This is a genomic window from Streptomyces hyaluromycini (genome assembly GCF_002217755.1).
GTDB classification, from domain to species: domain Bacteria; phylum Actinomycetota; class Actinomycetes; order Streptomycetales; family Streptomycetaceae; genus Streptomyces; species Streptomyces hyaluromycini.
Genome location: NZ_BCFL01000046.1, coordinates 1 through 40,997, shown reverse-complemented (window position 1 = coordinate 40,997; position 40,997 = coordinate 1). Strand labels below are relative to the sequence as shown.

The 40,997-nt window shown below is 71.1% G+C and carries 39 protein-coding genes and 2 pseudogenes; 19 read left to right on the top strand and 22 right to left on the bottom strand.

Annotated features, from left to right (window positions below):
* Positions 1-389 precede the first annotated feature (389 nt).
* On the bottom strand, positions 390-1,040 hold the full coding sequence (locus tag SSP29_RS50905; RefSeq protein WP_089107849.1) for a DNA-3-methyladenine glycosylase: 651 nt from the start codon (positions 1,038-1,040) through the stop codon (positions 390-392).
* A gap of 139 nt (positions 1,041-1,179) precedes the next feature.
* Between SSP29_RS50905 and SSP29_RS50900 the strand changes: the two genes are divergently transcribed.
* From SSP29_RS50900 to SSP29_RS50890, 3 genes are all read left to right on the top strand, one after another.
* On the top strand, positions 1,180-1,962 hold the full coding sequence (locus SSP29_RS50900) for a sporulation protein (RefSeq protein WP_089107848.1): 783 nt from the start codon (positions 1,180-1,182) through the stop codon (positions 1,960-1,962).
* A gap of 65 nt (positions 1,963-2,027) precedes the next feature.
* Complete coding sequence (locus SSP29_RS50895) at positions 2,028-2,567, top strand: YbhB/YbcL family Raf kinase inhibitor-like protein (RefSeq protein ID WP_089107847.1); 540 nt, start codon at positions 2,028-2,030, stop codon at positions 2,565-2,567.
* Between the two features lie 167 nt (positions 2,568-2,734).
* Positions 2,735-3,244 (top strand): HNH endonuclease, encoded by a 510-nt coding sequence (locus SSP29_RS50890; RefSeq protein ID WP_089107846.1) that lies wholly within the window; start codon positions 2,735-2,737, stop codon positions 3,242-3,244.
* Between the two features lie 116 nt (positions 3,245-3,360).
* Here the strand turns inward: SSP29_RS50890 and SSP29_RS50885 are convergent, their stop codons facing one another.
* The 3 genes and pseudogenes from SSP29_RS50885 to SSP29_RS50875 all read right to left on the bottom strand — a co-directional run.
* A complete protein-coding gene (locus SSP29_RS50885; protein ID WP_089107845.1) occupies positions 3,361-4,305 on the bottom strand; it encodes an SPFH domain-containing protein in 945 nt (314 codons plus the stop codon).
* Positions 4,306-4,435: 130 nt separating this feature from the next.
* Entirely contained in the window at positions 4,436-4,867 is a 432-nt protein-coding gene (locus SSP29_RS50880) for an NfeD family protein (RefSeq protein ID WP_089107844.1), read from the bottom strand.
* A 338-nt stretch (positions 4,868-5,205) separates the two neighbouring features.
* Positions 5,206-5,730: pseudogene (locus tag SSP29_RS50875) on the bottom strand (ABC transporter ATP-binding protein); the annotation flags it as partial.
* A 150-nt stretch (positions 5,731-5,880) separates the two neighbouring features.
* Between SSP29_RS50875 and SSP29_RS50870 the strand changes: the two are divergent.
* Positions 5,881-6,666 (top strand): Rv1486c family protein, encoded by a 786-nt coding sequence (locus SSP29_RS50870; protein ID WP_089107842.1) that lies wholly within the window; start codon positions 5,881-5,883, stop codon positions 6,664-6,666.
* A gap of 229 nt (positions 6,667-6,895) precedes the next feature.
* On the opposite strand, the gene SSP29_RS50865 is transcribed toward SSP29_RS50870, so the two are convergent.
* The 3 genes from SSP29_RS50865 to SSP29_RS50855 all read right to left on the bottom strand — a co-directional run bounded on the left by SSP29_RS50865 (position 6,896) and on the right by SSP29_RS50855 (position 9,095).
* Complete coding sequence (locus SSP29_RS50865) at positions 6,896-7,144, bottom strand: chaplin (protein WP_089107841.1); 249 nt, start codon at positions 7,142-7,144, stop codon at positions 6,896-6,898.
* A 171-nt stretch (positions 7,145-7,315) separates the two neighbouring features.
* Positions 7,316-7,957, bottom strand: coding sequence for a response regulator (locus tag SSP29_RS50860; RefSeq protein ID WP_089107840.1), 642 nt, complete (start codon positions 7,955-7,957; stop codon positions 7,316-7,318).
* Positions 7,950-9,095: a GAF domain-containing sensor histidine kinase gene (locus SSP29_RS50855; RefSeq protein WP_089107839.1), complete on the bottom strand. Its 1,146-nt coding sequence runs from the start codon at positions 9,093-9,095 to the stop codon at positions 7,950-7,952. Before SSP29_RS50855 ends, SSP29_RS50860 begins: the two co-directional genes overlap by 8 nt.
* A 225-nt stretch (positions 9,096-9,320) precedes the next feature.
* On the opposite strand from SSP29_RS50855, the gene SSP29_RS50850 reads away from it, so the two are divergent.
* The 3 genes from SSP29_RS50850 to SSP29_RS50840 all read left to right on the top strand — a co-directional run bounded on the left by SSP29_RS50850 (position 9,321) and on the right by SSP29_RS50840 (position 12,154).
* Positions 9,321-10,016, top strand: coding sequence for an SDR family NAD(P)-dependent oxidoreductase (locus SSP29_RS50850; RefSeq protein ID WP_089107838.1), 696 nt, complete (start codon positions 9,321-9,323; stop codon positions 10,014-10,016).
* Complete coding sequence (locus SSP29_RS50845) at positions 10,013-11,095, top strand: S-adenosylmethionine:tRNA ribosyltransferase-isomerase (protein ID WP_089107837.1); 1,083 nt, start codon at positions 10,013-10,015, stop codon at positions 11,093-11,095. Before SSP29_RS50850 ends, SSP29_RS50845 begins: the two co-directional genes overlap by 4 nt.
* Positions 11,096-11,389: 294 nt before the next feature.
* The gene (locus SSP29_RS50840; protein ID WP_089107836.1) at positions 11,390-12,154 is read left to right on the top strand and encodes a transglycosylase SLT domain-containing protein; all 765 of its coding nucleotides are present in this window, start codon (positions 11,390-11,392) and stop codon (positions 12,152-12,154) included.
* 85 nt (positions 12,155-12,239) lie between these two features.
* On the opposite strand, the gene SSP29_RS50835 is transcribed toward SSP29_RS50840, so the two are convergent.
* Positions 12,240-14,774: an ABC transporter ATP-binding protein/permease gene (locus SSP29_RS50835; RefSeq protein ID WP_089107835.1), complete on the bottom strand. Its 2,535-nt coding sequence runs from the start codon at positions 14,772-14,774 to the stop codon at positions 12,240-12,242.
* A 244-nt stretch (positions 14,775-15,018) separates the two neighbouring features.
* Here SSP29_RS50835 and SSP29_RS50830 point away from each other — a divergent pair, with 244 nt between their 5' ends.
* Together SSP29_RS50830 and serB are read left to right on the top strand one after the other, a co-directional pair.
* Positions 15,019-17,013, top strand: a complete 1,995-nt coding sequence (locus tag SSP29_RS50830) for a streptophobe family protein (RefSeq protein WP_089107834.1) — start codon at positions 15,019-15,021, stop codon at positions 17,011-17,013.
* Between the two features lie 206 nt (positions 17,014-17,219).
* Complete coding sequence (gene serB / locus SSP29_RS50825; protein WP_089107833.1) at positions 17,220-18,428, top strand: phosphoserine phosphatase SerB; 1,209 nt, start codon at positions 17,220-17,222, stop codon at positions 18,426-18,428.
* A 132-nt stretch (positions 18,429-18,560) separates the two neighbouring features.
* Here the strand turns inward: serB and SSP29_RS50820 are convergent, their stop codons facing one another.
* The 4 genes from SSP29_RS50820 to SSP29_RS50805 all read right to left on the bottom strand — a co-directional run bounded on the left by SSP29_RS50820 (position 18,561) and on the right by SSP29_RS50805 (position 21,168).
* Complete coding sequence (locus SSP29_RS50820; RefSeq protein ID WP_089107832.1) at positions 18,561-19,079, bottom strand: SixA phosphatase family protein; 519 nt, start codon at positions 19,077-19,079, stop codon at positions 18,561-18,563.
* A gap of 91 nt (positions 19,080-19,170) precedes the next feature.
* Positions 19,171-19,377 (bottom strand): hypothetical protein, encoded by a 207-nt coding sequence (locus SSP29_RS50815; protein ID WP_089107831.1) that lies wholly within the window; start codon positions 19,375-19,377, stop codon positions 19,171-19,173.
* A gap of 175 nt (positions 19,378-19,552) precedes the next feature.
* Positions 19,553-19,669 (bottom strand): SGM_5486 family transporter-associated protein, encoded by a 117-nt coding sequence (locus SSP29_RS61115; protein ID WP_089107830.1) that lies wholly within the window; start codon positions 19,667-19,669, stop codon positions 19,553-19,555.
* Between the two features lie 185 nt (positions 19,670-19,854).
* Positions 19,855-21,168 (bottom strand): CynX/NimT family MFS transporter, encoded by a 1,314-nt coding sequence (locus tag SSP29_RS50805; protein WP_089107829.1) that lies wholly within the window; start codon positions 21,166-21,168, stop codon positions 19,855-19,857.
* 78 nt (positions 21,169-21,246) lie between these two features.
* Between SSP29_RS50805 and SSP29_RS50800 the strand changes: the two genes are divergently transcribed.
* Positions 21,247-21,939, top strand: coding sequence for a FadR/GntR family transcriptional regulator (locus SSP29_RS50800; RefSeq protein WP_089107828.1), 693 nt, complete (start codon positions 21,247-21,249; stop codon positions 21,937-21,939).
* On the opposite strand, the gene SSP29_RS50795 is transcribed toward SSP29_RS50800, so the two are convergent.
* The 3 genes from SSP29_RS50795 to fabG all read right to left on the bottom strand — a co-directional run bounded on the left by SSP29_RS50795 (position 21,917) and on the right by fabG (position 23,922).
* Complete coding sequence (locus SSP29_RS50795) at positions 21,917-22,267, bottom strand: hypothetical protein (protein WP_089107827.1); 351 nt, start codon at positions 22,265-22,267, stop codon at positions 21,917-21,919. The two genes, SSP29_RS50800 and SSP29_RS50795, sit on opposite strands and share 23 nt — an antisense overlap.
* Positions 22,268-22,429: 162 nt before the next feature.
* Positions 22,430-23,197, bottom strand: coding sequence for an enoyl-ACP reductase FabI (fabI, locus tag SSP29_RS50790; RefSeq protein ID WP_089107826.1), 768 nt, complete (start codon positions 23,195-23,197; stop codon positions 22,430-22,432).
* A gap of 5 nt (positions 23,198-23,202) precedes the next feature.
* Complete coding sequence (fabG, locus tag SSP29_RS50785) at positions 23,203-23,922, bottom strand: 3-oxoacyl-[acyl-carrier-protein] reductase (RefSeq protein ID WP_089107825.1); 720 nt, start codon at positions 23,920-23,922, stop codon at positions 23,203-23,205.
* 236 nt (positions 23,923-24,158) lie between these two features.
* Here fabG and SSP29_RS50780 point away from each other — a divergent pair, with 236 nt between their 5' ends.
* The 3 genes from SSP29_RS50780 to tyrS all read left to right on the top strand — a co-directional run bounded on the left by SSP29_RS50780 (position 24,159) and on the right by tyrS (position 28,593).
* Positions 24,159-25,682, top strand: coding sequence for a TldD/PmbA family protein (locus SSP29_RS50780; protein ID WP_089107824.1), 1,524 nt, complete (start codon positions 24,159-24,161; stop codon positions 25,680-25,682).
* A gap of 168 nt (positions 25,683-25,850) precedes the next feature.
* Complete coding sequence (locus SSP29_RS50775) at positions 25,851-27,245, top strand: metallopeptidase TldD-related protein (RefSeq protein ID WP_089107823.1); 1,395 nt, start codon at positions 25,851-25,853, stop codon at positions 27,243-27,245.
* A gap of 79 nt (positions 27,246-27,324) precedes the next feature.
* Positions 27,325-28,593 (top strand): tyrosine--tRNA ligase, encoded by a 1,269-nt coding sequence (gene tyrS, locus SSP29_RS50770; RefSeq protein ID WP_089107822.1) that lies wholly within the window; start codon positions 27,325-27,327, stop codon positions 28,591-28,593.
* A 99-nt stretch (positions 28,594-28,692) separates the two neighbouring features.
* On the opposite strand, the gene SSP29_RS50765 is transcribed toward tyrS, so the two are convergent.
* Complete coding sequence (locus tag SSP29_RS50765; RefSeq protein WP_089107821.1) at positions 28,693-28,971, bottom strand: GlsB/YeaQ/YmgE family stress response membrane protein; 279 nt, start codon at positions 28,969-28,971, stop codon at positions 28,693-28,695.
* Between the two features lie 245 nt (positions 28,972-29,216).
* Between SSP29_RS50765 and SSP29_RS60835 the strand changes: the two genes are divergently transcribed.
* Together SSP29_RS60835 and SSP29_RS50755 are read left to right on the top strand one after the other, a co-directional pair.
* A complete protein-coding gene (locus SSP29_RS60835) occupies positions 29,217-29,648 on the top strand; it encodes a DUF3099 domain-containing protein (RefSeq protein WP_089107820.1) in 432 nt (143 codons plus the stop codon).
* Positions 29,649-29,872: 224 nt separating this feature from the next.
* The gene (locus tag SSP29_RS50755; RefSeq protein ID WP_150136552.1) at positions 29,873-30,094 is read left to right on the top strand and encodes a hypothetical protein; all 222 of its coding nucleotides are present in this window, start codon (positions 29,873-29,875) and stop codon (positions 30,092-30,094) included.
* A gap of 6 nt (positions 30,095-30,100) precedes the next feature.
* On the opposite strand, the gene moaA is transcribed toward SSP29_RS50755, so the two are convergent.
* The 3 genes from moaA to SSP29_RS50740 all read right to left on the bottom strand — a co-directional run bounded on the left by moaA (position 30,101) and on the right by SSP29_RS50740 (position 33,216).
* Entirely contained in the window at positions 30,101-31,090 is a 990-nt protein-coding gene (gene moaA, locus SSP29_RS50750; RefSeq protein ID WP_218036985.1) for a GTP 3',8-cyclase MoaA, read from the bottom strand.
* A gap of 153 nt (positions 31,091-31,243) precedes the next feature.
* The gene (locus SSP29_RS50745) at positions 31,244-32,863 is read right to left on the bottom strand and encodes a monocarboxylic acid transporter (protein WP_089107819.1); all 1,620 of its coding nucleotides are present in this window, start codon (positions 32,861-32,863) and stop codon (positions 31,244-31,246) included.
* Positions 32,860-33,216 carry a DUF485 domain-containing protein gene (locus tag SSP29_RS50740; protein WP_089107818.1) on the bottom strand — a complete coding sequence of 119 codons (357 nt, stop codon included), beginning with the start codon at positions 33,214-33,216 and terminating at the stop codon, positions 32,860-32,862. The genes SSP29_RS50745 and SSP29_RS50740 overlap by 4 nt, the downstream gene beginning before the upstream one ends.
* A gap of 581 nt (positions 33,217-33,797) precedes the next feature.
* Here SSP29_RS50740 and SSP29_RS61670 point away from each other — a divergent pair.
* The 4 genes and pseudogenes from SSP29_RS61670 to SSP29_RS50720 form a co-directional block, all read left to right on the top strand.
* Positions 33,798-34,097 (top strand): annotated as a pseudogene (locus tag SSP29_RS61670) (hypothetical protein); the annotation flags it as partial.
* 62 nt (positions 34,098-34,159) lie between these two features.
* Positions 34,160-35,719, top strand: a complete 1,560-nt coding sequence (locus SSP29_RS58205; RefSeq protein WP_089107816.1) for a S8 family peptidase — start codon at positions 34,160-34,162, stop codon at positions 35,717-35,719.
* Between the two features lie 39 nt (positions 35,720-35,758).
* Positions 35,759-37,135, top strand: a complete 1,377-nt coding sequence (locus tag SSP29_RS50725) for a CoA transferase (protein ID WP_089107815.1) — start codon at positions 35,759-35,761, stop codon at positions 37,133-37,135.
* Between the two features lie 110 nt (positions 37,136-37,245).
* Entirely contained in the window at positions 37,246-38,247 is a 1,002-nt protein-coding gene (locus SSP29_RS50720) for a CopD family protein (protein WP_245883606.1), read from the top strand.
* A gap of 6 nt (positions 38,248-38,253) precedes the next feature.
* On the opposite strand, the gene SSP29_RS50715 is transcribed toward SSP29_RS50720, so the two are convergent.
* The 3 genes from SSP29_RS50715 to SSP29_RS50705 are packed head-to-tail and all read right to left on the bottom strand — an operon-like array spanning position 38,254 to position 40,865.
* Positions 38,254-39,300: a zinc-dependent alcohol dehydrogenase family protein gene (locus tag SSP29_RS50715; RefSeq protein ID WP_089107814.1), complete on the bottom strand. Its 1,047-nt coding sequence runs from the start codon at positions 39,298-39,300 to the stop codon at positions 38,254-38,256.
* Between the two features lie 36 nt (positions 39,301-39,336).
* Positions 39,337-40,002, bottom strand: a complete 666-nt coding sequence (locus SSP29_RS50710) for a lysoplasmalogenase (protein WP_089107813.1) — start codon at positions 40,000-40,002, stop codon at positions 39,337-39,339.
* Positions 39,999-40,865, bottom strand: a complete 867-nt coding sequence (locus tag SSP29_RS50705) for a sterol desaturase family protein (RefSeq protein WP_089107851.1) — start codon at positions 40,863-40,865, stop codon at positions 39,999-40,001. The genes SSP29_RS50710 and SSP29_RS50705 overlap by 4 nt, the downstream gene beginning before the upstream one ends.
* Positions 40,866-40,997 lie beyond the last annotated feature (132 nt).

Sequence of the window (40,997 nt, the reverse complement as noted above, 5' to 3'; positions counted from 1 at the left end):
CATCAACATATCTGGCGTTGACTTTTGGCACGCTGTTGAGTTCTCAAGGAACGGTCGCTTCCTTTGTACTCACCCTCTCGGGCTTTCCTCCGGGCTTCCCTTCGGTGTTTCCGACTCTATCAGATCCTTTCGGCGTCCGATTCCCGGTCGGCGGGATTGTCTTGGGCTTTCCGGCTTTCGCCCGTCGGCCTTTCGACATTCACTACGTTAGCCGATTCCCGTCGGGACTCATAATCGAGTCCCGCGAGTTCGAATTCGGGCATGCGGGCATGCCGAAATCGACCCCGTCAGGGGAAGTCGTAGGTAGTGGGTGGCCGCTTCCGGCTGCTGGCGATTGCCGTACCCGGTTCAAGCGGCTCGGGCCACATTACGCACCTTCCAGGGACGCGTCAACTTGAGCGGCGCCTGGGTACATGGGCCCGATAGGGGCTCACCGTGGGGTCGTTGGCGACCCAGTAGCGCCAGGGATGGGCGTCGCCGTTGCCGCCCTCGCCGGCGACTCCGGTGCGCGGACCGCTGCGTACCTGGTCGGAGGGTACGGGCGTGCCGGTCACTATCCGCAGGGGTGTCTCGCCGGCGGCACACGCGTCCGTGCCGTCCAGGGCCCGGTCGACGCCCAGGGCGGTGGCCAGGCGGGCCGGTCCTTTGGCCAGTTCTCTGTCGTATCGGGCCGAAAGTCGACGTTTACGTGCGAGCTCGGCGCCCTCGACGATCTCGCCGGCGCGGAGCAGGACCGCGCTCGGGGTGCCCTCGGGACCGCAGACGAGGTTCATGCAGAACCACATGCCGTAGGTGAAGTAGACGTACACATGTCCGGGCGGACCGAACATCACGTCGTTGCGGGGGGTGTGGCCGCGATAGGCGTGCGAGCCGGGGTCGTTCGGGCCGTCGTACGCCTCCACCTCTGTGAGGCGCACCGCGATCGGACCGTCCGGGGTGGTGCGGACCAGGACGCGGCCCAGGAGGTCGGGGGCGACCTCCAGTACAGGGCGGTCGAAGAAGGTTCTGGGGAGTGGCGTACGGTCCGGGGGCGCGATCATGGCGACCGAGGGTAGTCCAGTCCGGGTACGCCAAGGGCTGGTCAAGGATTCGTCTGCTTGCCAGGGTGTGGGCCGGAACCGGTCGCGACCGGATCGCGTTTGTAGGGATCAAGGGTCCGTACGTAATAGAGGGAGAGTCATGGGGTTCAAGAAGCTGCTCGCGAGCCTGGGGGCCGGCGGGGCGTCCGTCGAGACGGTGCTCACCGAGGTGAACGTCGTACCGGGCGGTGTGGTCCAGGGCGAGGTGCGGATCCAGGGCGGCTCGGTGAACCAGGAGATCCAGGGACTGTCCGTGGGTCTCCAGGCGCGGGTCGAGGTGGAGAGCGGCGACGAGGAGTACAAGCAGAACATCGGCTTCGGCAAGGTGCGGCTCGGCGGTGCCTTCGAGCTTCAGGCCGGGGCCGTGCACGCGGTGCCGTTCGGGCTGGAGATTCCGTGGGAGACGCCCGTCACGATGATCGACGGGCAGGCGCTGCGCGGGATGAACATCGGGGTGACCACCGAGCTGGACATCGCGCGTGCCGTCGACTCCGGGGATCTGGACCCGATCAACGTGCATCCGCTGCCGGCGCAGAAGGCGATCCTGGACGCCTTCATCCAGCTGGGCTTCCGTTTCAAGACCGCGGACCTGGAGAAGGGGCACATCCGGGGGACGCGGCAGACGCTGCCGTTCTACCAGGAGGTCGAGTTCCACCCGCCGTCCCAGTACCGGGGGCTGAACCAGGTCGAGCTGAGCTTCGTGGCGGACGCGCACGCCATGGACGTCATCCTCGAAATGGACAAGAAGCCGGGGCTGTTCAGCGAGGGCAGCGACACGTTCCGCTCGTTCCAGGTGGGTCTGCACGACTTCCACGGGACCGACTGGGCGGGTTATCTCAACCAGTGGCTGTCCGAGGTCGGCAGCAAGCGCAACTGGTTCTAGGCTCGGGAACTGCGGATTCCGTGACGGGTTCCGTAATCGATCAGTACCGATCAGGAGGTACCGAGGTGACCGAGCTCAAGCGGCGGCCTCTCCCCCATGACTTCCATCCGCCCGTCCCGTCGTTCACGGTGACGAGCGAGGACATCGTGGAAGGGGCGACGCTCAAGGACGCTCAGGTCTACGCCAAGGGCAACACCTCGCCGCAGCTGCGGTGGGAGGGCTTCCCGGCCGAGACCAAGAGCTTCGCCGTGACCTGTTACGACCCCGACGCCCCGACGGGCAGCGGGTTCTGGCACTGGACCGTGTTCGACATCCCGGCCTCGGTGACCGAGCTGCCGGCCGGCGCGGGCAGCGGCAAGTTCGAGGGGCTGCCCGAGGGCGCGGTGCAGGTGCGCAACGACTACGGGTCGAAGGACTTCGGCGGTGCCGCGCCGCCGCCCGGGGACGGGCCGCACCGGTACGTCTTCACGGTGTACGCGGTGGACCAGGAGAAGCTCGGTCCGGACGCCGATGTGTCGCCTGCCGTCGTCGGGTTCAACCTGCGGTTCCACGCGATCGCGCGTGCCCAGCTCATCGGGGAGTACGAGAACCCCGAGCAGGGCTGACGCGGCGCGCGAAATCAGCTGAGCGTTCATTGAACGTTTGCCCGCCTCTGGTCATGGAAGTGATCAGGGGCGGGCAGTTTTTATTGCGTTGTCCATCTCGGCGCGCCCGTCCAGAGTTGATCCAAGCCCGCCGGGGGTGGGCACGGTGCACATGGGAGGTGGGCTGGATGCGTGACACGCTGGTGCTGAACGCGAGCTTCGAGCCGCTGTCTACGGTGACGTTGAACCGCGCCGTTGTTCTGGTGCTCCAGGACAAGGCCGTCGTCGAGCAGGCCCACCCCGAACTGCGCATGCGCGGTGCGGATGTGGACATACCCGCGCCCCGGGTGATCAGGCTGTGCCGTTATGTACGGGTGCCGTTCCGGAGACAGGCGCCCTGGTCGAGGCGGGGGGTGCTGGTCAGGGACCGGCACCGGTGCGCGTACTGCGGGCGGCGGGCGACGACCGTCGACCATGTGGTGCCTCGGGCCCAGGGCGGTCAGGACTCTTGGCTGAACACGGTGGCCTCGTGCGCGGAGGACAATCACCGGAAGGCGGACCGGACGCCGGAGCAGGCGGGGATGCCGTTGCTTCGGAGGCCGTTCGAGCCTTCGCCGCAGGATGCGATGCTGTTGGCTATGGGGGCCGAGGATTTGGCGGCGTTGCCTGAGTGGCTGGCAGGGGATGTAGCCGCCTAAGAGAGTGCCGGTTCCGGTCGTTCGGCGGCTGCGGCTGCGTTGTGGCTGATCGCGCAGTTCCCCGCTCCCCCAAGAACAAGACGGTGGGTGCGGGGAACCTTTGTTTTCCGGAACGGTCAGTCGATGTTGGGCTTTTCCCTGCGCTCCTGTGCCGGGACGTTGCCGCCGCCGTTTGAACCGCCGCCCAGGTTGCCGAAGTTGCCCATCGCGCCTGAGAGGCCCTTGAGGGCGTCGCCGATTTCGCTGGGGACGATCCAGAGCTTGTTGGCGTCGCCCTCGGCGATCTTCGGGAGCATCTGGAGGTACTGGTAGGAGAGGAGCTTCTGGTCCGGGTCGCCGGCGTGGATCGCCTCGAAGACCGTGCGGACCGCCTGGGCCTCGCCCTCCGCGCGGAGCGCCGCCGCCTTGGCCTCGCCCTCGGCGCGCAGGATCTGGGACTGCTTCTCGCCCTCGGCAGTGAGGATCGCGGCCTGGCGCGTGCCTTCGGCGGTGAGGATCGCGGCGCGCTTGTCACGGTCGGCGCGCATCTGCTTCTCCATCGAGTCCTGGATGGAGGTGGGCGGTTCGATCGCCTTGAGCTCGACGCGGTTGACGCGGATGCCCCACTTGCCGGTGGCCTCGTCGAGGACGCCGCGCAGGGCCGCGTTGATCTCCTCGCGGGAGGTCAGGGTGCGCTCCAGGTCCATGCCGCCGATGATGTTGCGGAGCGTGGTGACCGTCAGCTGCTCGATGGCCTGGATGTAGCTGGCGACCTCGTACGTGGCCGCGCGGGCGTCCGTCACCTGGTAGTAGATGACGGTGTCGATGTTCACCACCAGGTTGTCCTGGGTGATCACCGGCTGCGGCGGGAACGGTACGACCTGTTCACGCAGGTCGATGCGGTTGCGGATGGTGTCGATGAACGGGACCACGATGTTGAGGCCCGCGTTCAGTGTCCGCGTGTAGCGGCCGAAGCGCTCGACGATGGCGGCGCTCGCCTGCGGGATGACTTGGATCGTCTTGATCAGGGCGATGAAGACCAACACCACCAGAATGATCAGGACGATGATGACCGGTTCCATCGTCGCTCCCCGTACCCTTCTCCGCCTCGGCGCTTCGGAAGATCTTATGGTTGTTGAAGATCTTGCTGGATGAGTCTGACAGACGCACGCGCAACTCGGGGACTCTTCTGTTCAGTTGAGTCTTACGAGGTCAGATGACAATCGCCGTGGCCCCCTCGATCTCCACGACGTCCACCTCCTGGCCCACTTCGTAGGCGCGGTCCGGGTGGAGGGAGCGCGCCGACCAGATCTCGCCCGCGAGCTTGATCCGTCCGTCCGCGCCGTCGACGCGTTCGAGTACGACGGCTTGTCTGCCCTTCAAGGCGTCGACTCCGGTGGCGAGTTGGGGCCGCTGGGCGGCGTGCCGGTTGGCGATGGGCCGTACGACGGCGATCAGCGCGACCGAGACGACGACGAAGACGAGTACCTGGAGCACGACGCCCGCGCCGAGTCCGGCGGTGGCGGCGGCGGCCACGGCACCGACCGCGAACATGCCGAACTCCGGCATTGCGGTCACCACGAGCGGAATTCCGAGCGCCGCCGCGACGACGAGCCACCACACCCATGCGTCGATGCTGTTCACACAGTCATGGTACGGCCGGGGGTGCCGCCCCCGACAGAGCGCTTTGCCGGGTCAGGGCGCGTCAGAACCCGTCAGGACAGGGGCAGTCCGTGGGCGGTCCAGCGGTCGCCGAGCTGCTCGACGACGAGCGGGAGGCCGAAGCAGAGGGAGAGGTTGCGGGAGGTGAGTTCGAGCTCCAGCGGGCCGGCGGCGAGGATCTTGCCCTGACGGATCATCAGGACGTGGGTGAAGCCGGGGGCGATCTCCTCGACATGGTGGGTCACCATGATCATGGAGGGGGCGATCGGGTCCCGGGCGAGCCGGCCGAGGCGGCGGACCAGGTCCTCGCGGCCGCCGAGGTCGAGCCCTGCGGCGGGTTCGTCGAGGAGGAGCAGCTCGGGGTCGGTCATCAGGGCGCGGGCGATCAGGGTGCGCTTGCGCTCGCCCTCGGAGAGGGTGCCGAACTTCCGGTCCACGTACTCGGTCATGCCGAGGCGGTCCAGGAAGGCGCGGGCGCGCTGCTCGTCGACCTCGTCGTACTCCTCCTGCCAGTGGGCGGTCATGCCGTAGGCGGCGGTGAGCACGGTCTCCAGGACGGTCTGGCGCTTGGGGAGCTTCTCGGCCATGGCGACGCCGGCCATGCCGATGCGCGGGCGGAGGTCGAAGACGTCGACCTTGCCGAGGGTGTCGCCGAGGATGGTGGCGGTGCCCTTGCTGGGGAAGAGGTAGCTGGACGCGACGTTGAGGAGGGTGGTCTTGCCGGCGCCGTTGGGGCCGAGGATGACCCAGCGCTCGCCCTCCTTCACCGACCAGGAGACCTGGTCCACCAGAGCCCGGCCCTCCCGGACCACGGATACGTCCTGAAGCTCCAGAACATCGCTCATGAGCGCGTTGTCTCCCCTTGCAGTGTCGCCGTTCTCGGCTGTCGCGTACGCCTGTGGCTCGGGCGGCGGCGCCGGTGGGCGCAGCCCCTACGAAATCTACGCCACGAGTGCGGCGCTCCATTCCATCGGTCCTGTCCTTAGGGTGGAGGCATGCTCTCGGAACCGCGTTCAGGACGCCTTGCCGCTTGGGGAAATGCCCTTTTGGCCGGACTTGCCTCTCCGGATGACGCCGTCCTCGCCATCGTCGGCGAGGACGCGGTGCATCGGGTCGAGGGGCTGCCGGGTGAGTCCGCTCCGGTCGGGCTCACGCTCGCGCTGGGGCGGCTGCGGACGGTGGGGACGACCGGGCTGCGGGTCGCGCTGCCGGCGCCGGGGCATCCGCTGGGGCTGAGCGGGCCGCCGGAGTTCAATGCGCGGGCGCTGGAGGCCGAGGAGGCCGTGATCTGTCACGGTGCCGCGCTCGGGCTGGTGCCGGAGGTGTACGAGGCCGGGCCCGCCGGTGATGTGCATGTCGAGGTGGTCTGGCACGTGCTGCCGGTGCGGGAGGCGCCGCCGGCCGACGTGCCGTCGCTCGGTGAGGCGGAGCGGGAGCTGGCGGAGGCGCTGCGGGACGCCACCGAGATGTTGTCGAAGCTGGACGTCGCGGGGTCGGGGCGGGTGGCGGAGGCGGCGATCGACGCGTACCGGGCGCGGGCCGAGCGGGGGCGGGAGGTACTGGCGCCGGGGTATCCGCCGCGGGCGGTGCGGGTGCTGGAGCTGGCACAGCGGGTGGGACTGCTGATCTCGCTGGCCTATGAGAACGGGCACGGCGGGGCGGTGAGCGCGTCGGAGATGGCGGGGCGGTCGCTGGCGCTGCGGCCGGTGGAGCGGACGGCCCGGCGGGCGCAGGTCGCGGCGTACAACTCGATGGTGGAGGAGCGCGAGCGGGGGCGTTAGCCGAGGTGAGGGCCACACCGCCGACGCAGCCCTCGACGGTCGCGCCGGTCCTGCTTGTTGACCGCGGTGTTGGTCATGGCGACGGCGGCCTTCTTGGCGATGTGCGGGAGGCCGGGCCGTGACTGCCCGTTCGGATCACTGGGACGAAGGGTCGCTGGGCGCAAAAGCCGACCGGCCTTCCGGGGGGCGCCCGGAAGGCCGGAGGTCGATGCCGCCGTGCGGCGCGGTCTCAGTGGTTGAGGCCGAGGTTTCCGAAGGCGGGGTTCAGCACGCCGACGACGTTGATGCTGTTGCCGACGACGTTGACCGGAACGTCCACCGGGGCCTGGATGACGTTGCCCGAGACGACGCCCGGAGAACCGTGGGCCGCGCCGGCCGCACCGGCGCCGCCGGTGTGGGCGGAGGCCATTCCCGCACCGGCGGCCACGATCCCGCCGGCCACCATCGTCACGGCCGCTGCCTTCTTCAGGTTCTTCACTTCTTGAGCCCCTCCTTGGCGATCGCCACGGCGGTCGCCGCAGCACGCCCTGAAGAACGGCGGCGGCCGGGAGAGGATGCGCCGTCCGGGTGACATTCCCACGACGGTATGAATCTCAGCCCGGAAGGCGACCCTCCGGGTTGCCGTCGGTGAAGCGTTGCGGAGGGCGTTTCAGCCGGCCACGCCATGGCGAACGGCCCACAGGGCGGCCTGGGTGCGGTCGGCGAGGTCGAGTTTCATCAGGATGTTCGAGACGTGCGTCTTGACGGTCTTCTCGGACAGCACCAGGGCGCGCGCTATCTCGCGGTTGGAACGGCCGTCGGCGATCAGCACGAGCACCTCGCGCTCCCGCTCGGTGAGCGAACCGCCCCTGCCCTGGCCGGAGTTGGCCTCCTCCTGGGAGAGCAGGGCACCGGCCACCTCGGGCTGGAGCAGGACGTGCCCGGCGTACACCGAGCGGATGGCGGTGGCGAGCGCGTCGGGATCGACGTCCTTGTAGACGTATCCGGCGGCGCCCGCGCGCAGGGCCGGGACCACCGTGCGCTGTTCGGTGAAGCTGGTGACGATCAGCACGCGCGCGGGGTTGTCGAGTTCGCGAAGCTTGCGCAGCGCCTCCACGCCGTCCAGGCCGGGCATCTTGACGTCCATGAGGACGACGTCGGGGCTCAGCTCCTGGGCGCGCTCGACCCCCTCGGCGCCGTCGGCGGCCTCGCCGACGACCTCGATGTCGTCCTGGACCTCCAGAAAGGTGCGCAGGCCACGGCGGACGACCTGGTGGTCGTCGACCAGCAGCACCCGGATCGCGTCAGCCACCGGGGACCTCCATCTCGATCGTGGTGCCCTTGCCGGGCGCCGATTCCACGGTCAGTGTGCCGCCGACGCCGCTCGCCCGGTCCCGCATGGAGACCAGGCCGAGGTGGCGTCCGGCGCTCCGGGTGAGGTGCGGGTCGAAGCCGCCGCCGTCGTCGGTGACCCGCAGGACGGCGCCGCCGCCGCGCCGGTTCACGGTCACGTCGACGTGCTCGGCCCCGGAGTGCCGCAGGGCGTTGTGCAGGGCTTCCTGGGCGACCCGGAGCAGGGCCTCCTCCTGGGCGGCGGGCAGGGCCCGGAAGCCGCTGGCGGCGAAGGTCACGCGCGCGGTGTGAGCGCGGTCGAGGACCTGGATCTGGGTGCGCAGGGTGGCGACGAGGCCGTCCTCGTCCAGGGCGGCGGGGCGCAACTCCACGACTGCCGCGCGCAGTTCTTCGGTGGCTTCGGCGGCGAGCACGGCCACCTGCTGCAACTCGCCCTTGGCGCGGGAGGGATCGCGGTCGACCAGGGCGGCGGCGGCCTGGGCGGTCAGCCGCAGGGAGAACAGCTTCTGGCTGACCGCGTCGTGCAACTCGTGGGCGAGCCGGGAGCGTTCCTCGGCGATGGTCAGCTCGCGGCTGCGCTCGTAGAGGCGGGCGTTGGTGAGGGCGATGGCCGCGTGCTGGGCGAGGATGGAGAGGAGTTCCTCGTCCTCGGCGGTGAAGCCGCAACCGCCTTCCGGTTTGGGGCAGTTCTTGTTCGCCAGGAACAGCGCGCCGATGACCTCGTCGCCGTCGCGGACCGGCAGGCCCAGGAAGTCCGACATCTCGGGGTGGGCCGAGGGCCAGCCCTCGAAGCGGGGGTCCGTGCGGACGTCGGCCAGTCGCTCGACCTTGGCCTCGCGCAGCATCGCGGCGAGGATGCCGTGCTGGCGCGGGAGCGGGCCGATGGCCTTCCACTGGGCGTCGGTGACGCCGTCGACGACGAACTGGGCGAAGCCGCCGTGGTCGTCGGGGACCCCGAGCGCGGCGTACTGCGCGTCGAGCAGCTCGCGGGCGGAGGCGACGATCGTCTTGAGAACGTCGCGCACCTCCAGATGCCTGCTCATGGCCAGCAGCGCGGAGCTCACCGCCGCGAGGCCGGACCGGGGACCTTGACTCATGCCCTCACGGTACCGGCGGGGTCCGACACCACGGATCGGGCCGACGGCGCAGGGCCCGGACCGGAGGCCGTAGGCCAGGAGACCTAGGGCGCGGGGCCCGGACCGGCGGCGTAGTCCGAAGGGCCCCTGCGGGTTGCGGCCCGCGTCCGAGGCGGCCGGGGCGGTCCCCTTCCTACGTTGGGGGCACCGCCGGGGCAGGCGGGCGGAGCCGAGGGGACGGTTGTCATGCCGGTAGCGATCATCACGGGGGCCTCGAAGGGGCTGGGGCGGGCGCTGGCCGACGCGCTGGCCGCGCGCGGCTGGGATCTGGTGCTGGACGCCAGGGGCGCAGAGGTCCTCAAGGAGACGGCGGAGGCCGTGGCGGGGCACGGGACACGGGTGACGGCGCTGCCCGGCGATGTGACGGACGGCAGGCACCGGGCCGGCCTGGTGGCCGCGGCGTGGGACCTGGGCGGGGTGGACCTGCTGGTGAGCAACGCCAGCGCGCTGGGCGCCGAGCCACTGGTGCGCCTGGGCGAGCTGCCTCTGGAGGGGCTGCGCCGGGCGCTGGAGGTGAACGTGGTGGCCGCGCTGGGCCTGGTCCAGGAGGCGCTGCCGCTGCTGCGGGAGTCGGCGGCGGGAGCGGTGGTCGCGATCAGCTCGGACGCGGGCGCCGAGGCGTACGAGACCTGGGGCGGCTACGGCGCCTCGAAGGCGGCCCTGGACCAGCTGGCGGCCGTGCTCGGCGTGGAGGAGCCGGGGCTGCGGGTGTGGGCGGTGGATCCCGGGGACATGGCGACCGACCTGTACACGGCCGCCGTACCGGACGACGACGATCCGCGGCCGGCGCCGGAGTCCGTGGTCCCGGCGTTCCTGCGGCTTCTGGACGAGCGGCCGGCCAGTGGGCGGTACGGCGCTCCTGCCCTGGCGGAGGGGCGATGACGACCGTTGTGAGGGTGCCGGAGGAGCTGTCCGCGCGGGTGCCGGCCGAGCAGCGCGGGCCGGGTCTTGAGCGGGACGCCGTACGGCTGCTGGTGTCGCGCGGGACGGCGGTGTCGCATCACGCCTTCGCCGAGCTGCCGTGCCTGCTGCGAGCCGGGGACCTGCTGGTGGTGAACACCTCTCCCACCCTGGCGGCCGCCGTGGACGGGCGGGTCGGGCACGCGCGCGTGGTGGTGCACTTCTCCACGCGCGGGGACGACGGACGGTGGGCGGTCGAGCTGCGGGAACCGAACGGAAACGGCACCACACGCGCGCGTGCGGGCACACCTGCGGGGAGTGAGGTGCGGCTGCCCGGGGGCGTACGGCTGGTCCTGGAGGAGCCGCTGAGCGCGCGGGGCGAGCGGCTGCGGTGGGCGCGGGCCTCGGCGGACGTGGGGGGACTGCTGCGGGAGCACGGGCGGCCCATTCGTTACTCCTATACGGAGCGGGACCAGCCGTTGTCCGTGTACCAGACGGTGTTCGCGCTGCCGCCGGCGGACGGGGCGGGGAGTGCGGAGATGCCGAGTGCGGCACGGCCCTTCACCGCGCGGCTGGTGGCGGAGCTGGTGAGCCGGGGGGTGCAGTTCGCGCCGGTCACCCTGCATACCGGGGTGTCGTCGGCGGAGGCGCACGAGCCGCCGTACGCGGAACGTTTCGCCGTGCCGGAGGCGTCGGCGCGGCTGATCAACAACGCGAAGGCCGGAGACCGGCGGGTGATCGCCGTCGGGACGACCGCCGTGCGGGCCGTGGAGTCGGCCGCCGGGGACGACGGGGTGGTGCGGGCGGCCGAGGGGTGGACGGAGCTCGTCGTGACGCCCGAGCGCGGGGTGCGGGTGGTGGACGGGCTGGTGACCGGGCTGCACGAGCCGGAGGCCTCGCATCTGCTGATGCTGGAGGCGGTCGCGGGGCGGGCCGCGGTCGACCGCAGCTACGAGGAGGCGCTGCGCGGGCTCTACCTGTGGCACGAGTTCGGGGATGTGCACCTCGTCCTTCCGGAGGAGAGCCCTCACGCAGAGCATTGCGAGAGCAACTCCCGGTGAGATTCATGTGCGGCCGATGTGAGGCGGCACATAGGGCGCACATCACGTACGAACGGACATAGGAGATAGAGGGTCCCTGCCCGAACGGGGCAGACGCTCCAGTCTGTCCCGTTTTGCCCATCCGGGCTCCACTACCGGGGATCGTACGTCACACCTTTGCCACAGCATTTTGCGGCCGCTAAGAATGGCTGCGTCGCTCGGCACCGCGGGTTCCCCCCGCGGTGTTCGTGCAGGAGGAGCCGGTCTCCCCCACGGACAACGAGCGACCTCCGCGCTATTCGAAGAGGTCCTGCCATGCCCAAGCACACCCACAGTCCGACGCTGACCAAGCACCGCAAGATCGCGCTCGCCGGTGTCGCCACGCTCGGCGCCGCCGCCGTCGCCTTCTCGGCCGTGCCCAGCAGCGCCGAGACGATCACGTCCGGTGCCCCCGCGACCGCCGCCCAGGCGGCCTACGGCACCGCGCAGATCAAGGACGTCACGGGCAAGGTCACCGACCGGCTGGCCCTCCAGAACGTCAAGGTCGAGGCCATCGCCGCCAAGAAGAAGGCCTCCGCCCACCAGCTGCACGTGGCTCACCTGAAGAAGGTCCACGCAGCCCACGTGAAGCACGTCCACGCCGCCCACGTGAAGCATGTCGCCGCCGCGAAGAAGGCCGCCGCCAAGCGCGCCGCCCAGCAGACCGCGAGCCGGTCCGCGCTGCGCCCGCAGATCCAGCAGGTCGCCGCGAAGACCTACGCCAACAACCTCGACGGCTGGATCCGCCAGGCCCTGGACATCATGAACGCCAAGGGCATCCCGGGCTCCTACAGCGGCCTGCACCGCAACATCATGCGCGAGTCCTCCGGCAACCCGAACGCCATCAACAACTGGGACATCAACGCCATCAACGGCATCCCCTCCAAGGGCCTGCTGCAGGTGATCCCGCCGACCTTCGCCACGTACCACGTCTCCGGCACGTCCTGGAACATCTACGACCCGGTAGCCAACATCACCGCCGCCGCCAACTACGCGGCGCACCGGTACGGCTCGATCGACAACGTCAACAGCGCGTACTGAGGCCGCGCGGACCTCTGCACGCACACGCCGAAGGGCGGCACCCCGTTGCGGGTGCCGCCCTTCGGCGTCGTACGGACCGCGAACGCTACTTGCGCATGACCTCGGGCTCGTGGCGGCGCAGGAAGCGGGCCACCAAGAAGGCGCAGACCACGCCGAGGGCGATCAGGGCGACCATGTCCAGGGTCCAGGCGCCGGCGGTGTGCGCCCACAGCGGGTCATCGGGCTTGCCCTTGCCGGGCGGGGCGATCCTGTTGAAGTCCAGGGTGGCGCCCGCGGCGGCGACGGCCCAGCGCGACGGCATCAGGTACGAGAACTGGTTGACCCCGATCGTGCCGTTCAGGGCGAACAGGCAGCCGGTGAAGACGACCTGGATGATCGCGAACATGACCAGCAGCGGCATGGTCTTCTCGGAGGTCTTCACCAGGGCGGACATGACCAGGCCGAACATCATCGAGGTGAAGCCCAGCGCCATGACCGGCAGGCAGAGCTCCAGGAGCGTGAGGTGGCCGAAGACCACACCCTCGTCCGGGATCGTCCGGCTGGCGAAGCCGATGACGCCGACCAGCAGGCCCTGCAGGACCGTGACGATGCCGAGCACGAAGACCTTGGACATCAGGTACGCGGAGCGGGACAGGCCGGTCGCGCGCTCCCGCTCGTAGATGACCCGTTCCTTGATCAGCTCACGGACGGAGTTCGCGGCACCGGCGAAGCAGGCACCGACGGCGAGGATCAGCAGGACCGTGGTGGCCGTGCCGTTCGGGACGGGCTGCTGGGTCGCCGGATTGATCTCCGTGTTGACCAGCAGGTCCTTGCCCGAGTCGATCAGCAGGCTCACCGAGCCGAGGACGAGCGGCAGGATCACCGTCAGCAGCAGGAAGCCCTTGTCGGAGGCGATCACCGACACGTACCGACGCACGAGCGTGCCGAACTGCGACATCCAGCCCTGCGGCTTGCGCGGCTTCATGGCCTGCATCGGAGGCATCTGTACGGACTGCGGAGCGATCGCGTCGATGTCCGCGGCGTACATCTGGTAGTGCTGCGAGCCCTTCCAGCGGCCCGCCCAGTCGTAGTCGCGGTAGTTCTCGAAGGCGGAGAAGACGTCGGCCCAGGTGTCGTAGCCGAAGAAGTTCAGCGCCTCCTCCGGCGGGCCGAAGTAGGCCACCGAGCCGCCCGGCGCCATCACCAGGAGCTTGTCGCACAGCGCCAGCTCGGCCACCGAGTGGGTGACGACGAGGACCGTGCGGCCGTCGTCGGCAAGTCCGCGCAGCAGCTGCATGACATCGCGGTCCATGCCCGGGTCGAGACCCGAGGTGGGCTCGTCGAGGAAGATCAGCGACGGCTTGGTGAGCAGTTCCAGGGCCACCGACACGCGCTTGCGCTGGCCGCCGGAGAGGGAGGTGACCTTCTTCTCCTTGTGGATGTCGAGCTTCAGCTCGCGCAGCACCTCGTCGATGCGGGCCTCGCGCTCCTCGGCCGTGGTGTCGGCGGGGAAACGCAGCTTGGCCGCGTACTTGAGGGCCTTCTTGACCGTCAGCTCCTTGTGCAGGATGTCGTCCTGCGGGACCAGACCGATGCGCTGGCGCAGCTCGGCGAACTGCTTGTACAGGTTGCGGTTGTCGTACAGCACCTCGCCCTCGTTGGCGGGCCGGTAGCCGGTGAGTGCCTTGAGCAGGGTCGACTTGCCGGATCCCGACGGGCCGATGACCGCGATCACGGACTTCTCCGGAACACCGAAGGAAACGTCCTTCAGGATCTGCTTGCCGCCGTCGACCGTGACGGTCAGGTGGCGTGCGGAGAAGGAGACCTCACCGGTGTCGACGAACTCCTCGAGCCGGTCGCCGACGATCCGGAAGGTCGAGTGGCCGACGCCCACGATGTCGTTCGCGTCGAGCAGCGCGCTGCCGCTCTTGGCGATCGGCATGCCGTTGACGTACGTGCCGTTGTGCGAGCCGAGGTCGCGGATCTCCATGCGGCCGTCGGGCGTGGAGTGGAACTCGGCATGGTGGCGCGAGACCTGCAGGTCGGAGACGACCAGTTCGTTGTCCAGGGCACGGCCGATGCGCATCACGCGGCCGATGGAGAACTGGTGGAACGTGGTCGGGCTGCGGTCGCCGTAGACCGGCGGCGCCCCCGCGCCGCCACCGGAGGCCATGGCCGGGGCGCCCTGCTGCTGCGGGATCGCCGACGGGGCCTGCTGCCAGCCCTGTTGCGGAGCCGGCGGCCGCGCGGCCGACTGCTGCGGAGCCGCCGGCTGGGACCAGCCCGCGCCGCCCGCGCCCTGCGCCGCGAGCGGCTGCTGCTGGGGCTGCGGCTGGGCGACGGCGGCCGCGGCGCCCGAGAGGCTCAGGCGCGGTCCGTCGTTCGCGTTGCCGAGATGGACGGCCGAGCCCGGGCCGATCTCCGACCGCTGGACCCGCTGGCTCTGCACGAAGGTGCCGTTGGTACTGCCGTGGTCCTCGATGGCCCAACTGCGGCCGTCGAAGCTGATCGTGGCGTGCCGCCAGGAGACCCTGGCGTCGTCGAACACGATGTCCCCCTGCGGATCGCGTCCGAGGGTGTATGACCTGGACGGATCGAGCGTCCAGGTGCGTCCGTTTGATTCCAGTACGAGTTCCGGCACTCCAAGCCCCATGAGTAGTCCCCCGAGTTACCCCCATCACAGGGAGTCTAGGGATGTCGAACATCGTCGGGAACTATTTCAGGCTCGGCCCCCTGACCGAAAGCCGGGCCTTGTGGCGGCCTCGGACGAGCGCTTCAACTCTTTCCGTTGACGGGGTTGAAACCGGGCCGGAGAGTGGTAATCCACGCGAGGGGGACAAGCGCGACGGAGTGGTCCGGCGTGTCTGCGGATCGGGGGGTCTGCCATGAGTGCTGGTGCGGCTGGTACGGGAGTCGAGCGCGCGAGGCACGGCGTACGGATGCCGTGGACGGACATCCTGTTGTCCGCGCTCGCCGCCGTGAGCTGGGCGTTGATCGGTATGGCGGGTACGGCGGCGCTTGGTCTGCATCTGCTGCGGGCCGACGCGGCGGGCTCACTGGGCCCGATGACCGCGGCCGTTGTGGCGCTCGGGGCGGGTGGTTCGGTCACCCCGGACGGAGATCTGTCCGCTTTCGGCCTGAAGGGAGCGGAGGCCACCACGGCCATCCAGATCACGCCACTCGGGGTGAGCCTGGTCGGTGCGCTGCTTTTGTCATGGTTCTTCTTACGGTCCCTGCGCACGGCCGGAGTTGAGATCGCCCCGGCGGAACTGCTGGCCCGCGCGGGCTCGGTGGTGGTGCTGTTCGTGGCGACGCTGGGCGGACTGGCCTGGGCGGGACACTCCGTCGTGACGATCGACGGCGGTGCGCTCGGCCTGGACAAGCTGCCGGGTGGAGGGAGCGGCGGCGGGCTGAAGATCCCCGGCATCGGTGACATCGGCGGGCTGCTGCCGGACCGCCTCGGTGACCTCGTGAACGCGAACGCGGCGGTCGGCTTCAGCGTGGACACGGCGGCGACCCTGCTCGGCGGCCTCGGCTGGGCGGTGGGCATCCTGCTGATCGCCCTGCTGGCCTCCCGCCGGACTCCGCTGCCGCGCGGCTGGGAGTCGGTCCACCGGGTCGTACGGCCGGCGGCCTCGGCGCTGGTGACGGTACTGCTGGTGGCCGTGGCGGCCGGCTGGGCGGCGGCCGCCTTCGCGGCGATCGGCGACCCGCACCCGGCCCGGATCCTGGGCGCGGCGCTGCTCGGCGCCCCGAACGGCGTCTGGCTGGGTATCCCGATCGGCCTCTTCGTCCCCTTCGACGGCAGGGCCACGGGTGTCCTGACCATGTTCCTGCCGCACCCCCTCGACGAACTCCTGAACTCGAAGTCCGACCAGTCGGTGACCCTGGGCCACCTGGCCGGCCTGGACGGACGGGTATGGCTGCTGGGGATCGCGGCGGCGCTGCTGATGCTGCTGGCCGGGGTGTTCACGGCGGTCCGGACCCCGGTGACCGGGACTCCGGCGGGGCGGAGGGCCGGCTCGGCCGGGGCGGAGGGCACCGGCGGTCGGGGTTCGCGCTCCGGCGCGCTCGGTTTCGCCGGGCGGTGTGCCGTGCGGCTGGGGATCGCCACCGCACTCACGCTGCCGTTGCTGGCCTGGCTGACGGATGTGTCGGTGGACGCCTCGCTGTCGGTGCTGGGCTTCGACGCGTTCGGCGCGGGGATCCAACTGCACGGGCAACTGGGTATGGCGTTGCTGCTCGGAGCGGTCTGGGGTGCGGCGGCGGGGGCGGCGGGGGCGCTGCTGGCGTGGGTGACCGGCGCGGCCGGGTCGCGTGCGGCCCCGCTGGCACGGGGTGACACGGGGCACGGCGGGGCCGACGGCGGGCCTGCCTATCAGGGGGCCGGCGGCGCTCCGGAACGGGGCGGGAGCGAGGCGGGCCCCTATGCGCCGGGGACCCCGTACCGTCCGCCGAACCCGAACACGAACCCTTATCTCCGGGTGCCGGAGGAGCTGCGGGAATCAGGGGGCGGCCGGGGGCCCTGGTCCGGTGGAGCGCAGCGGGCGGCACCGCCGGGTGGTCCCGCCGCCCCAGGGCGTCGTCCGCCGGGCGCACCGCCCCCGGCGGACGACGGCCGGCGCTCCGACGGCCGCCGGGCACCGGAGGAGAGCCGGCCGGGTGGCGGCGGGGACCGCTCCGACGCCCCGCCGCCCGGTTCGGGCGATGTGTACGGCGCTCCCACCATGGCCCGGCCGGTCGACCCGCCGCCCCGCTCCTCGCGGCCCCGGCCGGGCGCGCGGCGGCCCGACGGGTCCCAGGGCGGTCCGAGCGCCGGGCCGCCGCCACCGCCGCCTCCCCCGCCCCCTCCGCCGCCACCCGGGCGGCCCCGACGGTGAGACCGGGCGCCGGACCGTAGCCGTAGCCGAACCGCGCGTGAAGATACGGCCGGGTGCGCTCCTGACCGGGCCATGGACATCGCACGCACGTTCGCCCGTAGTCCGGAATCAAAGCGTCCGACACCGACCCGACACCTATTGTTCCGTGTCCGTCAGGCGGACCACCTGCGCCGCAGGCACTGGGTGCCGGTTACGGTGGTTACACCATGAGCGATCCGCAGACCTCCGAGGTCCCCACTCTCCTCGTCAAGATTTTCGGCAAGGACAGGCCGGGCATCACGGCCGGCCTCTTCGACACGCTTGCCGCCTACATGGTCGACGTGGTCGACATCGAGCAGGTCGTCACGCGAGGCCGCCTGGTGCTGTGCGCGCTCGTGACCCAGCCCCCGGCGGGGCTGGAGGGCGACCTCCGGGCGACCGTGCACAGCTGGGCCGAGTCGATGAAGATGCAGGCGGAGATCATCTCCGGCCGCGGCGACAACCGGCCGCGCGGTCTCGGCCGTTCCCTGGTCACCGTCCTCGGCCACCCCCTGACCGCCGAGTCGACGGCCGCCATCGCCGCCCGGATCGCCAAGACCGGCGGCAACATCGACCGTATCTTCCGGCTCGCCAAGTACCCGGTGACAGCCGTCGAGTTCGCGGTGTCCGGCGTGGAGACCGAGCCGCTGCGCACCGCCCTGGCCTCCGACGCGGCCGAGCTCGGCGTGGACATCGCGGTCGTAGCGGCGGGTCTGCACCGGCGGGCCCAGCGACTGGTCGTCATGGACGTGGACTCGACGCTCATCCAGGACGAGGTGATCGAGCTCTTCGCCGCGCACGCCGGCTGCGAGGACCAGGTCGCCGAGGTGACGGCGGCCGCGATGCGCGGCGAGCTGGACTTCGAGCAGTCGCTGCACGCGCGTGTGGCGCTGCTGGAGGGGCTGGACGAGTCGGTCGTGCAGAAGGTGCGCGCCGAGGTGCGGCTGACGCCGGGCGCGCGGACCCTGATCCGTACGCTGAAGCGGCTCGGCTACCAAGTCGGCGTCGTCTCGGGCGGTTTCACCCAGGTCACCGATGATCTGAAGGAGCGGCTGGGGCTGGACTTCGCCCAGGCCAACACGCTGGAGATCGTCGACGGGAAGCTGACCGGCCGGGTGACCGGCGAGATCGTGGACCGGGCGGGCAAGGCGCGGCTGCTGCGCCGGTTCGCCGCCGAGGCGGGTGTGCCGCTGGTACAGACGGTGGCCATCGGTGACGGGGCCAACGACCTGGACATGCTGAACGCGGCCGGTCTCGGTGTCGCCTTCAACGCCAAGCCGGTGGTCCGCGAGGCCGCGCACACGGCGGTGAACTTCCCGTTCCTCGACACGGTCCTTTATCTGCTGGGCGTCACCCGCGAAGAGGTCGAGGCGGCGGACACCCACGACGAGAGCTGAACCGTCCGGCCTGTCCGACACGCCCATCCGACCCGCCGAATCCGGACACGCCGGTCCGGACCCGAGGGGCCCGGCACCGTCTCCCCGGTGCCGGGCCCCTCGGCGTACCACGTCAGTGGTGGTGCGGTGGTCTCACTCCGAAGGTGCCCAGTAGTCCGCGAGTGTGGCCACGCCGGGCTCCAGGGCCTTCCAGGAGCCCTCGTGCGTCACGACGGCGAAGGCGGCGGCGGGAAAGCCCCGGCGGTTCAGCCACTCGCGGGCGTCGGTCTCGGCGGTGCCGGCGAGGATCTCGGTCACACCGTGCACGCCGGGGTTGTGACCGATGAGGATCACGTTCTGTACATCGTCGGGCACCTCGTTGAGCACGGCGATCAGCTCGCCGGGCGAGGCCTCGTACACCCGCTCCTCATAGATGGTTTTCGGCCGGTGCGCGAGCTCATGGACGGCGAGCTTCCAGGTCTCCCGGGTACGCAGGGAGGTGGAGCACAGGGCCAGGTCGAAGGTGATGCCGCTGTCCGCCAGCTTGCGTCCGGCGACGGCGGCCTCCATTCGGCCCCGGTCAGCGAGCGGTCGCTCGTGGTCGGTCACCTGTGGCCAGTCGGCTTTCGCATGGCGGAAGAGGACAATCCTGCGGGGTTCTGCGACGCTCATGGCACCCAGCTTCGCATGAAACAGGCCATCGGGCGCAGGGAGTTGACATGCGGCTTCGCCCTGCCCGGCGGCCGACGCGGAGGTACGGCGGCTAGCGGGTGACGAGCTGCTGTACGCGCTCGAAGAGGCGGGTGACGGCGGGGTCGCCGGCGGCCGCGTGGGCGTCCGCCGGGTTCAGTATGAGAATCAGCAGGGCGACGAAGGCGAGCGCGGGAAGGGCGAGCGCCCACCAGGGGAGCCGGATGTCGACGCCGCCCGGGGTCGCCGGGTGGGGCCGGGTGTGCGTTAGGGCCGGCATGATCGCCTCCGCTGGTCTCCGAGGTCCGTCGGCCGTCCTCACGGCCACACCTCGAAATTACGGAATCCGCGGTCGTCAACCCATCCGGTGATCCACCCACTTGACCCTGACCCTCACCCCCTAGGGGATGGGGGGCTAGCCCCACCATCGGCCGCGGGAGCGGTGGTCGGCGTGGTCAGGGGGACGCGAGGGTCGCGATGACGGCGATGACGATGAAGATGGCGAAGAACGAGCCGAAGACGATCAGCATCTTCTTCTGACCGTTCTGGGGGTTCGGGTCGAGCACTGGCATGGGGCCAGTCTGGCACCCCCGGAAGGGGACGGACCGGGCGGGGTGGCCGCGACACGGGCCGGCGGGGCCGCTGCGGGCCGAGGGGGCCGGTGCGGGCCGAGGGGGCCGGTGCGGGCCGAGGGGGCCGGTGCGGTGTCAGGCGGTGGCGACCGGCTGGAAGTCAGGCGGCCCCGGCCTGCTCGACGTCACGCGGTCGCGGCCGCCTCGTCCTCCACGGTGCGGTCGCGGCCCGCCAGGACGCCGACCGCCATCTGCGGGATCATCAGGCCGATCATGAGGGCGATCGGCAGCCCCCAGCCGCCGCCGTGCTGGTAGAGCACGCCCACCAGCAGCGGGCCGGGGATGGAGATCAGGTATCCGGCGCTCTGGGCGAAGGCGGAGAGCTGGGCGACGCCCGCGCCGGTCCTGGCCCGCATCCCGACCATGGTGAGGGCCAGCGGGAAGGCGCAGTTCGAGATGCCGAGCAGGACGGCCCAGGCCCAGGCGCCGCCGGCGGGCGCGAGGTACAGGCCGGCGTATCCGGCGAGGCCGCAGACGCCGAGCGCGATCACGATCGGGCCCTGGTGCGGCAGCCGGGTGGCCACGCGCGGGATGACGAAGGCCAGCGGTACGCCCATCGCCATGGTGACGGCCAGCAGCAGCCCCGCCGTGCTCGCGGAGACGCCCGCGTCCCGGAAGATCTGGGCCATCCAGCCCATCGTGATGTAGGCGGCGGTGGCCTGGAGCCCGAAGAACACGGCGAGCGCCCAGGCGGTACGGCTGCGGGTGATCCGCAGGGCGGGCGGCTGCCGTTCCGCACGCGCGCGTGCCTCGGTCTCTGCCCCGGCCTCGGGGGCCGGGGCCGTTCCCCGGTCCCGTACCAGCGGAACCCACGGCAGTACCGCGGCCGCCGCGAGCCCGGCCCACACGGCCAGCCCGGTCTGCCAGCGGCCGCCCAGCGCGTCGGTCATGGGCACGGTCACCGCGGCGGCCACCGAGGTGCCGGCGGCGAGGGCCATCGAGTACAGGCCGGTCATGGAGCCGACCCGGTCGGGGAACCAGCGCTTGACGATGACCGGCATCAGCACGTTGCTGACCGCGATGCCCATGAGCGCGAGCGCGCTGCCGGCCAGGAACCCGGCCGTACTCCCGGCGTACGGCCGTATCAGCAGGCCGGCCGCGACGGCCACCATGCCCGCGCAGACCACGGCCACCGGGCCGAAGCGGCGGGCGAGACGGGGGGCCGTGACGCCGAAGACGGCGAAGCAGAGCGGGGGCACGGAGGTGAGCAGCCCGGCCACGCTGCCGCTCATGCCGAGGCCGTCCCGGACCTCCTCCAGGAGCGCGCCGAGGCTGGTGATGGCGGGCCGGAGGTTGACCGCGGACAGCACGATGCCGATGACGACCAGCCGGGTCGTCCACGCGCGCGTGGCGGTCGCGGGGCTCCGTTCGGGCGCCGTCGTCCGTGCTGAAGCAGCGGTCGCGGTCTCGGTTTCCTTGCCTGCCATGAGGCCCATCATAGAATCATGGGATGATTGGTTGTCCATCCCCGGGCAGGCCCGATCGCCCCGCCGGGCCCTCGCGTGCGAAGGTGTGTCATGCCTCTGAGCCATCCGCGTCGCTCGGCGCTGTCCGAGCAGGTCATCGCCGAGCTGCGGAACCAGATCACCTCGGGCGAGTGGCCGGTGGGCTCGCGCATCCCCACCGAGCCGGAGCTGGTCGAGCAGCTCGGGGTGGCCCGCAACACCGTCCGGGAGGCCGTCCGGGCGCTGGCGCACAACGGCCTGCTGGACATCCGCCAGGGCTCGGGCACGTACGTGGCGGCGACCAGCGAGCTGGCCGGTGTGATGCACCGCCGGTTCGCCGGGGCCGACCCCCGGCACATCGCCGAGCTGCGCTCCACCCTGGAGTCGTCGGCCGCCCGGCTGGCCGCGGTCCGTCGCACCGAGAAGGACCTCAGGCAGCTCGACGCCCTCCTGGCGCGCCGCGAGCAGGCCTGGCGGTCGGGGGACGCGGAGGCCTTCGTGACGGCGGACGCGACCCTGCACCTGGCCGTGGTGGCCGCCTCGCACAACGACGTGCTGACGGCGATGTACGCCGACCTGGGCGAGGTGCTGCGGGAGTGGCTGCGCGCGGACGTCGGCGCCGAGCTGACGCCGCAGTCGTACATGGACCACACCCGGCTGGTCGAGGCGATCCGCGCGGGCGACGCGGACGCGGCCGCGAAGGAGGCGGCGAGCTACCCGTTCCTGTGCCGTCCGGACCGGTTCAGCTCACCTTCTGGTGGCTGACCCACACCGCGCCGACGTCCTTCCAGCAACGGCCGGAGAGCCGGACGGTCATCGCCGGACCGGTGTCGACCGGGGAGCCGTCGGTGTCGATGTCCCACCACTGGACGCACTCGATGTGCAGCCGGACCCGGTCGGTGTCGACATAGGGGTTGTGGCAGTAGACCACCACATGGGAGCCGCGGAGGCTGGTCCGGCAGGACGCACCGAACAGCTGCGGGGCCGGCTTGTGCCCGCTGGGCACGCGCGCGTGGGACTCCGCGTCGTACGGCAGCGTCAGCACGAGGGCGAGGGCCAGGGTCACCGGGGCCAGGCTGCGGGACAGGCGCACAAGGGGACCTCCTCGGCCGGGCTGGGGAGGGACATCGCGCGGTGAACGCTTGCTCCACGCGTAATCCAGGGTGCGCCGCCGGAGCGGCGGCGGCCCGGCCGGTGGGCCGAACGGGTGAGGCCCGCACCCTTGCGGGATGCGGGCCTCGGGAGTCCGTGCGGGTCAGGCGCCGATGGCGTGCAGACCGCCGTCCACGTGGATGATCTCGCCGGTGGTCTTCGGGAACCAGTCGCTCAGCAGGGCGACGATGCCCTTGCCGGCCGGCTCCGGGTCCTTGAGGTCCCACTCCAGCGGGGAGCGGTGGTCCCAGACGGCGGCCAGGTCGCTGAAGCCCGGGATGGACTTGGCGGCCATGGAGGCGAGCGGGCCGGCGGAGATGAGGTTGCAGCGGATGTTCTGCTTGCCCAGGTCGCGGGCGACGTAGCGGCTGGTGGCCTCCAGGGCGGCCTTGGCCGGGCCCATCCAGTCGTACTGCGGCCAGGCGTACTGGGCGTCGAAGGTGAGGCCGACGACCGAGCCGCCGTTCTGCATCAGCGGCAGGCAGGCCATGGTCAGCGACTTCAGGGAGTACGCGGAGACGTGCATGGCGGTGGCGACGGACTCGAACGGCGTGTTGAGGAAGTTGCCGCCGAGCGCGTCCTGGGGGGCGAAGCCGATGGAGTGGACGACGCCGTCGAGGCCGCCGAGCTCCTCGCCGACGAGGTCGGCAAGGCGGCCGAGGTGCTCGTCGTTGGTGACGTCGAGCTCGATGACCTTGGTGGGCTTCGGCAGCTTCTTGGCGATGCGCTCGGTCAGTGTGGGCCGCGGGAACGCCGTGAGGATGATCTCGGCACCCTGCTCCTGGGCCAGCTTGGCCGCGTGGAAGGCGATGGAGGACTCCATCAGCACACCCGTGATCAGGATGCGCTTGCCCTCAAGGATTCCACTCATGGTGATCAGTGACCCATTCCCAGTCCGCCGTCAACGGGGATGACGGCTCCAGTGATGTACGAGGCGTCGTCCGAGGCGAGGAACCGCACCGTCGCGGCGACCTCCTCGGGCTCCGCGTACCGGCCGAGCGGCACCTGCGACACGATGGTGGCGCGCTGCTCGTCGGTGAGCACCTTGGTCATGTCGGTGTCGACGAAGCCGGGCGCGACGACGTTGAAGGTGATGTTGCGCGAGCCCAGCTCACGGGCGAGGGAGCGCGCGAAGCCGACCAGGGCGGCCTTGGAGGCGGCGTAGTTGGCCTGGCCGGGGCCGCCGTAGAGGCCGACGACCGAGGAGATGAGGACGACGCGGCCCTTCTTGGCGCGCAGCATGCCGCGGTTGGCGCGCTTGACGACCCGGAAGGTGCCGGTGAGGTTGGTGTCGATGACCGAGGTGAAGTCCTCCTCGGACATGCGCATCAGGAGCGTGTCCTTGGTGATGCCGGCGTTGGCGATCAGGACCTCGACCGGGCCGTGCGCGTCCTCGATCTCCTTGTAGGCCTGCTCCACCTGCTCGGAGTCGGTGATGTCGCACTTGACGGCGAGGCAGCCGAGTTCCTTGAGGACGGCCGGCGGCTCACCCGAGCGGTACGTGATGGCAACCTTGTCGCCGTTGTCGGCGAAAGCGCGGGCGATGGCGAGGCCGATGCCCCGGTTGCCTCCAGTGACGAGAACCGAGCGGCTCAACGGATCACCCTTTCGTTCGGTCTGACCACCCGCCCGAGCAGCTGGCATGACAGGCGGCTTCATCGAAAACCTATCGGTCCCGCCATCGCCGCGGGCAAGCGGGCACCGACAGTGGCTCGGGAGTGTCACTGTCGGGTCCCTACAGAAAGGCGCGACGCCAGGCCGAAACCTGTGGTCCGCGCGCCCGCGGGCGCGACATGATCGGACGGACAGGCCACGACAGCAGGGAGACCTCCGTGCCTCATTCCATCGACGAAGCCTTTACGGCGCTTCCGCTACGGGCCCTGGCCGACGCCGCGCTGGCACGCGCGCGTGCGCTCGGGGCCGAGCACGCGGACTTCCGGTTCGAGCGGGTGCGCAGCGCGTCCTGGCGGCTCCGGGACGCCAAGCCCGCCGGATCGTCGGACACCACCGACCTCGGGTACGCGGTCCGGGTCGTGCACGGCGGTACCTGGGGCTTCGCGTCGGGGGTCGACCTGACCCTCGACGCGGCCGCCAAGGTCGCCTCGCAGGCGGTGGCGATGGCGAAGCTCTCGGCGCAGGTCATCAAGGCCGCCGGGTCCGACGAGCGGGTGCAGCTGGCCGACGAGCCGGTGCACGCGGAGAAGACGTGGATCTCGTCGTACGAGATCGATCCGTTCTCCGTGCCGGACGAGGAGAAGGCGGCGCTGCTCGCGGAGTGGAGCGCGCGGCTGCTGGCGGCGAACGGCGTCAGCCACGTCGACGCCTCGCTGCTCACCGTGCACGAGAACAAGTTCTACGCGGATACGGCCGGGACCGTGACGACCCAGCAGCGGGTGCGACTGCATCCGGAGCTGACAGCGGTGTCGGTCGACGATTCCAGCGGTGAGTTCGACTCGATGCGGACCGTCGCACCGCCGGTCGGCCGCGGCTGGGAGTACCTCACCGGCACCGGCTGGGACTGGGACACCGAGCTGGAGCAGATCCCGGAGCTGCTGGCCGAGAAGATGCGGGCGCCGAGCGTCGAGGCCGGTCTGTACGACCTGGTGGTCGATCCCTCCAACCTGTGGCTGACCATCCACGAGTCCATCGGCCACGCCACCGAGCTGGACCGCGCACTCGGCTACGAGGCCGCCTACGCCGGTACCTCCTTCGCCACCTTCGACCAGCTCGGCAAGCTGAAGTACGGCTCCGAGCTGATGAACGTCACCGGCGACCGCACCGCCGAGCACGGCCTCGCGACCATCGGCTACGACGACGAGGGCGTCGCGGGCCAGTCCTGGGACCTGGTGAAGGACGGCACGCTCGTCGGCTACCAGCTGGACCGCAGGATCGCGCGGCTGACCGGCTTCGACCGCTCCAACGGATGCGCCTACGCCGACTCCCCCGGACACGTCCCCGTGCAGCGCATGGCCAACGTGTCCCTGCAGCCGGACCCGGCCGGGCTGGCGACGGAGGACCTGATCGGCGGGGTCGACCGCGGGATCTATGTGGTCGGCGACCGCTCCTGGTCCATCGACATGCAGCGCTACAACTTCCAGTTCACCGGCCAGCGGTTCTTCAGGATCGAGAACGGCCGGATCACCGGGCAGCTGCGCGATGTCGCCTACCAGGCGACGACCACCGACTTCTGGGGCTCCATGGCGGCCGTCGGCGGCCCCCAGACGTACGTCCTCGGCGGCGCCTTCAACTGCGGCAAGGCCCAGCCGGGGCAGGTCGCCGCCGTGTCGCACGGCTGCCCCTCGGCCCTCTTCAAGGGCGTCAACATCCTCAACACCACGCAGGAGGCCGGTCGATGAGCGTCAGTGCAGGACTCGGCCGGGGGTCCGGGGGTTGCCTCCCGGGAAAGCACAGTCTCAACACCACGCAGGAGGCCGGTCGATGAGCGTCAGTGCAGGACTCGGCCGGGGGTCCGGGGGTTGCCTCCCGGGAAAGCACAGTCTCAACACCACGCAGGAGGCCGGTCGATGAGCGCCCGTAGCAGCAAGCCGCACGAGATCGTCGAGCGCGCTCTGGAGCTGTCGCGGGCCGACGGCTGTGTGGTCATCGCCGACGAGCACTCCACCGCCAACCTGCGCTGGGCCGGCAACGCGCTCACCACGAACGGCGTCACGCGCGGCCGTTCGCTCACCGTCGTCGCGACGGTCGACGGCAAGGAGGGCACCGCCTCGGGCGTGGTGTCCCGGGCGGCCGTGACCGCGGACGACCTGGAGCCGCTGGTGCGGGCCGCCGAGGCCGCCGCGCGCGGTGCCGGGCCCGCCGAGGACGCCCAGCCGCTGGTCACCGGCGTAACTGAGGCTCCGGACTTCACGGACGCGCCCGCCGAGACCTCCTCCGCCGTGTTCGCCGACTTCGCCCCGGCGCTCGGCGAGGCCTTCGCACGCGCGCGTGCCGGCGGTCGCGAGCTGTACGGCTTCGCCAACCACGAGCTGGTGTCGACGTACGTGGGCACCTCGACCGGGCTGCGGCTGCGGCACGACCAGCCCACCGGCACGCTGGAGCTGAACGCCAAGTCGCCGGACCGTACGCGCTCGGCCTGGGCCGGGCGGTCCACGCGGGACTTCAAGGACGTCGACCCCGGCGCGCTCGACGCCGAGCTCGCCGTACGGCTGGGCTGGGCCGAGCGGCGCGTGGACCTCCCGGCCGGCCGGTACGAGACGCTGCTGCCGCCGACCGCCGTCGCCGACCTGCTGATCTACCAGCTGTGGTCGGCGTCCGGGCGGGACGCGGCAGAAGGAAGGACGGTGTTCTCCAAGCCGGGCGGCGGCACCCGGGTCGGCGAGAAGCTGACCGATCTGCCGCTGACCCTGCGCAGCGACCCGAACGAGCCGGGTCTGGAGTGCGCGCCCTTCGTCGTCGCACACTCCTCCGGCGGAGACCAGTCGGTCTTCGACAACGGGCTGCCGGTCGCCCCCACCGAGTGGATCGCGGGCGGCAGGCTGGAGCACCTGACGACCACCCGGCACAGCGCGGGCCTCACCGGGCTGCCGGTCGCCCCGGCGGGCGGCAACCTGATCCTCGACGGCGGCCAGGACCGCTCCCTGGAGGACATGGTCGCGTCGACCGAGCGCGGGCTGCTGCTGACCTGTCTCTGGTACATCCGCGAGGTCGACCCGGCGACGCTGCTGCTCACGGGCCTGACCCGGGACGGCGTCTACCTGGTGGAGAACGGCCAGGTCACCGGGCAGGTGAACAACTTCCGGTTCAACGAGTCGCCGGTGGACCTGCTGGGGCGGGCGGCCGAGGCCGGGCGCACGGAAAAGACGCTGCCGAGGGAGTGGAGCGACTGGTTCACTAGGACGGCGATGCCCGCGCTGCGCGTGCCCGACTTCAATATGAGCTCTGTCAGTCAGGGCGTATAACCTCGTAGCCGGTGGTCGTACGACTGCCCGAAGATCATCCAGAGATCTGCCGAAGATCGCTCAAGGAGATACGAGAACCGTGACGGACATCGTCGACGAGCTGAAGTGGCGGGGGCTGTTCGCCCTGTCCACTGACGAGGACGCTTTGCGCAAGGCGCTCGCGGACGGTCCCGTCACGTTCTATTGCGGTTTCGACCCGACCGCGCCGTCCCTGCACGTCGGGCATCTGGTGCAGGTGCTCACCGTGCGCCGGCTCCAGCAGGCCGGTCACCGGCCGCTGGCTCTGGTGGGCGGTGCGACGGGTCTGATCGGCGACCCGCGCCCGACGGCCGAGCGCACGCTCAACGACCCCGAGACGGTCGCCGGCTGGGTCGGCAGGCTGCGCGCCCAGATCGAGCCGTTCCTGTCCTTCGAGGGCGAGAACGCGGCCGTCATGGTCAACAACCTCGACTGGACCGAGGGCCTGTCCGCGATCGAGTTCCTGCGGGACATCGGCAAGCACTTCCGCGTCAACAAGATGCTGACCAAGGACTCCGTGGCGCGCCGCCTGGAGTCCGACCAGGGCATCAGCTACACGGAGTTCAGCTACCAGATCCTCCAGGGCATGGACTTCCTCCAGCTGTTCCGGCTGTACGGCTGCACGCTCCAGCAGGGCGGCAGCGATCAGTGGGGCAACCTCACGGCGGGTCTGGACCTGATCCACCGCCTGGAGCCGCACGCCAGCGTGCACGCGCTGGCGACGCCGCTGATGACCAAGGCGGACGGCACGAAGTTCGGCAAGACCGAGGGCGGAGCCATCTGGCTCGACGCCGAGATGACGACGCCGTACGCGTTCTACCAGTTCTGGCTGAACGTGGACGACCGGGACATCTCGACGTACATGCGGATCCTGTCCTTCAAGTCCCCTGCGGAGCTTGAGGAACTGGAGAAGCAGACCGAGGAGCGTCCGCAGGCGCGGGCCGCTCAGCGGGCGCTGGCCGAGGAGCTGACCACGCTGGTGCACGGCGCCGACCAGACGGCTGCCGTGATGGCCGCGTCCCGTGCCCTCTTCGGGCAGGGCGAGCTGGCGGAGCTGGACGATCGGACGCTGGCCGCGGCGCTGTCCGAGGTGCCGCATGTCAAGGTCGCCGAGCTGGGTCCGGTGGTCGACCTGTTCGCCGAGGTCGGGCTGGTGGCCTCCAAGTCCGCCGCGCGGCGGACCGTGAAGGAGGGCGGGGCCTACGTGAACAACGTGAAGGTGACCGCCGAGGACGCGGTGCCGGAGCCTGCGGAGCTGCTGCACGGGCGGTGGCTGGTGCTGCGGCGGGGGAAGAAGAACCTGGCGGCGGTGGAGGTCGTCGGTTCGTGAGCGCCATGGGGGTGCGGGTGTTCTGCGGGCCGCGCGTGCGTCGTGGCTGGTCGCGCAGTTCCCCGCGCCCCTAAAGGGGCGCTCCAGCCGGGGGCGCTCTCAGATGCGCTGCTTTCGTTTCCCCAGTGTCGCCGTGTACGCCATGTCGCCCAGGAAGACGATGATGATCGCCGCCACCAGCTGGAACAGGTGGCGGGTCCAGTCGATGCCCGGTGTCGCCGCCACGCCCACCGCGCGGGCGATCGCGTTGCCGGCGACGGCGCCCAGGATGCCGAAGATGGTCGTCAGCCAGAGGGGGCTGTGCTGCTTGCCCGGGATGACCGCCTTCGCGATCAGGCCCAGCACGAAACCCACGATGATCGCCCACAACCAGCCCATGACTGCCTCCTCGTACGGCTCGACGTGAGCATTACGCCAAGTCTCGGTCCGTACGCCGTACGGCGCATGTCGGTACGGCCGTACGCGCTACGGCGCAGGGCGTTCACGCAGGCGGGAGGGCGACCCGGTCTCGAAGGCGGCGCAGGCGCGGCGTAACGTGGGAAGCGTCCTGGCCCGGGTCCCCGAGCGGGTGCGGACCGGGTACGGGCCGGGGTGAGTCCGATGCGGGCGAATGGTGGAATGTGATGCGGAAGCAGCGCGGCGACGGCAACGTCCAGGTGTTCCGGATCACCGGAGCCCGCACCGGCCTGGCGGAGGACGTACGCGGCCGGCAGCGACGGTACATCATCTCGATGACCATCCGGACCATGTCGGTGATCCTCGCGGTGACGTTGTGGAACGTCGAACGGTACGTCGCCGTCGTGGCCTTGGTGCTCGGGGCGCTGCTCCCCTATGTCGCCGTGGTGATCGCCAACGCCGGACGGGAACGGCCGCCGTCGCTTCCGTCGACCTTCGGGGTCGCGCCGACCCGGCTGGGGGCACCTCCCACGCTTTCGGCAGTGGGGGAGATCGCGCCGCCGCGGGCGGAGGCGACCCATGCGGAATCCGTCCCGGAGGACGTGGTGGCGGACCCGGCGGCGGGGGCGGTGAGCGGCGAGCGTCCGGAGTCGGTCTGAGGATCGGGACCCGTCGCGGACAGGCGGCGACTCCACGCGAAGCTCAAGAAATGCTCAGATCTATCGTGCTGTTCCAGTGCCGGGCCAAGGGTGACCCGTGACATACTGCGTACGCGCTCCGCATCCCCCGTCGGAGCGACGGACCGACGCCGGGCAGCTCCCCCCGTGGCTGCTCGGCGTCGCCTTGTTTGCGGGGCTTTTTTGCGAGACTGCGAGACGAAGCAGTGAGTGACGTCATTTGTTCAGCGAAGGGCTGTCGCGCCGACGCCGTGTGGGTGCTGGCGTGGAACAACCCGAAGATCCACACGCCGGAGCGGCGCAAGACCTGGCTCGCCTGTGAGGAGCACCGGGAGCATCTCTCGCAGTTCCTGGGGGTGCGGGGGTTCTTGAAGGACGTCGTGCTGTTGCGGGAGTGGGAGTCTGAGTCGCCCGAGCGGGCCGAGTAGGCCGGGCTAGCCGCCGATCGCGGACATCGGGCGGTCCGGCTGCACGAACGCCGGATCGTCCAGTCCCGCCCCCGCCTTCTTCCCCCACATCGCCAGCCGCCAGCGGCGGGCGATCTCCTCGTCCGGCGCGTCCGAGCGGAGCGCACCGCGCAGGTCCGTCTCCTCCCGCGCGAACAGGCAGGTCCGTATCTGGCCGTCGGCCGTGAGGCGGGTGCGGTCGCAGGCCGCGCAGAACGGGCGGGTGACCGAGGCGATGACGCCGACGCGGTGCGGGCCGCCGTCGACCAGCCAGCGCTCCGCCGGGGCCGAGCCGCGGTCGTCCGCGCCCTCGGAGGTGAGGTCGAAGCGGGTGCGCAGCGAGGCGAGGATGTCCCCGGCCGTCACCATGCTGTCGCGCTTCCAGCCGTGCTGGGCGTCCAGGGGCATCTGCTCGATGAAGCGCAGCTCGTAGCCGTGGGCCACCGCCCAGGCAAGCAGGTCGGGGGCCTCGTCCTCGTTCAGCCCCGGCATCAGGACCGTGTTGACCTTGACCGGGGTGAGGCCGGCGTCGTGGGCGGCCCGGAGGCCGTCCAGGACGTCCTGGTGGCGGTCGCGGCGGGTGAGGGTCTTGAAGACGTCCGGGCGGAGGGTGTCCAGGGAGACGTTGACCCGGTCCAGGCCGGCTGCCTTCAGGGCCGTCGCGGTGCGGCGCAGGCCGATGCCGTTGGTCGTCAGGGACATCCGGGGGCGGGGGGCCAGGGCCGCCACCCGCTCCACTATGCCGACCAGCCCCGGACGCAGCAGCGGCTCGCCCCCGGTGAAGCGGACCTCCTCGACGCCCAGCAGGCGGACGGCGATGTCGATCAGCCGGACGATCTCGTCGTCCGTGAGCAGGTCGGGCTTGGCCAGCCACTGCAGCCCCTCCTCGGGCATGCAGTACGTACAGCGCAGATTGCACCGGTCGGTCAGCGAGACCCTCAGGTCGGTGGCCACCCGGCCATAGGTGTCGATGAGCACGTGGGCCCCCTCCCGCGTCCGAACCAGTTCTTTCCCGTCACCTGCGAGCCTACGTGACACCACTGACATCGCGACGGGCCCGATGCCACGAGGTACGACGCGGCCGCGTCGTAGGACTCTACGATCCCGTCGACGCGGCCAGTCGTACGAAGCTCAGTGCGCTCCGGTACCTGTCAGGGACCGCACCTCCAGCTCCGCGTACTTCTCGGCGTCCGGGGCCTCCTTGGACAGCAGAGTGCCCACGACGCCGAGGAGGAAGCCGACCGGGATCGAGATGATGCCCGGGTTCTCCAGCGGGAACCAGTGGAAGTCGACGTGCGGGAACATCGACGTCTCCTTGCCGGACACCACCGGCGAGAACAGCACCAGGCCGACCGCGGTGACCAGGCCGCCGTAGATCGACCAGAGCGCTCCGGCGGTGGTGAACCGCTTCCAGAAGAGGCTGTAGAGGATGGTCGGCAGATTGGCGGAGGCGGCGACCGCGAAGGCGAGGGCGACCAGGCCGGCGACGTTCAGGTCGCGGGCCAGCGCGCCGAGAAGGATGGAGACGGCGCCGATGCCGACCGTGGCGTACCGGGCGGCGTTGATCTCCTGCTTCTCGGTGGCCTGGCCCTTCTTGATGACGTTGGCGTAGATGTCGTGCGCGAAGGACGACGAGGACGCCAGGGTGAGGCCCGCGACCACCGCGAGGATCGTCGCAAAGGCCACCGCCGAGATCGTGGCCAGCAGGATCGCGCCCCAGTTGGAGTCGACGCCGCCCAGGTGGAGGGCGAGGAGGGGGGCCGCGGTGTTGCCGGACTTGTTGGACGCGATGATCTCGTCCGGTTTGATCAGCGCGGCCGCGCCGAAGCCGAGGGCGAGGGTCATCAGGTAGAAGGCGCCGATCAGGCCGATCGCCCAGAGGACCGACTTCCGGGCCGCCTTGGCGGTGGGCACGGTGTAGAAGCGGATCAGGATGTGCGGCAGGCCGGCGGTGCCGAGGACCAGGGCGATGCCGAGGGAGAGGAAGTCCAGCTTGCTGGTGCCGGTGGCGCCGTACTTGAGGCCGGGCTCCAGGAAGGCGGCGCCCTTGCCGCTGTTGTCGGCGGCCTTGCCGAGCAGGTCGGAGACGTTGAAGTGGAACTTGGCCAGGACCATGAAGGTCAGCAGCAGGGCGCCCGCGATGAGCAGCACGGCCTTGACCATCTGGACCCAGGTGGTGCCCTTCATGCCGCCGATGGTGACGTAGACGATCATCAGGACGCCGACCAGGGCGACGATGCCGATCTTGCCGCCGTCGCTGGTGATGCCGAGGAGGAGGGAGACGAGGACGCCCGCTCCCGCCATCTGGGCCAGCAGGTAGAAGATCGAGACGACGATGGTCGAGGTGCCGGCGGCGGTCCGGACCGGGCGCTGGCGCATGCGGTAGGCCAGCACGTCGCCCATGGTGTAGCGGCCGGAGTTGCGCAGCGGCTCGGCGACCAGGAGCAGGGCGACGAGCCAGGCGACCAGGAAGCCGATGGAGTACAGGAAGCCGTCGTAACCGAAGAGGGCGATGGCGCCGGCGATGCCGAGGAAGGACGCGGCGGACATGTAGTCGCCGGAGACGGCGAGGCCGTTCTGGAAGCCGGTGAACTGGCGGCCGCCCGCGTAGAAGTCGGCGGCGTCCTTGGTCTGGCGGCCCGCCCAGATGGTGATGACGAGGGTCGCGGCGACGAACACCGCGAACAGGGTGATGATCAGGGTCCGGTGCTCGCTGGCCTCGCCGGCCGCCAGCGTGATCGCGGGGCTCATGCGCCGCCCTCCATCCGGGACTTGATGGCCTCGGCCTTGGGGTCGAGCTTGGCGGCGGCGTGCCGGGCGTACCACCAGGCGATGAGGAACGTGGTGAGGAACTGGGCGAGGCCGAGGACCAGGGCCACGTTGATGTTGCCGACGACCTTGGTGCCCATGAAGTCGTCCGCGTAGCTGGAGAGCAGGACGTACAGCAGGTACCAGGCGATGAAGGCGAAGGTCAGCGGGAAGGCGAAGGAGCGGTAGGAGTGCCGCAGTTCGGCGAACTCCGGACTCTGCTGCATCTCGGCGAACTCCTCGCCGGAGGGAAGCCGGGTCTGCGTTTTCGAGGGCGGTGGTGTCTCGGTGGCCACGGAGTCTCCTCGCGATACGGACATGCGGATTCTGACCTCACAGACATTTGGACCACTCACTCTGAGTGTCACAGCGGCTCCGGTGAGTGATTCCGACGGGGGGCCTCGATCCTGCTGCGGCTCCCTCCTCAAGGTCACGGCGCCACGCGTGGACGGGTTCAACTCGCCCGGGTTCTTTCGGAAGTCGTCGGCGCAAGTCGCCTCCGGTCATTGCTGGCCGGTGAGTGCGGGAGATAGCTTCGGCCCTGCACCACCCGTCATGTACCTGCCCAAGCGCCACTCGCGTCCTGGGCGGGCCCGTTCTCGGTTGATGTTCCGGATGATGTGGAGACCCCATGGCTCATCTGCGTTCCAGGTGCGGGCCGGCGCTCGCCGCCCCGGTGGTCCTGTCGCCGACCGCCCGGGCGACGTCGGCGGCGGACGGGCCGAACCCGGCCTGCGTCGTCAACACCAGGACGGACCGCGACACGATCGAGTCGGTGCAGCGGGTGATCGCGCGCAACGCCGGCACGATCATCGCGACGTACGACAAGATCGGCGTGATCGTCGCGCACTCGGCGGACCCGGACTTCGGCGCGGCCACGCTCAATGCGGCGTCGGCGGGCGACTCGAACGACGACCTCGACGCACACGCCCTCACGGACGACTCCGGCCCGGACGACTCGACGGCCGCCCCCCGGACGGTCGACCCGCACGCCACTCCGGCCCGGTTGCCGGCCCTCCTGAAGGCCGAGGCGGACAACCCGGACTGCCCGGACCGCCCGGCCGGCCCGTACGACGGGGACGGCGACGGCATCGTCGACGCCGCCTGCGTGGGCGGCAAGGACGTCGACGGCTTCCACGGATCCGGTGTCGTCGACGCGCTGCGCGCGGTCAAGTAGTCACCGGAGAGCAGGACTTCCCGCACGGCATGCCCGTTCCGCGAACGAACTGGAGACCTCAGATGACCGCGCCCAAGCCGCGCTACCGTCGCGTCCTCGCCCTCCCGCTCGGTATGGCCATGGCCACGGCCCTCGCCTTCCTGCCCAACGTCTCGGCGTCCGCCGCCGACACCGGCGCGGCCGATGCCGCAGCCGCGTCCGCAGCCGCGTCCGCGGCCGCCGCCGACGGCACGACGTCCCTCAGCTATGTCGTCAACGTCCGTCCCGGACACGGCACTTCCGAGCGCGTCCAGAAGGCGATCGAGCGGGCCGGCGGTTCGGTGGTGATCGCGTACGACGAGATCGGTGTGATCGTCGTCCACTCGTCGAACGCCGACTTCGCCAAGATCATCCGCAAGGTGCCCGGCGTGGAGTCCGCCGGGAACACCCGCAACGCGCCGCTGCCCGCCCAGTCGACCACCGACGTCGGCACACCGGAGGTGCTCAGCGCCGAGCAGGTCTCGGAGGCGGACGCCCAGGCGACCGACGGTCAGGACCCCCTGGAGCCGCTGCAGTGGGACCTGCCGGCCATCAAGGCGGACAAGGCGCACGAGAAGACCCTGGGCAGCTCGAAGGTCACCGTCGCCGTCATCGACACCGGCGTCGACGACACCCACCCGGACATCGCCCCGAACTTCTCCGCCGCGCAGTCCACCAACTGCGTCACCGGCAAGCCGGACACGACGTACGGCGCCTGGCGGCCCACCGCGGCCGAGAGCCCGCACGGCACGCACGTGGCGGGCGAGATCGCGGGCGCCAAGAACGGGATCGGCATCACCGGCGTGGCGCCGGGCGTCAAGGTGGCCGGCATCAAGGTCGCCACCACCGCCGGGTACTTCTACACGGAGGCCGTGGTCTGCGGCTTCGTGTGGGCGGCCGAGCACCACATCGATGTCACCAACAACAGCTATTACACCGACCCCTGGTACTTCAACTGCACCGACGACCCGGACCAGAAGGCGCTCGTCGACGCCATCACCCGGGCCTCGCAGTTCGCGGAGCGCAAGGGCACGGTCAATGTGGCGGCGGCCGGCAACGAGAGCTACGACCTGGCCTCCCACTCGATCACCGACCCGGTCTCGCCGAACGACGGCACACCCACCGACCGGGTGATCGACCCGCACACGTGCTTCGACATACCGACCCAGCTGCCGGGTGTCGTCACGGTCGCGGCGACCGGCGCGAAGGGCCTCAAGTCGTCGTTCTCCAACTACGGCCTCGGAGTCATCGACATCGCCGCGCCCGGCGGCGACGCGACGGCCTACCAGGCGCCGGAGCCCCCCGCCACCAGCGGCCTGATCCTGGGCCCGCTGCCGGGCGGCAGGTGGGGCTACATGGCGGGTACGTCGATGGCGACCCCGCATGTGGTCGGTGTCGCCGCATTGATCAAGTCAACCCATCCGCACGCCTCCGCCGCCCTGGTGAAGGCCCTGCTGTACGCCGAGGCGACCGCCACGCCGTGCACCGACCCGTACGACATCAACGGTGACGGCAAGATCGACGCGGTGTGCGAGGGCTCCAAGAACCGCAACGGCTTCTACGGCTGGGGCACCGCCGACGCACTGGCGGCGGTGACCAGGTAGGTACATATATTGATCCAGTCAATAATGCATAGTGCAGTCATGACTGGAATCAAGTACGCATGGTCCGCGCTGGGCGGCGATCCGACGCTGCCCGCGCGGGTCACGACCGTGACGCGCACGGGCACGCTCCCGGCACACCTTCCGGTACAGCGGCTCGCCCGCGCCTGCGTCGGCGTGTGCGCGCTGGCCGCCGCCGAGCTGGGAGCACGGCGGACCGGGGCCGCGGAGGTGCCCGGGGTCCGGGTGGACGACGGTGCCGTGGCGACGGCCTTCACCAGTGAGCGGCACCTGCTGGTCGACGGGCGGGCGCCCGTGCAGTTCGCCCCGCTGTCCCGGTTCTGGCGCGCGACCGACGGGTGGGTCCGCACCCACGCCAACTACCCGCATCACAGAGCCCGGTTGCTGGGCGCGCTGGGCCTCCCGGGAGACGCCGCCCCGGAGGAGGCCGCGGCCCGGATCGCCGGGCGGCCCGCGCTGGAGGTGGAGGAGGCCGTCTACGCCGCCGGCGGGCTCGCCGTGGCGCTGCGCTCGCCCAAGGAGTGGGCCGCGCACGAGCAGGCCGTCGAGGTGGCCGCGCGTCCCTTGATCGAGCGGGGACGCCTGGACGCGGCGCACGCGCGCGTGCTCCCGCCGCTCGACGCCGGCGCCGCTCCCCTGCTGCCCGCCGCCGGCCTGCGCGTCCTGGACCTGACCCGGGTCCTGGCCGGCCCGGTCGCCACCCGCACCCTCGGGCTGCTGGGCGCCGACGTCCTGCGCCTGGACGCGCCATGGCTGCCCGAACTCGCCGACCAGCACGCCGACACGGGCTTCGGGAAACGCTCGGCGACGCTCGACCTGACGACGGACCGGGCGGCCTTCGAGGAGCTGCTGGCCGCGGCGGACGTCGTGGTCACCGGCTACCGGCCGGGCGCCCTGGACCGGTTCGGGCTCTCCCCCGAGGCGCTGGCCGAACGGCGGCCCGGGCTGGTCGTGGCCCAGGTGTCGGCGTGGGGCGCGTACGGGCCGTGGGGCGGGCGGCGCGGCTTCGACAGCCTGGTCCAGGTCGCCACCGGCATCGCGGAGATCGAGGGTTCGGCGGACCGGCCGGGCGCGCTGCCCGCGCAGGCGCTGGACCACGGCACCGGCTACCTGCTGGCGGCCGGCGTGCTGCGGGCGCTGACCGAGCAGTCCTACGACGGCGGCAGCAGGTTCGTACGGCTGGCTCTGGCGCGGACCGCGCGGTGGCTCACGGAGGAGGTGGAGCCGGGTTCCGAGACCGGTGAGCCGTACCACGGGCCGGACGCCTGGCTCGCCGAGACGGACAGCGCGCTGGGGCGGCTGCGGTACGCGCGGCCGCCGGTGTCCTTCGCGGGCGGACCGGCCGACTGGGCCCGGCCTCCGGTGCCTTGGGGGTCGTGTCCGGTCCGCTGGGCATGACCGTACGCGCCAGGTGGCCGGAAACGTATGAATGGGTGGTATGCCGGTCCGCCAGCTGTTTTCCTGTACTTGCCCGCTTCTGTCATGGCTGGTGGAGATCAGGGGGGCCGTTGACACGACCGACCGCCGAGGTGGCCGCGAGCGGCCCCGCGAGACGCCCGGGGACCTGGCGGGCCGTCGCCGTCCTGGTGCTGGTGGCGGTGGCCGCGCTGGTGCCGCTGCTCGGGCCGTCCATGGCGCTGCGGGGCACCGGGGAGGCCGCGGCGCCCGGGGTGGGCGGTATCGCCCTGCTGCGCGGGGTGCTGTTCGCCGCCCTGTGCGTGCCGTCGGGTGAGCTGTTCGTGGACCGGCTGGCGCGCCGGCTGCCGGACGCGCCGCCCGAACGGCCGTCCAGCTGGGCGGTGTTCGCGGCCGTCGCCGGTTTCGTCGCCGCACTGGGGCTCGCGTCGGTCGTGTCGACGGGCAACCTGGTGCCGCGCTCTCTCGCCGACATCGACGTGGGCGGCCTGTACCAGTCGCGCGACGGCAAGTTGGCGCTGATCGAGGTCAACGCCTTTCTGCTGGCCGGTCTGTGCGCCCGCTCGCGCCGCCCGGCGGCCCAGGCGTGGCCGCTGGCGGCGGTGGCCGTCGCCGAGGCGCTGCGCGCCCATCCCGCGCCCGAGCACGGTCCGTTGCTCGGCTCCGCGCTGACGCTGGTGCATCTGACGTGCACGACGCTGTGGGCGGGCGGTCTGCTGCACGCGCTGCGCATGCTGCGCCGGTGGCACGGCCGGGAGGCCGGGGCGGCACTGCTCGGGCTCTACGCGCGCGTGGCGGGCGTACTGCTCGCGGCCATCACCGCGACGGGCGTGTGGAGTTCGCTGCGGCGGATGCCCGCGGGCACGGTCCTGGACCAGCTGACGACGACGGCGTACGGGCGCACCCTGCTGGCCAAGGTGATCCTCGTCGCCGCCGTCGCCGTGCTCGCGCTGTGGGCCCGGTTCCGGCTGCGCCGGGCGGCCGACCCGCTGACCGCGTACGTCCCCGCGCGGGCCGAGGTGGCCGTGCTGGGGACGGTGGTCGCGGTGTCGGGGGTGCTGACGGCGCTGCCGCTGCCGATCAGGTGGACCTGACCCGGCTCAGCCGTTGGTGACGAGCACCTTCAGGGCGGTGCGCTCGTCCATCGCCTTGTAGCCGTCGGGCACGCCCTCGATGCCGACGGTCAGGTCGAAGACCGGCGACGGGTCGATCGTGCCGTCGAGGACGTCGGGCAGCAGGTCGGGGATGTAGGCGCGGACCGGGGCGACACCGCCGCGCAGGGCGATGTTCCGGTCGAACATGACGCCGAGGTCCAGGCCGGTGCCGCTGCCGTGCGGGACGCCGACGAAGCCGATCGCGCCGCCGTCGCGGGTGATCTCGACGGCCGTCCGCATGGACTGCTCGGTGCCGACGGCCTCGACGACGGCGTGCGCGCCCTGGCCCCTGGTGAGTTCGCGTACGGCGGCCACGGCCGCGTCCCCGCGCTCGGCGACGACGTCGGTGGCCCCGAAGCGGCGCGCGATGTCGGTGCGGACCTCGTGCCGGCCCAGTGCGATGATCCGCTCGGCACCCAGCCGCTTGGCGGCCAGCACGGCGCACAGGCCGACCGCGCCGTCGCCGACGACGGCGACCGTGGCGCCGGGCCGGGCGCCCGCGCCGAGGGCCGCGTGGTGGCCGGTGCCGAGCACGTCGGAGAGGGTGAGCAGGGCGGACAGCAGGTGGTCGTCGGAGGCCGCGTCCTTGGGCAGCCGGACCAGGGTGCCGTCGGCGAACGGGACGCGCACGGCCTCGCCCTGGCCGCCGTCGTACCCCACGGCGCCCCAGAAGCCGCCGTGCTCGCAGGACGTGGTCAGGCCCTCGCGGCAGTAGTCGCAGACGCCGTCGGACCACATGAAGGGGGCGACCACGAGGTCCCCGCGCCGCACGGTGCCCACCTCGGAGCCGGTCTCCTCGACCACGCCGAGGAACTCGTGCCCGATGCGCTGCCCCGGCTGCCGTGCCGCCTCCCCGCGGTACGCCCACAGGTCGCTGCCGCAGATGCAGGCCCGCAGCACCCGTACGACGGCGTCGGTGGGCAGCTGCACCACGGGCTCGGGCACGTCCTCCACGCGCATGTCGAACGGGGCGTGGATGGTGGTGGCGCGCATGGCGAGGGTCCTTCTCGTGCGGTGTCGTGGGTGCGCTCAGGGGGTGGTCGAGCGCACTTCACGGTACGCCGTGGCCGGTGCGGACCGCGCGTCGAGGGTGCCCCGGACCAGCAGGAACTGTGCCCCCGCATAGGTGAGCATGATCCAGAGGTCGGGGCGCGGCAGCTGCGGCCAGTCGGCGACGCCGGTCGCGATCAGCGTGTCGGAGACCATGAAGAGCGCGCCGCCGAGCCCTGCGACCGGGCCGAGCCGGGTGGCGGCGGTGTACGCCATGGCGGTGAGCAGGGTGCTGTAGCCGGCCACGGGGACGCGCAGACCGGCGGGCAGGTCGGGCCAGAGCAGGGCGACCAGGGTCACGAGGGCGGCGGCGTAGGCGAGGGCGAGGAGGCGGGCACGCCCGTGTGGCGGGCCCTGGCGGCGGAAGAGGACGAGGTAGCAGACGTGCCCGGCGGCGAAGAAGGCCATGCCCGCCATGAAGGCGGGGTCGGCGTCGGAGAGGAGCAGGACGTCGCCGCCCCAGCCGCACAGCAGGGCGGCGACGAGCAGCCGTGGGGCCCCCGCGCGGGCGGCGGACGCGGCGAGCAGGGGCATCAGGAGCACCTTGGCGGCGGCATGCCCGGTGCGGAAGCCGACGGCCAGACAGGCGAGGTCGAGGACGACGGCGAGGGCGAAGGCGGCGAGCAGCGCCCGGGACGCTCTCACGCGGCCACGGACTCCTCGGCCTGCTCCACGGCGGGCGCCGGCGCCCAGCCCGGTCCCCGGAACACCCGCCCGGCCCGCTCCCGCCAGCTGCGCGCGGCCCTGATGTCCTTGGCGATGGCGACGTACTCGTGGGTGGCCACCTTGACCGGGTTGAACGTGTTGATGTTCTTGGTCAACCCGTACACGGGCCGCTCGGTCTCCGGCACCCAGGACCCGAACAGCCGGTCCCAGATGATCAGGATCCCGCCGAAGTTGCGGTCCAGGTAGCCGCCCTGGGAGGCGTGGTGCACCCGGTGGTGGGACGGGGTGTTGAACACGAACTCGAACCACCGGGGCATCTTGTCGATGCGTTCGGTGTGGATCCAGAACTGGTAGACGAGGTTGGCGGAGGAGCAGAAGGCCAGCGCGGCGGGGTGCACGCCCACGGCCACGAGCGGGACGTAGAACGGCCAGACGGTCAGCGAGGTCCAGGGCTGGCGCAGCGCGGTGGAGAGGTTGAACTTCTTGCTGGAGTGGTGGACGACGTGACAGGCCCACAGGATGCGGATGACGTGGTGGCCGCGGTGGGACCAGTAGTAGAAGAAGTCCTGCGCGAGCAGCATCAGCGGGACGGTCCACCACAGGACGGGCACGCGCAGCGGGGTCAGCTCGTATATCGCCGTGTAGATCGCGACGATCGGGATCTTCCACACGAAGTCGAAGACGAGCGACCCGAGCCCCATGCCGATGCTGGTGGCCGCGTCCTTGGCCTGGTACCCGGCGGCATCGTCGTCGGGATGGATGCGGTAGCTGATCACCTCGATCACGGTGAGCAGCACGAAGGCGGGTATCGACCACAGCACGACATCGGGCAGGTTCGGCATGGGGGCACCGTAGAACCGCCGGTCGGCCACGGCTAGACGTTGTTACCCACAAGTATTACCTGCGGTATACGCTTGCTTGTTGGCGATCTCCGCCAACGGGCGGGCGGCCGCTAGGTGTATTGATCACGAGCT

Excerpts from the sequence above, each read along its gene's own strand:
- SSP29_RS50870 (WP_089107842.1), top strand. The coding sequence starts at position 5,881 with ATGCTCTCGGAACCGCGTTCAGGACGCCTTGCCGCTTGGGGAAATGCC.
- SSP29_RS50745 (WP_089107819.1), bottom strand. The coding sequence starts at position 32,863 with ATGAGCCCCGCGATCACGCTGGCGGCCGGCGAGGCCAGCGAGCACCGG.
- SSP29_RS50815 (WP_089107831.1), bottom strand. The coding sequence starts at position 19,377 with ATGCCGGCCCTAACGCACACCCGGCCCCACCCGGCGACCCCGGGCGGC.
- SSP29_RS50840 (WP_089107836.1), top strand. The coding sequence starts at position 11,390 with ATGCCCAAGCACACCCACAGTCCGACGCTGACCAAGCACCGCAAGATC.
- SSP29_RS50800 (WP_089107828.1), top strand. The coding sequence starts at position 21,247 with ATGCCTCTGAGCCATCCGCGTCGCTCGGCGCTGTCCGAGCAGGTCATC.
- SSP29_RS50775 (WP_089107823.1), top strand. The coding sequence starts at position 25,851 with ATGAGCGCCCGTAGCAGCAAGCCGCACGAGATCGTCGAGCGCGCTCTG.
- SSP29_RS61115 (WP_089107830.1), bottom strand. The coding sequence starts at position 19,669 with ATGCCAGTGCTCGACCCGAACCCCCAGAACGGTCAGAAGAAGATGCTG.
- SSP29_RS50850 (WP_089107838.1), top strand. The coding sequence starts at position 9,321 with ATGCCGGTAGCGATCATCACGGGGGCCTCGAAGGGGCTGGGGCGGGCG.
- SSP29_RS50900 (WP_089107848.1), top strand. The coding sequence starts at position 1,180 with ATGGGGTTCAAGAAGCTGCTCGCGAGCCTGGGGGCCGGCGGGGCGTCC.
- SSP29_RS58205 (WP_089107816.1), top strand. The coding sequence starts at position 34,160 with ATGACCGCGCCCAAGCCGCGCTACCGTCGCGTCCTCGCCCTCCCGCTC.
- SSP29_RS50845 (WP_089107837.1), top strand. The coding sequence starts at position 10,013 with ATGACGACCGTTGTGAGGGTGCCGGAGGAGCTGTCCGCGCGGGTGCCG.
- SSP29_RS60835 (WP_089107820.1), top strand. The coding sequence starts at position 29,217 with ATGCGGAAGCAGCGCGGCGACGGCAACGTCCAGGTGTTCCGGATCACC.
- SSP29_RS50890 (WP_089107846.1), top strand. The coding sequence starts at position 2,735 with ATGCGTGACACGCTGGTGCTGAACGCGAGCTTCGAGCCGCTGTCTACG.
- SSP29_RS50820 (WP_089107832.1), bottom strand. The coding sequence starts at position 19,079 with ATGAGCGTCGCAGAACCCCGCAGGATTGTCCTCTTCCGCCATGCGAAA.
- SSP29_RS50830 (WP_089107834.1), top strand. The coding sequence starts at position 15,019 with ATGAGTGCTGGTGCGGCTGGTACGGGAGTCGAGCGCGCGAGGCACGGC.
- SSP29_RS50725 (WP_089107815.1), top strand. The coding sequence starts at position 35,759 with ATGACTGGAATCAAGTACGCATGGTCCGCGCTGGGCGGCGATCCGACG.
- SSP29_RS50765 (WP_089107821.1), bottom strand. The coding sequence starts at position 28,971 with ATGGGCTGGTTGTGGGCGATCATCGTGGGTTTCGTGCTGGGCCTGATC.
- SSP29_RS50855 (WP_089107839.1), bottom strand. The coding sequence starts at position 9,095 with ATGAGTCAAGGTCCCCGGTCCGGCCTCGCGGCGGTGAGCTCCGCGCTG.
- SSP29_RS50705 (WP_089107851.1), bottom strand. The coding sequence starts at position 40,865 with ATGCCGAACCTGCCCGATGTCGTGCTGTGGTCGATACCCGCCTTCGTG.
- serB (WP_089107833.1), top strand. The coding sequence starts at position 17,220 with ATGAGCGATCCGCAGACCTCCGAGGTCCCCACTCTCCTCGTCAAGATT.
- SSP29_RS50805 (WP_089107829.1), bottom strand. The coding sequence starts at position 21,168 with ATGATGGGCCTCATGGCAGGCAAGGAAACCGAGACCGCGACCGCTGCT.
- fabI (WP_089107826.1), bottom strand. The coding sequence starts at position 23,197 with ATGAGTGGAATCCTTGAGGGCAAGCGCATCCTGATCACGGGTGTGCTG.
- SSP29_RS50905 (WP_089107849.1), bottom strand. The coding sequence starts at position 1,040 with ATGATCGCGCCCCCGGACCGTACGCCACTCCCCAGAACCTTCTTCGAC.
- SSP29_RS50715 (WP_089107814.1), bottom strand. The coding sequence starts at position 39,300 with ATGCGCGCCACCACCATCCACGCCCCGTTCGACATGCGCGTGGAGGAC.
- SSP29_RS50885 (WP_089107845.1), bottom strand. The coding sequence starts at position 4,305 with ATGGAACCGGTCATCATCGTCCTGATCATTCTGGTGGTGTTGGTCTTC.